Source organism: Pseudomonas sp. GW821-FHT07G10, assembly GCF_059418545.1.
Genome location: NZ_JBWKQB010000002.1, coordinates 341,199 through 394,915 on the forward strand (window position 1 = coordinate 341,199; position 53,717 = coordinate 394,915).

The 53,717-nt window shown below is 59.3% G+C and carries 58 protein-coding genes, 1 other RNA gene and 2 pseudogenes (2 of these 61 cut by a window edge); 33 read left to right on the forward strand and 28 right to left on the reverse strand.

What is annotated here, in order from left to right; all coding sequences use genetic code 11:
• The 3 genes in view from dapF to lptM are tightly spaced (at most 9 nt apart) and all read right to left on the reverse strand, a layout consistent with a single transcriptional unit that may run on beyond the window.
• A protein-coding gene (gene dapF, locus AC07O1_RS04835) for a diaminopimelate epimerase (protein ID WP_495010419.1) crosses the window boundary here: on the reverse strand, positions 1-813 show its 5' portion. 18 nt of this gene lie to the left of the window's left edge; only the first 813 of its 831 coding nucleotides appear in the window; it begins with the start codon at positions 811-813; its stop codon lies off the left edge, out of view.
• 4 nt (positions 814-817) lie between these two features.
• Positions 818-2,065, reverse strand: coding sequence for a diaminopimelate decarboxylase (gene lysA, locus AC07O1_RS04840; protein ID WP_495010418.1), 1,248 nt, complete (start codon positions 2,063-2,065; stop codon positions 818-820).
• 9 nt (positions 2,066-2,074) lie between these two features.
• A complete protein-coding gene (lptM, locus tag AC07O1_RS04845) occupies positions 2,075-2,248 on the reverse strand; it encodes an LPS translocon maturation chaperone LptM (RefSeq protein WP_494990860.1) in 174 nt (57 codons plus the stop codon).
• 225 nt (positions 2,249-2,473) lie between these two features.
• Between lptM and cyaY the strand changes: the two genes are divergently transcribed.
• The 3 genes from cyaY to rnk all read left to right on the forward strand — a co-directional run bounded on the left by cyaY (position 2,474) and on the right by rnk (position 4,135).
• Positions 2,474-2,806 (forward strand): iron donor protein CyaY, encoded by a 333-nt coding sequence (gene cyaY, locus AC07O1_RS04850; RefSeq protein ID WP_145014178.1) that lies wholly within the window; start codon positions 2,474-2,476, stop codon positions 2,804-2,806.
• A gap of 4 nt (positions 2,807-2,810) precedes the next feature.
• Positions 2,811-3,044, forward strand: coding sequence for a DUF1289 domain-containing protein (locus tag AC07O1_RS04855; protein ID WP_495088068.1), 234 nt, complete (start codon positions 2,811-2,813; stop codon positions 3,042-3,044).
• A gap of 680 nt (positions 3,045-3,724) precedes the next feature.
• A complete protein-coding gene (gene rnk, locus AC07O1_RS04860; protein WP_123426208.1) occupies positions 3,725-4,135 on the forward strand; it encodes a nucleoside diphosphate kinase regulator in 411 nt (136 codons plus the stop codon).
• A 7-nt stretch (positions 4,136-4,142) separates the two neighbouring features.
• On the opposite strand, the gene AC07O1_RS04865 is transcribed toward rnk, so the two are convergent.
• The 3 genes from AC07O1_RS04865 to AC07O1_RS04875 all read right to left on the reverse strand — a co-directional run bounded on the left by AC07O1_RS04865 (position 4,143) and on the right by AC07O1_RS04875 (position 7,910).
• Positions 4,143-6,992 (reverse strand): class I adenylate cyclase, encoded by a 2,850-nt coding sequence (locus AC07O1_RS04865; protein WP_495088069.1) that lies wholly within the window; start codon positions 6,990-6,992, stop codon positions 4,143-4,145.
• 180 nt (positions 6,993-7,172) lie between these two features.
• Positions 7,173-7,418 carry a TIGR02647 family protein gene (locus AC07O1_RS04870; protein ID WP_494990857.1) on the reverse strand — a complete coding sequence of 82 codons (246 nt, stop codon included), beginning with the start codon at positions 7,416-7,418 and terminating at the stop codon, positions 7,173-7,175.
• Between the two features lie 201 nt (positions 7,419-7,619).
• Positions 7,620-7,910, reverse strand: a complete 291-nt coding sequence (locus tag AC07O1_RS04875; RefSeq protein ID WP_495088070.1) for a hypothetical protein — start codon at positions 7,908-7,910, stop codon at positions 7,620-7,622.
• A 124-nt stretch (positions 7,911-8,034) separates the two neighbouring features.
• Between AC07O1_RS04875 and AC07O1_RS04880 the strand changes: the two genes are divergently transcribed.
• The gene (locus AC07O1_RS04880; protein ID WP_495088071.1) at positions 8,035-8,694 is read left to right on the forward strand and encodes a glutathione S-transferase family protein; all 660 of its coding nucleotides are present in this window, start codon (positions 8,035-8,037) and stop codon (positions 8,692-8,694) included.
• Between the two features lie 101 nt (positions 8,695-8,795).
• Here AC07O1_RS04880 and argH read toward each other — a convergent pair whose 3' ends face one another.
• Positions 8,796-10,190 carry an argininosuccinate lyase gene (gene argH, locus AC07O1_RS04885; protein WP_495088072.1) on the reverse strand — a complete coding sequence of 465 codons (1,395 nt, stop codon included), beginning with the start codon at positions 10,188-10,190 and terminating at the stop codon, positions 8,796-8,798.
• Positions 10,191-10,470: 280 nt separating this feature from the next.
• Here argH and AC07O1_RS04890 point away from each other — a divergent pair.
• The 8 genes and pseudogenes from AC07O1_RS04890 to rsd form a co-directional block, all read left to right on the forward strand.
• Positions 10,471-10,897: pseudogene (locus tag AC07O1_RS04890) on the forward strand (sensor histidine kinase); the annotation flags it as partial.
• Positions 10,894-11,640 carry a LytR/AlgR family response regulator transcription factor gene (locus tag AC07O1_RS04895; protein ID WP_495088073.1) on the forward strand — a complete coding sequence of 249 codons (747 nt, stop codon included), beginning with the start codon at positions 10,894-10,896 and terminating at the stop codon, positions 11,638-11,640. The pseudogene AC07O1_RS04890 and the gene AC07O1_RS04895, both read left to right, overlap by 4 nt.
• A 138-nt stretch (positions 11,641-11,778) precedes the next feature.
• Positions 11,779-12,720: a hydroxymethylbilane synthase gene (gene hemC / locus AC07O1_RS04900; protein WP_494990852.1), complete on the forward strand. Its 942-nt coding sequence runs from the start codon at positions 11,779-11,781 to the stop codon at positions 12,718-12,720.
• Entirely contained in the window at positions 12,717-13,484 is a 768-nt protein-coding gene (locus AC07O1_RS04905; RefSeq protein ID WP_495088074.1) for a uroporphyrinogen-III synthase, read from the forward strand. Before hemC ends, AC07O1_RS04905 begins: the two co-directional genes overlap by 4 nt.
• 16 nt (positions 13,485-13,500) lie before the next feature.
• Complete coding sequence (locus tag AC07O1_RS04910) at positions 13,501-14,640, forward strand: uroporphyrinogen-III C-methyltransferase (RefSeq protein ID WP_495088075.1); 1,140 nt, start codon at positions 13,501-13,503, stop codon at positions 14,638-14,640.
• On the forward strand, positions 14,637-15,875 hold the full coding sequence (locus tag AC07O1_RS04915) for a heme biosynthesis protein HemY (RefSeq protein WP_495088076.1): 1,239 nt from the start codon (positions 14,637-14,639) through the stop codon (positions 15,873-15,875). Before AC07O1_RS04910 ends, AC07O1_RS04915 begins: the two co-directional genes overlap by 4 nt.
• 234 nt (positions 15,876-16,109) lie before the next feature.
• The gene (locus tag AC07O1_RS04920) at positions 16,110-16,628 is read left to right on the forward strand and encodes a disulfide bond formation protein B (protein ID WP_495088077.1); all 519 of its coding nucleotides are present in this window, start codon (positions 16,110-16,112) and stop codon (positions 16,626-16,628) included.
• Positions 16,629-16,839: 211 nt separating this feature from the next.
• Positions 16,840-17,298 carry a sigma D regulator gene (rsd, locus tag AC07O1_RS04925; protein WP_494990847.1) on the forward strand — a complete coding sequence of 153 codons (459 nt, stop codon included), beginning with the start codon at positions 16,840-16,842 and terminating at the stop codon, positions 17,296-17,298.
• A 69-nt stretch (positions 17,299-17,367) separates the two neighbouring features.
• Here rsd and AC07O1_RS04930 read toward each other — a convergent pair whose 3' ends face one another.
• The gene (locus AC07O1_RS04930) at positions 17,368-18,033 is read right to left on the reverse strand and encodes an FKBP-type peptidyl-prolyl cis-trans isomerase (protein WP_495088078.1); all 666 of its coding nucleotides are present in this window, start codon (positions 18,031-18,033) and stop codon (positions 17,368-17,370) included.
• A 192-nt stretch (positions 18,034-18,225) separates the two neighbouring features.
• Here AC07O1_RS04930 and AC07O1_RS04935 point away from each other — a divergent pair, with 192 nt between their 5' ends.
• Positions 18,226-19,290, forward strand: coding sequence for an AlgP family protein (locus AC07O1_RS04935; protein WP_495088079.1), 1,065 nt, complete (start codon positions 18,226-18,228; stop codon positions 19,288-19,290).
• Here the strand turns inward: AC07O1_RS04935 and AC07O1_RS04940 are convergent.
• Positions 19,287-19,751 carry a TIGR02444 family protein gene (locus AC07O1_RS04940; RefSeq protein ID WP_495088080.1) on the reverse strand — a complete coding sequence of 155 codons (465 nt, stop codon included), beginning with the start codon at positions 19,749-19,751 and terminating at the stop codon, positions 19,287-19,289. The genes AC07O1_RS04935 and AC07O1_RS04940 overlap by 4 nt on opposite strands.
• Before the next feature lie 50 nt (positions 19,752-19,801).
• Here AC07O1_RS04940 and AC07O1_RS04945 point away from each other — a divergent pair, with 50 nt between their 5' ends.
• From AC07O1_RS04945 to AC07O1_RS04955, 3 genes are all read left to right on the forward strand, one after another.
• Positions 19,802-21,712, forward strand: a complete 1,911-nt coding sequence (locus AC07O1_RS04945) for an ATP-binding cassette domain-containing protein (RefSeq protein ID WP_495088081.1) — start codon at positions 19,802-19,804, stop codon at positions 21,710-21,712.
• Positions 21,712-22,293: a mechanosensitive ion channel domain-containing protein gene (locus AC07O1_RS04950; protein ID WP_495088082.1), complete on the forward strand. Its 582-nt coding sequence runs from the start codon at positions 21,712-21,714 to the stop codon at positions 22,291-22,293. Before AC07O1_RS04945 ends, AC07O1_RS04950 begins: the two co-directional genes overlap by 1 nt.
• 135 nt (positions 22,294-22,428) lie before the next feature.
• The gene (locus AC07O1_RS04955) at positions 22,429-23,061 is read left to right on the forward strand and encodes a LysE family transporter (protein WP_495010413.1); all 633 of its coding nucleotides are present in this window, start codon (positions 22,429-22,431) and stop codon (positions 23,059-23,061) included.
• A 54-nt stretch (positions 23,062-23,115) separates the two neighbouring features.
• Here the strand turns inward: AC07O1_RS04955 and AC07O1_RS04960 are convergent, their stop codons facing one another.
• From AC07O1_RS04960 to AC07O1_RS04975, 4 genes are read right to left on the reverse strand one after another with little or no spacing between them, the layout of a single operon-like run.
• Complete coding sequence (locus AC07O1_RS04960; RefSeq protein ID WP_494990841.1) at positions 23,116-23,859, reverse strand: penicillin-binding protein activator LpoB; 744 nt, start codon at positions 23,857-23,859, stop codon at positions 23,116-23,118.
• Between the two features lie 3 nt (positions 23,860-23,862).
• Positions 23,863-24,453, reverse strand: coding sequence for a penicillin-binding protein activator LpoB (lpoB, locus tag AC07O1_RS04965; RefSeq protein WP_495088083.1), 591 nt, complete (start codon positions 24,451-24,453; stop codon positions 23,863-23,865).
• Positions 24,454-24,492: 39 nt separating this feature from the next.
• Positions 24,493-24,861: a YcfL family putative periplasmic lipoprotein gene (locus AC07O1_RS04970; protein WP_494990839.1), complete on the reverse strand. Its 369-nt coding sequence runs from the start codon at positions 24,859-24,861 to the stop codon at positions 24,493-24,495.
• 14 nt (positions 24,862-24,875) lie between these two features.
• Positions 24,876-26,273: a COG3014 family protein gene (locus AC07O1_RS04975; protein WP_495088084.1), complete on the reverse strand. Its 1,398-nt coding sequence runs from the start codon at positions 26,271-26,273 to the stop codon at positions 24,876-24,878.
• 433 nt (positions 26,274-26,706) lie between these two features.
• Here AC07O1_RS04975 and AC07O1_RS04980 point away from each other — a divergent pair, with 433 nt between their 5' ends.
• Both AC07O1_RS04980 and AC07O1_RS04985 read left to right on the forward strand, forming a co-directional pair.
• Positions 26,707-28,605 (forward strand): FTR1 family protein, encoded by a 1,899-nt coding sequence (locus AC07O1_RS04980; RefSeq protein ID WP_495088085.1) that lies wholly within the window; start codon positions 26,707-26,709, stop codon positions 28,603-28,605.
• A 99-nt stretch (positions 28,606-28,704) separates the two neighbouring features.
• Positions 28,705-29,154 carry a YaiI/YqxD family protein gene (locus AC07O1_RS04985; RefSeq protein ID WP_494990836.1) on the forward strand — a complete coding sequence of 150 codons (450 nt, stop codon included), beginning with the start codon at positions 28,705-28,707 and terminating at the stop codon, positions 29,152-29,154.
• A 123-nt stretch (positions 29,155-29,277) separates the two neighbouring features.
• Here AC07O1_RS04985 and elbB read toward each other — a convergent pair whose 3' ends face one another.
• A complete protein-coding gene (gene elbB, locus AC07O1_RS04990) occupies positions 29,278-29,946 on the reverse strand; it encodes an isoprenoid biosynthesis glyoxalase ElbB (protein ID WP_495088086.1) in 669 nt (222 codons plus the stop codon).
• Between the two features lie 114 nt (positions 29,947-30,060).
• On the opposite strand from elbB, the gene AC07O1_RS04995 reads away from it, so the two are divergent.
• Entirely contained in the window at positions 30,061-31,296 is a 1,236-nt protein-coding gene (locus AC07O1_RS04995) for a sterol desaturase family protein (protein WP_495088087.1), read from the forward strand.
• Here the strand turns inward: AC07O1_RS04995 and AC07O1_RS05000 are convergent.
• Complete coding sequence (locus tag AC07O1_RS05000) at positions 31,277-31,918, reverse strand: DedA family protein (RefSeq protein WP_494990833.1); 642 nt, start codon at positions 31,916-31,918, stop codon at positions 31,277-31,279. The genes AC07O1_RS04995 and AC07O1_RS05000 overlap by 20 nt on opposite strands.
• Positions 31,919-32,125: 207 nt before the next feature.
• On the opposite strand from AC07O1_RS05000, the gene hemB reads away from it, so the two are divergent.
• Both hemB and ppk1 read left to right on the forward strand, forming a co-directional pair.
• Complete coding sequence (gene hemB / locus AC07O1_RS05005; protein ID WP_494990832.1) at positions 32,126-33,139, forward strand: porphobilinogen synthase; 1,014 nt, start codon at positions 32,126-32,128, stop codon at positions 33,137-33,139.
• Positions 33,140-33,157: 18 nt separating this feature from the next.
• Positions 33,158-35,377: a polyphosphate kinase 1 gene (gene ppk1, locus AC07O1_RS05010; RefSeq protein WP_495088088.1), complete on the forward strand. Its 2,220-nt coding sequence runs from the start codon at positions 33,158-33,160 to the stop codon at positions 35,375-35,377.
• Between the two features lie 60 nt (positions 35,378-35,437).
• Here the strand turns inward: ppk1 and ppx are convergent, their stop codons facing one another.
• The 5 genes from ppx to AC07O1_RS05035 all read right to left on the reverse strand — a co-directional run bounded on the left by ppx (position 35,438) and on the right by AC07O1_RS05035 (position 40,038).
• On the reverse strand, positions 35,438-36,940 hold the full coding sequence (ppx, locus tag AC07O1_RS05015) for an exopolyphosphatase (protein WP_495088089.1): 1,503 nt from the start codon (positions 36,938-36,940) through the stop codon (positions 35,438-35,440).
• A 239-nt stretch (positions 36,941-37,179) separates the two neighbouring features.
• Positions 37,180-37,917, reverse strand: coding sequence for an amino acid ABC transporter ATP-binding protein (locus AC07O1_RS05020; protein WP_495088090.1), 738 nt, complete (start codon positions 37,915-37,917; stop codon positions 37,180-37,182).
• A complete protein-coding gene (locus AC07O1_RS05025; protein WP_495010408.1) occupies positions 37,904-38,554 on the reverse strand; it encodes an amino acid ABC transporter permease in 651 nt (216 codons plus the stop codon). The genes AC07O1_RS05020 and AC07O1_RS05025 overlap by 14 nt, the downstream gene beginning before the upstream one ends.
• On the reverse strand, positions 38,551-39,231 hold the full coding sequence (locus AC07O1_RS05030) for an amino acid ABC transporter permease (RefSeq protein WP_495022681.1): 681 nt from the start codon (positions 39,229-39,231) through the stop codon (positions 38,551-38,553). Before AC07O1_RS05030 ends, AC07O1_RS05025 begins: the two co-directional genes overlap by 4 nt.
• A 21-nt stretch (positions 39,232-39,252) precedes the next feature.
• Positions 39,253-40,038 carry a transporter substrate-binding domain-containing protein gene (locus AC07O1_RS05035; RefSeq protein ID WP_495088091.1) on the reverse strand — a complete coding sequence of 262 codons (786 nt, stop codon included), beginning with the start codon at positions 40,036-40,038 and terminating at the stop codon, positions 39,253-39,255.
• A 254-nt stretch (positions 40,039-40,292) separates the two neighbouring features.
• On the opposite strand from AC07O1_RS05035, the gene AC07O1_RS05040 reads away from it, so the two are divergent.
• The 5 genes from AC07O1_RS05040 (at position 40,293) to AC07O1_RS05060 (ending at position 45,537) form a co-directional block, all read left to right on the forward strand.
• On the forward strand, positions 40,293-41,000 hold the full coding sequence (locus AC07O1_RS05040) for a FadR/GntR family transcriptional regulator (protein ID WP_494990825.1): 708 nt from the start codon (positions 40,293-40,295) through the stop codon (positions 40,998-41,000).
• 124 nt (positions 41,001-41,124) lie between these two features.
• On the forward strand, positions 41,125-41,454 hold the full coding sequence (gene trxA, locus AC07O1_RS05045; protein WP_064680366.1) for a thioredoxin TrxA: 330 nt from the start codon (positions 41,125-41,127) through the stop codon (positions 41,452-41,454).
• 247 nt (positions 41,455-41,701) lie between these two features.
• Positions 41,702-42,961: a transcription termination factor Rho gene (gene rho / locus AC07O1_RS05050; protein ID WP_025216061.1), complete on the forward strand. Its 1,260-nt coding sequence runs from the start codon at positions 41,702-41,704 to the stop codon at positions 42,959-42,961.
• A 141-nt stretch (positions 42,962-43,102) separates the two neighbouring features.
• Entirely contained in the window at positions 43,103-44,569 is a 1,467-nt protein-coding gene (gene ubiD / locus AC07O1_RS05055; RefSeq protein WP_495010405.1) for a 4-hydroxy-3-polyprenylbenzoate decarboxylase, read from the forward strand.
• Positions 44,569-45,537 (forward strand): CDP-6-deoxy-delta-3,4-glucoseen reductase, encoded by a 969-nt coding sequence (locus AC07O1_RS05060; protein ID WP_495088092.1) that lies wholly within the window; start codon positions 44,569-44,571, stop codon positions 45,535-45,537. The genes ubiD and AC07O1_RS05060 overlap by 1 nt, the downstream gene beginning before the upstream one ends.
• On the opposite strand, the gene AC07O1_RS05065 is transcribed toward AC07O1_RS05060, so the two are convergent.
• On the reverse strand, positions 45,519-46,013 hold the full coding sequence (locus tag AC07O1_RS05065; protein ID WP_495088093.1) for a sn-glycerol-3-phosphate transporter: 495 nt from the start codon (positions 46,011-46,013) through the stop codon (positions 45,519-45,521). The two genes, AC07O1_RS05060 and AC07O1_RS05065, sit on opposite strands and share 19 nt — an antisense overlap.
• Before the next feature lie 367 nt (positions 46,014-46,380).
• Here AC07O1_RS05065 and AC07O1_RS05070 point away from each other — a divergent pair, with 367 nt between their 5' ends.
• Positions 46,381-47,028: a gamma-glutamylcyclotransferase gene (locus AC07O1_RS05070; protein WP_495088094.1), complete on the forward strand. Its 648-nt coding sequence runs from the start codon at positions 46,381-46,383 to the stop codon at positions 47,026-47,028.
• Positions 47,029-47,070: 42 nt separating this feature from the next.
• Here the strand turns inward: AC07O1_RS05070 and glpT are convergent.
• Positions 47,071-47,240, reverse strand: a pseudogene (gene glpT, locus AC07O1_RS05075) (glycerol-3-phosphate transporter); the annotation flags it as partial.
• A complete protein-coding gene (locus AC07O1_RS05080) occupies positions 47,239-48,216 on the reverse strand; it encodes an NADPH:quinone oxidoreductase family protein (RefSeq protein ID WP_495088095.1) in 978 nt (325 codons plus the stop codon). The pseudogene glpT and the gene AC07O1_RS05080, both read right to left, overlap by 2 nt.
• A 177-nt stretch (positions 48,217-48,393) precedes the next feature.
• On the opposite strand from AC07O1_RS05080, the gene AC07O1_RS05085 reads away from it, so the two are divergent.
• Both AC07O1_RS05085 and AC07O1_RS05090 read left to right on the forward strand, forming a co-directional pair.
• Positions 48,394-48,801 (forward strand): flagellar basal body-associated protein FliL, encoded by a 408-nt coding sequence (locus AC07O1_RS05085; RefSeq protein WP_494990820.1) that lies wholly within the window; start codon positions 48,394-48,396, stop codon positions 48,799-48,801.
• The gene (locus tag AC07O1_RS05090; RefSeq protein ID WP_495088096.1) at positions 48,801-49,031 is read left to right on the forward strand and encodes a hypothetical protein; all 231 of its coding nucleotides are present in this window, start codon (positions 48,801-48,803) and stop codon (positions 49,029-49,031) included. The genes AC07O1_RS05085 and AC07O1_RS05090 overlap by 1 nt, the downstream gene beginning before the upstream one ends.
• On the opposite strand, the gene AC07O1_RS05095 is transcribed toward AC07O1_RS05090, so the two are convergent.
• Positions 49,015-49,464 (reverse strand): EVE domain-containing protein, encoded by a 450-nt coding sequence (locus AC07O1_RS05095; protein WP_495088097.1) that lies wholly within the window; start codon positions 49,462-49,464, stop codon positions 49,015-49,017. The genes AC07O1_RS05090 and AC07O1_RS05095 overlap by 17 nt on opposite strands.
• Positions 49,465-49,660: 196 nt before the next feature.
• On the opposite strand from AC07O1_RS05095, the gene AC07O1_RS05100 reads away from it, so the two are divergent.
• On the forward strand, positions 49,661-49,804 hold the full coding sequence (locus AC07O1_RS05100; protein WP_494990817.1) for a hypothetical protein: 144 nt from the start codon (positions 49,661-49,663) through the stop codon (positions 49,802-49,804).
• Positions 49,805-49,839: 35 nt separating this feature from the next.
• Here the strand turns inward: AC07O1_RS05100 and AC07O1_RS05105 are convergent, their stop codons facing one another.
• The 4 genes from AC07O1_RS05105 to AC07O1_RS05120 form a co-directional block, all read right to left on the reverse strand.
• Positions 49,840-50,445: a 5-formyltetrahydrofolate cyclo-ligase gene (locus AC07O1_RS05105; RefSeq protein WP_494990816.1), complete on the reverse strand. Its 606-nt coding sequence runs from the start codon at positions 50,443-50,445 to the stop codon at positions 49,840-49,842.
• Between the two features lie 92 nt (positions 50,446-50,537).
• Positions 50,538-50,716: non-coding RNA, 6S RNA (ssrS, locus tag AC07O1_RS05110), on the reverse strand.
• Between the two features lie 30 nt (positions 50,717-50,746).
• The gene (locus AC07O1_RS05115) at positions 50,747-51,064 is read right to left on the reverse strand and encodes a cell division protein ZapA (RefSeq protein ID WP_494990815.1); all 318 of its coding nucleotides are present in this window, start codon (positions 51,062-51,064) and stop codon (positions 50,747-50,749) included.
• Positions 51,061-51,270 carry a TIGR02449 family protein gene (locus AC07O1_RS05120; RefSeq protein WP_007982902.1) on the reverse strand — a complete coding sequence of 70 codons (210 nt, stop codon included), beginning with the start codon at positions 51,268-51,270 and terminating at the stop codon, positions 51,061-51,063. Before AC07O1_RS05120 ends, AC07O1_RS05115 begins: the two co-directional genes overlap by 4 nt.
• A 127-nt stretch (positions 51,271-51,397) precedes the next feature.
• Between AC07O1_RS05120 and AC07O1_RS05125 the strand changes: the two genes are divergently transcribed.
• The 3 genes in view from AC07O1_RS05125 to ubiH are tightly spaced (at most 27 nt apart) and all read left to right on the forward strand, a layout consistent with a single transcriptional unit that may run on beyond the window.
• Positions 51,398-51,955: a YecA/YgfB family protein gene (locus AC07O1_RS05125; protein WP_495088098.1), complete on the forward strand. Its 558-nt coding sequence runs from the start codon at positions 51,398-51,400 to the stop codon at positions 51,953-51,955.
• 27 nt (positions 51,956-51,982) lie between these two features.
• On the forward strand, positions 51,983-53,317 hold the full coding sequence (pepP, locus tag AC07O1_RS05130; RefSeq protein WP_494990813.1) for a Xaa-Pro aminopeptidase: 1,335 nt from the start codon (positions 51,983-51,985) through the stop codon (positions 53,315-53,317).
• Positions 53,314-53,717, forward strand: the start of a protein-coding gene (gene ubiH, locus AC07O1_RS05135) for a 2-octaprenyl-6-methoxyphenyl hydroxylase (protein ID WP_495088099.1). Its footprint extends 784 nt past the window's final position; the window shows 404 of its 1,188 coding nt (coding positions 1-404); its start codon is at positions 53,314-53,316; its stop codon lies beyond the right edge, outside the window. The genes pepP and ubiH overlap by 4 nt, the downstream gene beginning before the upstream one ends.

The window sequence follows — 53,717 nt, forward strand, 5'->3', positions numbered from 1 at the left end:
TTCGTATACGCGCACTGCCGGTCCGGTCATCATCACCGGTTGGCCGGGGCCGGCCCACTCAATGGACAGACGCCCGCCCGGCAGGTCAATCAACAGTGGTGAATCCATCCACCCCTGGCTGATCGCGGCCACTGCTGCTGCGCAGGCACCGGTCCCGCAGGCCTGGGTTTCCCCTGTGCCGCGCTCCCAGACGCGCAACTGTGCACGCTGGCGGTCAATGACCTGAAGAAAACCGACGTTGGTCCGTGCCGGGAAACGCGGGTGGTTTTCGATTTTCGGCCCCAGTTCATGCACCGGCGCGTTGTTGATATCGTCCACGCGCAGCACGGCGTGCGGGTTACCCATGGACACCGCGGCGAGCTCGACGGTCTTGCCGTCGACTTCGACCGGATAGTTCAAGGCCTGAGCTTGGGCTTCAAATGGAATATCGGCCGGAACCAGGCGCGGCGGGCCCATGTTGACACTGATCTGGCCGTCGCTGCGGATATCCAGTTCGATGATGCCGCTTTTGGTCTCGACGCGGATCTGTCGTTTTGCGGTCAGGCGTTTGTCCAGCACGAAGCGCGCGAAGCAGCGCGCACCGTTGCCGCATTGTTCCACTTCGGAACCGTCGGCGTTGAAGATCCGATAGCGGAAGTCCACGTCCGGGTTGCTCGGCGCTTCGACGATCAGCAGTTGATCGAAGCCGACACCGGTGTTCCGATCGCCCCATTGCTTGGCGTGCTTGGGCAGAATATGCGCGTGCTGGCTGACCAGGTCGAGGACCATGAAGTCATTGCCCAGGCCGTGCATTTTGGTAAAACGCAGCAGCATGGTTTTACTCCGGCAGCAGGCTTTCGCCAGCAAACAACTCGGCTACCGTCTCGCGGCGACGCACTTCAAAAGCCTGATCGCCATCAACCAGCACTTCGGCGCAACGGCCACGAGTGTTGTAGTTGGAGCTCATGACAAAACCGTAAGCACCGGCCGAATGCACGGCAAGCAAGTCACCTTCTTCCAGCGCCAGCTGACGATCCTTGGCGAGGAAGTCGCCGGTTTCGCAGATCGGTCCGACGATATCGTAGGCGCGCGCCGGGGTTGCACGCGGGCGCACGGCCGTGACGTCCATCCAGGCCTGATACAGCGCCGGGCGGATCAGGTCGTTCATGGCCGCGTCGACGATGGCGAAGTCTTTGTGTTCGGTGTGCTTGAGGTACTCGACCTGGGTCAACAACACGCCGGCGTTGGCGACGATGAAGCGGCCCGGTTCGAACACCAGCGCCAGGTCGCGGCCGTCGATGCGTTCGCGTACGGCTTTGATGTAGTCGGCAGCCAATGGCGGCTCTTCATCGCGATAACGCACACCCAAACCGCCACCGAGGTCGATGTGGCGCAGGTAGATTCCGCAATCGCTCAGGCGATCGATCAGCGCCAGCAGGCGGTCGAGGGCATCGATGAAGGGCGGGAGGGTGGTCAGTTGCGAGCCGATGTGGCAATCGACGCCGACCACTTCCAGGTTAGGCAGTTGGGCGGCACGGACGTACACGTCTTCGGCGTCGGCAATGGCGATGCCGAACTTGTTTTCTTTAAGACCGGTAGAAATGTATGGGTGTGTGCCGGCATCGACGTCCGGGTTGACCCGCAGCGAGATCGGCGCGCGAACACCGAGTTCGGCAGCGACGACTTGCAGGCGCTCGAGTTCGTCGGTCGACTCGACGTTGAAGCAGTGCACGCCGACTTCCAGGGCGCGGCGCATGTCATCACGGGTCTTGCCGACGCCGGAGAAGACGATCTTGTCGGCCTGGCCACCAGCGGCCAGAACGCGTTCCAGTTCGCCACGGGAGACGATATCGAAACCGGCGCCCAAACGCGCCAGGACATTCAGTACGCCCAGGTTGGAGTTGGCCTTGACCGCAAAGCAGACCAGATGCGGCGTGCCGGCCAGGGCATCGGCGTACGCCAGGTACTGGGCTTCGATGTGTGCGCGGGAGTAGACGTAGGTGGGTGTGCCAAAGCGTTCGGCGATGGCGGACAGGGCAACATCTTCCGCGAACAGCTCGCCGTCACGGTAGTTAAAAGCGTCCATGATGTTCCCTTAGTAGGTGCTGGTACCGGTGCTGTGCTGGTGCGCTTTTGACTGCGACGACTTTGCCTGGTCTTCAGGAGATTTGCTGTCATCGGGCAGATACAGCGGACCTTTTTGACCACACGCAGCCACAAGGCAGGCAACCGCGACGAGCGCAGCAAGGGAAGAGATCAGGCGCTTCATGGCGAAATCCTTGAAAATGCATTAATTGCGCCGGAGTATACCGGCCACCCGGCAGCTTGCCTATGCGACGGACCACCCGTCCGGCGGGCCTTTGCCTGTGGCAGGTGGTCAAGCAGTGCGAGGCGCGTGGATACCGGTGCTTGGTCAGTATCCTTTGCAATCGCTGGGGCTCGGCCGTATCTTGCGGCGCTTGAGCGTAAGTAGACACTTTTTGAGGTTCCTGCGATGAGTTTGACTGAAGCCCGTTTCCACGATCTGGTCGATGCCACCCAGCAGACGCTGGAGGATATTTTCGACGAGAGTGGCCTGGATGTTGATCTGGAAAGCTCGGCCGGTGTACTCACCGTCAAGTTCGAAGGCGGTAGCCAGTTGATCTTCAGTCGTCAGGAACCGCTGCGTCAGCTGTGGCTGGCGGCAGTGTCCGGCGGCTTCCATTTCGACTACGACGAAGAAAGCGAGCGCTGGATGTGTGACAAGAGCGAGGAGCAGCTCGGCGAGATGCTTGAGCGCATCGTCAAGCAGCAGGCCGACGTCGAACTCGATTTCGAAGGGCTGTGATCTTGTGAGCGAGGCAGCTCCCACCCGTGCGCCCAAACCGCTGTACAGCAATGTCAGCGCGGCTGTGCCGTCGCCATGCACCAGCGTCTGTCGACTGGACGAGCAGAAAGTCTGCCTGGGCTGTTTCCGCCACGTCGAAGATATCCGCGAATGGCGCTCGGCCGATGACGAGCGGCGACGGGTGATTTGCGCCCAGGCCCAACAGCGCAAGAACTCATCCCCGGGCTCGTCCTCGTAGGAGCTGAGCTTGCTCGCGATGGCGGCCTGACAAGCCGATCCATCTCCCGCAGATGTACACAGTTTAACTGTGGGAGCTGGCTTGCCTGCGATGGCGGCCTGACAGCCGACCTGTCTTTCGCAGATGTACACCAATCCACTGTGGGAGCGAGCCTGCTCGCGATGGCGGCCTGATAGCCGACCCATCTCTTGCAGGTGTACATATCCATTCCTGCGGTAACGGCGGCTTAGGGTTTCGCCCTTACGGCGCCTCACTTTTCCAGACGCCGAAAAGTAAGCAAAAGGCTTCGCCCCGAGCGTCCGGCACCTCGCTTAGGCTCGGTGTTCCTTCGCTCCGGCATTCATCAGGGGGCATCGCCTCCGGTCGGCTTCGCTTCGACCTCCTCTCGATGTGTTCGACTGCGTCGAACGGCGCTGCGCGCCAACCCCCTGATGAACACCTCCACTCAGCCTCCCGAAGGGGCGGGTGGATCAAGATCAAAAGCGGCAGGCGAGCTAACGCTCGGCCTGTTGAGTGGTTGGGTGCCCCCGGTGTCAGGGTAGTTGTCGTGTCGGCTTGTATATTTTTTGAGCTGTGATAGTGTCCAGATACGCCTCAACTCATCGAGGCCCGTGAAAACCCCGCCTATTTCTGGCGGGGTTTTGCTTTTGTCGTGCAGAAAAAAGGAGCCTGCCTCAATCATGACCGCACCTTCCATCATCCTTACCCGCCTGGACGTGCAACGTCTGGAGCGTTTGATCGACAGCCTGGATGACTCGCTGCCAGGTGTTATCGCGCTGCAAACCGAACTGGATCGCGCCGATACGCTGGTCGGTCACGATGAAGTGCCAGCCGATGTCGTGACCATGAACTCGCGTGTGCATTGCCGTGAAGAAAGCAGCGGCAAGGACTATCACCTGACCCTGGTTTATCCACAGGACGCCAATGCCGACGAAGGCAGGATTTCCATTCTTGCGCCGGTAGGCAGCGCATTGCTCGGTTTGAAGGTTGGCCAGCACATCGATTGGCCGGCACCAGGCGGCAAGACTCTGAAGCTCACACTGCTTGAGGTTGAGTCGCAGCCAAAGAATGGCGGTGACTGCTCATTCTGACAACACCTCAGACCTGTTCGAGCGCCTTGTTCAATGCGCGCTCCAGGTCTGCCTTGTAGCGCAGGTAAAGATTGCTTGAGCTCTGACCATCACCGAGCAGGCCGGACAGGTCCAGGTCGGTGATGTAACAGCGATACTGTTGCGCCTCGCGACGCTGCCCGACGATCTCCTGTGCGACCACGGCAAATAGCCGGTCGCCGTGCTCCAATTCGCAAAACTCTCGCTGATTGCAATACAGGGTGACCTGTCCTTGCCCGGGTACGGCTTTGCCGACAATCGCCTGGACGTCGTAGAACGGCTTGTTCACCGGTGTCTGCGGCGCCGGCCGTGGTTCGACCCGGCGTGCACGGTTGGTGCCCGACGGCAGCAGTTGGTAGTACAGGGTTTCCAGCACCGTCATCGGTTGAGCGGCATCCATCGGCAGCAGCGCGTCACGGCGATACAGGATCGATTGCAGGAAACGTTGCAGTGGCACCAGCAGGCTTTGTACGTCGTGATACGGCTGGCGCTGTTGCCACAGGGCATTGAACTCATCGAGCACGTACAACTCGGCACAGGCATCGTTGATGCGGTAGAACACCTGAATGCAGTCGGGCTGGCCCATCGGCAGGATCAACGCCAGATCGTGATCCTCCAGCGCCATTGGGTCCAGTTGCAGCGGGCTGTAACGGGTCAGGTCTTCGCTCAGGTAATCGAGCAGCGCCGGCAGGCTCGCCAGCGCGACATGGTTGACCTGACCGGGAACCAGTTCCAACACGTGGTAATGCTGCTGGACCTGAATCAGGTAGCGATGATTGAGCTTGCTGAGCAGCAGGTTCTGCGCGGTATCGAGGACTTCTTCGACACGTTGGGCGATGAACTGCGCACGGTTATGGCAGAAGCAGCGCACTCGCAGTCGAGGTTGCTCCGGGCCGTTCGGCAGGTTGTTGAGGTAATCGCGCAGGCAGTCGAGCAGGGCGTGGGCGCCGTCGTAGCGACTGACCAGCACTTCGTTCCAGCTGTTGAGCGTGACCTGATCGAGGGTCAGCACCAGGTTCTCGCGTACCCCGGCGTAGCTCAGCGAGTCTGTGCGCTCGGTGGTCATCAGGATGTTCAGGTCGCGGTGGTGCTTGAGTGGGTCGACGCCAACGTTCACCAGAATCAGCGCCTCGCTCGGCACGCTGGCGCGCAGCAGCTGTTCTTCGCTGACGCTGGTCAGGGGCAGGGCGATGGTCTGTTGCAGGCTGCCCAGCAGGTTGAACAGCTCGAACTCGCTCAGGTCGCTGCTGCCGGGGTGTAAGGCCAGGCGAGTGCTGCTGTCGATCACGCCGTTGCGGTGGCACCAGGTCAGGAGTTCCAGCAGTTCGCGGCTGCGCTTGATCGGCGCGAAATTCTCCCACTCCAGATTGCCCAGGTTGCCGTTGTACAAGCCCCAGTGGGTCTGCCCGGATTCTTTCTTGTTCGCTGACTGGACGAGGGTCAGTGTGTCTTCGGCCAGGTCCGGCGCGATGCCGGGGTTGATGAACTCGATCTTGTCGGCCTTGCGTTCGAAGGCCGCGTACAGCCTGCGACCCAGTACGTTGAGGTCGCGTTTGTTGATCAGGCTGACGGTTTGTTCGGTGCGGGCGAACTGGGTCAGGAAGCGGTAGCTGTAGTTCAGCTCGTTGACCAGTGCGCGGCGCTCGGAACTGACGTGACGGACCTTCCACTGGCTGCGGCTGTCGAGCATCGCCAATTGCCGGTGATCCCAGCCCCACTCTTGAGCCAGCCGCTCCAGCAGCAGACGCTGCCAGCTTTTGCTGCGCTGGCCGCTGTTGCCGGTCAGCTTGCGATTGACCTTGAGGTACAAGGCGCGCCGAACCAGCTCCAACCGTTCTGGCTCGCCTCGGGTCGTGAGGTACTCCTCGATGCGCCGGTAGACCACGATGTACGGGTCGAGCTCATCCAGATCAAGGCGGTTGGCGAACACTGCTTGCTTGAAGCGCAGGCTCAGGCATTCGACGTTCGGGTGTTCGCTGGCGTAGACCTCGGTCAGCAGCAGTTTGAGCACTGATTTGTAGGGTGACTCGATACCTTTGAACAACTGCCAGAGCCCGGCCCCGATGAACTCGCCGGGCGGAATGTGTGCCAGGTGGCCGAGATCGAGGGTTTCGTCGGCGCGGATAAAGCGTTTGGACAGTAGCGTATGAGTGTACTGATCGTAACCGGACTCTTCGTACACCGGCACCAGCCACCAGATCGGCGTGCGTCCGGCGAGCCAGATGGCCGTGCGATAGAACTCGTCCAGCAGCAAATAATGCTGCGTGGTTCCGCAGTTGTCGGAGCTCAATTGGGTGTCGCGTTCGCCGCAGATGAAGCGTTGCGGGTCGATCAGAAAGAAATGCGCCTCGGCACCCTGACTGGCGGCCCAGATTTCCAGAAACTGGCACTTTTTACGCAGCTCAGTGAGTTCGCTTTCACTCAAGTCCGAGGCGTGACAGACCCACACGTCCATGTCGCTCTGATCGGCCTGAGCGAGGGTGCCGAGGCTGCCCATCAGGAACAAACCGTGAATCGGCCGCGACGGATTACCGTGGCGGGGCTTATACGAGAAGGAGCGGGTCAGGCGTTGCGCTTCGGCAAGTACTGTGGCGTCAGGCTCGAAATTTGACAGCCCGGCCGGCGTGCTGCCCGAGACGTAACCTGGCAATAGCGGGTGATTGACGTGGAAGAACAGTGGCAGCAAGGTCAAAACCCCTTGCTGGCGGGGTGACAACCCTTCCATGGCGCGGGCCAGGCGACCGTCGTTGAGCTTCAGAAAGCGCGCGCGCAGCTGGCTGAGAACCTTGCGATCGATTCCTTCGTCCAGATCGGGGCGAATTTCATGGGTGCGGGTCATGTCAAACTCAAACCGGCTCGCGGAGCTCGAATGTGGGAGGTCTCAGGGCGGCTAGCAGTTTACAGGCTCAAGACTTCGACCTTTAAGCTGAATTTTATTTTTGGCGTCAGATTTTATTGGGTGGCGAAAGTGCGCCCGCGGAATCCGTTTGAGGGGATCCCGTGGGCAATACGCGGGTGTTTATGCGGCTTCCTGGACGGCCAGAATCGTCAGCAGCCCTTGGGCATGCTCGGCAGCATCCCGGCCCAGGCTGGTCAGATAACCGCCATCGGGTTGAGTGATCAGCTCTTTGTCGAACAGGCGTTGTGCGGCAGCGATGGCTTTCGGGGCAGCGGTCTGATGAATTTTCAGGCCTTCCTGGGAACTCCCCAGGTTAAAGAGTGCAAGGATTTCCAGTTCGGCAACCAACTCAGGGGTATACGACATAAGGACTCCAGACTTTCTAGGAATTAGACAGTAGCGCCTCTAAGGTGACCGCACTCATGCAGCCTGTCCAGTGTTGACTGAGGGCTTTTTTTGCCCGGGACAGCATCACCCCGTGGGTCGTGCGACAGCGGGGTGGTAAACAGTGTAGTCAGGGTCTGGAGGAATGCCGGGTTGATTGGCACCTCACAGTTGGAACAGGGGTTATTTCTTCTCTGGCGGCAGCTCCGGCAGTGCTCGCAGCGCAGCCTCATACCACTCGGTATTGAACGCACGGTCTTCTTCGAGGATGGCGTCGATCTCGACGGCCAGTACGTGGGCCATCAGTTGCAGGATTTCTTCGCGCTCGTAGCCGACCAGGGTCAGTTTGTTGAGCGTCGCCTTGGCGGCTGGCGGATTGTCGCTTTCAATCTGGTTCTCGATCGCTTCGATCAAGGTGGTTTCGGTGAACTCTTCTTCGTCGTTGTCGTTGTCGATATCGGTTGGCTCGCTCATGGCAGGCTCCTCAAGGAAAGGTGGCCAGTTTACCTGCATTCAGCCGTGCGATGCTGCTGGCGAGAGTGCTCCCGACGTTCTATAACAGTCGCTGCCAACCCCTGCACGGCCTGGAGGCCATGTAATGCTCAAACTTTATGGATTTTCCGTCAGCAACTACTACAACATGGTCAAACACGCGTTGCTGGAGAAGGGCCTGCCCTTTGAGGAAGTAGCGTTTTACGCCGGTCAAAGCCCTGAGGCGCTGGCCATCAGTCCGCGCGGCAAGATTCCGGTGCTGGGTGTCGAGCAAGGTTTCATCAACGAGACCAGCGTGATTCTTCAGTACCTCGAAGACACGCAAACGGGGCCGGCGCTTCTACCCAAAACACCGTTCGAGCGGGCCCAGGTTCTGGCGCTGGCCAAGGAAATCGAGCTGTACATCGAGCTGCCGGCTCGCGCCTGTTTCCCTGAGGCCTTCTTCGGCATGTCGGTGCCGGAAGCGATCAAGGAAAAAGCCAAGGCCGAGCTGTTGTTGGGGATTGCATCGCTGGGACGTCACGGCAAGTTTGCGCCGTACGTGGCGGGCGAAACACTGAGCGTGGCGGATTTGTACTTTCTGTACAGCGTCAGCATAGCCTGTGCGGTTGGCCATAAGCTCTTCGATCTGGATCTGCTGGCCGAGCTGCCAGCGGCCAAGGCATTGCTTGAACAATTGCAGCAGACACCGCATGCCAAGCGCATCGCGGCAGACAAGGAAGCGGCGATGCCAGGGTTTTTGGCGATGATCAGCGCCAAGAAGTAAGTCTTGTAGTGATCTGAAGTCAGTCATCGCGAGCAGGCTCGCTCCCACAAGGATCACGCTGAATCTGTGGGAGCGAGCCTGCTCGCGATGCTTTTGATTGCTTAACGGCTGGCCAGAAGCGCCTGGCCGCGAACCACGGCAGCCTTGACCTGATTCGGTGCGGTGCCGCCGATATGGTCGCGCGCATTGACCGAGCCTTCCAGGGTCAACACTGCAAACACGTCTTGCTCGATCTGGTCGCTGAACTTGCGCAGTTCTTCCAGGCTCATCTCCGCCAGATCCTTGCCGGTGTCCACGCCGTATTTAACGGCATGGCCAACGATTTCGTGGCAGTCACGGAAGGGCAGGCCACGACGCACCAGGTAGTCGGCAAGGTCAGTGGCGGTAGAGAAGCCACGCAATGCCGCTTCACGCATGATGGCGTGTTTGGGCTTGATCGCGGGAATCATGTCGGCAAAGGCCCGCAACGAATCACGCAGCGTATCGGCGGCGTCGAACAGCGGCTCCTTGTCTTCCTGGTTGTCCTTGTTGTAAGCCAGAGGCTGGCCTTTCATCAAGGTCAGCAGGCCCATCAGCGCGCCGAACACTCGACCGCTCTTGCCGCGAACCAGTTCAGGAACATCAGGGTTTTTCTTTTGCGGCATGATCGAACTGCCGGTACAGAAACGATCAGGCAAATCGATGAACTGGAATTGTGCGCTGGTCCACAGCACCAGCTCTTCAGAGAAGCGCGACAGGTGCATCATCGCCAGGCTGGCGGCAGCGCAGAATTCGATAGCGAAGTCGCGATCGGAAACGTTGTCCAGCGAGTTGCCGCCGACGGCGTCGAAGCCCAGCAGCTTGCAGGTCAGTTCGCGATCGATCGGGTAGGTGGTGCCGGCCAGTGCGGCGCTGCCCAACGGCATGCGGTTGGTGCGTTTGCGGCAGTCCACCAGACGCTCGTAATCGCGGCTGAGCATTTCGAACCAGGCCAGCAGGTGATGCCCGAAGGTCACGGGTTGTGCGGTTTGCAGGTGGGTGAAGCCGGGCATGATGGTGCCGGCTTCGCGCTCGGCCTGTTCCAGCAGGCCTTTTTGCAGGCGGGTAATTTCCGCCAGGATCAGGTCGATCTCATCACGCAGCCACAGACGGATATCGGTCGCCACCTGATCGTTACGGCTACGACCGGTGTGCAATTTCTTGCCGGTGACACCGATGCGGTCAGTCAGGCGGGCTTCGATGTTCATGTGCACATCTTCCAGGTCGATGCGCCAGTCGAACGTGCCAGCTTCGATTTCGCTCTGGATGGTCTTCAGACCGTCGATGATGCTGTCGCGCTCGGCGTCGGTCAGGACGCCGACTTTGGCCAGCATCGTGGCGTGTGCAATCGAGCCCATGATGTCGTGGCGATAGAGGCGCTGGTCGAATGTGACGGAGGCGGTGAAGCGGGCGACAAAGGCGTCGACGGGCTCACTGAAGCGGCCGCCCCAGGACTGATTGGTCTTGTCAGTGCTCATGAATTCGCTCGTGATTTGCTGAAGGAAGATGGCGTGAAAAGTTGCTGCGGATAATAACAGGGTTGCCAATCCTGTCGTTGACACTGGTCGGTACGTTTTTTATTTCTCCAGGAGACTCCTGGCACCTTGCCGATGAGCCCGCGTGCGCAGAGACTTGGTTTGTGGCGGATTGCCACCTTGGTGGTCAATCCGTATCTGGGCGGGAGCGCGATACCGACCCTTGCGGGCTGTTCCGGGCAAATCTGGCGAGCCTGTAAGTCTGATGTTTTGACGTGACGGGCTTGCGCTGACAAAACGATATTTGTCGATTGGGCAATGTCGTCTCGGCGAGCGTCTACAGTTGGACTAGAGGGTAGGCGCAGCAGATGATTTGCCTATCGCGCAACTGACCTTGCAAACGTTTCTGGAAAAGGCTCTGATCCGCTCTGATCCGAGGAGTCGCACCGCGAACCGGGGACGATGCGGTCAGGGTAGAAGCCAGCTATAAAGAGGAAGTGTTCGTATTGTGTATCAGCAATTCCTACGACGATGCCGCGCCAGAACGGGCTTGGAGCGGCAATCAGCGGACACTGGTAAATATAGGTGCCCGACCCGAGGCACTTTTTGGCCCTCGCGCTAGTCTTAGCGTGGATCGCCGTGACGGATGTCACGTCACCTGTCTACGCTATCCTTGTGCGAGACTCACGCAGGAATCCAGCGCAATATGAATGTCCTGATCGTTGATGACGAACCCCTGGCCCGAGAGAGACTGAGCCGTATGGTCAGCGAACTCGAGGGTTACAGTGTCCTGGAGCCGAGCGCCACCAATGGCGAAGAGGCTATGGCCCTGATTGACAGTCTTAAGCCGGATGTCGTGTTGCTGGACATCCGGATGCCTGGCCTCGACGGCTTGCAGGTGGCCGCCAGGCTGTGCGAGCGTGAGACGCCACCGGCGGTGGTGTTTTGCACTGCCCATGACGAGTTTGCCCTGGAGGCTTTTCAGGTCAGTGAGGTGAGGTATCTGGTCAAGCCAGTACGCGCCGAGCTTCTGCTCGAAGCGCTGAAAAAGGCTGAGCGACCCAACCGCATCCAGCTTGCAGCCCTGACCCGTCCGGCTGCAGAAAGTGGTAATGGTCCGCGCAGCCACATCAGCGCACGAACCCGAAAAGGCATCGAGCTGATCCCGCTGAATCAGGTTGTCTATTTCATTGCCGATCACAAGTATGTGACCTTGCGCCATGAAGGTGGCGAAGTTCTGTTGGATGAACCGCTGAAAGCCCTCGAAGACGAGTTTGGCGAGCGTTTCGTGCGCATCCACCGCAACGCGCTGGTGGCCCGCGAGCGAATCGAACGCCTGCAGCGCACACCTCTTGGACATTTTCAGCTGTATCTCAAAGGCCTCAACGGCGATGCCCTGATCGTCAGCCGACGACATGTAGCCGGCGTGCGCAAAATGATGCAACAGCTTTAGCCCGGCGCTTGCGCACGGATTTCACACCTTATCTGCGGGTATACAAGGCCAGGGAGGTCGCGCAGACTCTGATTCAAGTCAAAGCTGATTTGGCTGAGCTGTTATTATCTGCCGTATCTATTCAGTACGGATTGATCCATGTCCTCTCGCGAAATCCGCATCGCTACCCGCAAAAGTGCTCTGGCCTTGTGGCAGGCCGAATACGTCAAAGCTCGTCTGGAAGAGGCTCATCCTGGCTTGCTCGTGACGTTGGTGCCCATGGTCAGTCGCGGCGACAAGCTGCTCGACTCACCGCTGTCGAAAATTGGCGGCAAGGGCCTGTTCGTCAAAGAGCTGGAAACCGCCCTGCTCGGGCATGAAGCCGACATCGCCGTGCACTCGATGAAAGACGTGCCGATGGACTTCCCTGAAGGCCTCGGTCTGTATTGCATCTGCGAGCGCGAAGACCCGCGCGATGCATTTGTCTCCAATACCTACGCCAGTCTTGATGACTTGCCCAACGGTAGTGTGGTTGGTACCTCAAGCCTGCGTCGCCAGGCTCAGTTGCTGGCCCGCCGACCTGACCTGAAAATCCGATTCCTGCGCGGCAACGTCAACACGCGTCTGGCCAAGCTGGATGCCGGTGAGTACGACGCAATCATTCTGGCGGCCGCCGGTTTGATTCGCCTGGGCTTTGAAGATCGCATCAGATCCTCGATCAGTGTCGACGACAGCCTGCCGGCGGGCGGTCAGGGTGCAGTCGGTATTGAATGCCGCAGCGCCGATACCGAAATACATGCCCTGCTCGCGCCTCTGCATCACCAGGACACGGCCATTCGGGTCACGGCTGAACGTGCTCTTAACAAGCACCTGAATGGCGGCTGCCAAGTGCCGATCGCCTGCTACGCGGTGCTTGAAGGCGAGCAGATCTGGTTGCGCGGCCTGGTCGGCGACCCGAGCGGTGGTCTGCTGCTGAGCGCCGAGGCCCGAGGCCCGCAAAGCGCGGCGCAGGCACTGGGCGTGCAAGTGGCTGAAGACCTCCTGGCCCAGGGGGCCGATGCCATTCTGCAAGCGGTCTACGGCGAGGCTGGCGAAGAGTGAAGGGTTGGCGTCTGCTGCTGACCCGGCCGACGGAAGAGTCAGCAGCGCTGGCGGCAATCCTGACTGAAGCCGGTGTTTTCAGCAGCAGCTTGCCGTTGCTGGAAATCGAGGCGCTGCCGGTCTCTGGCACACAGCGCGCCAGGATTCTCGACCTGGATCTCTACTGTGCGGTGATTGTCGTCAGTAAACCTGCTGCCCGGTTGGGGGTGGATCTGGTCGACCAGTATTGGCCGCAGCCACCGATCCAGCGCTGGTTCAGCGTGGGCGCGGCCACCGCGCAAATTCTGACCGATTACGGTCTTGATGTGAGCAATCCCCAGGCGGGAGATGACAGCGAAGCATTGCTTGAACTGCCACAGTTGCGCGAGGCTATCTCGCGGCCTGACGCGCGGGTGTTGATCCTCAGGGGCGAGGGCGGGCGTGAGCTGCTGGCTGAGCGTTTACGCGAGCAAGGTGTTAGTGTCGATTATCTGGAGCTTTATCGTCGCTGCCTGCCGCAGTATGCCCCCGCAGCGTTGCCTGCGCGGATTGCCTCGGAACGCCTGAACGGCCTGGTGGTCAGCAGTGGGCAGGGTTTTGTGCACCTGCACCAATTGGCAGGCACAGCCTGGCCCGAGTTGGCGCGGTTGCCGTTGTTTGTTCCAAGCCCTCGGGTCGCTGAGATGGCGCGAGCTGCCGGGGCCAGAAAAGTTGTGGATTGTCGTGGTGCCAGTGCCGCGGCATTGCTAACGGCGTTACGGGAGCACCCCGTACCCGTTCTCTAACGCAAAGGATGGATACGTGAGCGAAACAACCTTGCCTAAAGATGACATCCAGCCTGCGCTCGACGCGCCGACTGAAGCTGCGACCATTGCCCCGCAACGCCGAGGCAATGGGTTGGTGATACTGGCCTTGTTGTTGGGGGCTGCGGGCGTTGCCGCTGGCGGTTGGGGGATTTGGCAGGTTCGCAACCTGCAAGCCAATAACCAGCAGCAGCTTGGGCAGTTGCAGGCGCTCGGCGATCAGGCTCAAACCCTCAAACTCAGCGAACAGCGTCTGACGGCGCAGTTGGAGCAATTGCCTGCTGCCGAGGAGCTGGAAAGTCGGCGACGCTTGGTGGCTCAGTTGCAAGGCGATCAGCAGCGCTTGAGTCAGCGACTGGAAACCGTGTTAGGCGCCAGCCGCAAGGACTGGCGCCTGGCTGAAGCCGAGCACCTGCTGCGTCTGGCCAGCCTTCGCCTGTCGGCGTTGCAAGATATCAGCAGCGCCCAGGCGTTGGTGCAAGGCGCCGACGAGATCCTGCGCGAACAGAATGACCCCGCATCCTTCGCCGCCCGTGAGCAGTTGGCAAAAAGCCTTGCGGCGCTGCGCAGTACTGAACAGCCGGACCGTACCGGGTTGTTTCTGCAACTGGGAGCCTTGCGTGATCAGGTGGTCGAACTCAGCGCATTGGCGCCTGAGTATCAGAACCGCGGCGATTCGCTGTCGGGCCTGACTTCTGATGGCGACGGCGCCAGTCGCTGGACGCAGTGGTGGGATGAAATCTCGCGTTATATCCGTATCGACTTCAATGCCGACAAGAGCATTCGGCCGCTGCTCGCGGGGCAGAGCCTGACCCAGGTACGTCTGGCCCTCAGCCTGGCTCTTGAGCAGGCGCAATGGGCTGCGCTGAATGGGCAGGCACCGGTTTATAACCAGGCATTGGCTGAGGCCCGGGATGTTCTCAAGAGCAGCTTCAGCCAGGACAACCCGCAAAGCAAAGTGTTGCTTGAGCGCGTCGCCGAGTTGAGCAAGCAGCCGGTTACGGTGATCACCCCTGATCTGACGACGACTTTAGGCACGGTCCAGGCCTACCTCGAGCGTCGGAGTCTGAGTGCCGAAGAGTCGCTGAAGACTTCCGCCAAGCCTGCCGCGAATACTGTGCAGGAGACCAGCCCATGAAGCGCCTCTATGTGATTGTGTTCGTGGTCATCGCCGCTGCGGCGTTGCTGGGGCTGGCGATCGCCGAGCACGCAGGCTATGTCCTGATTGCCTACAAGAGTTTTCGCTTTGAGTCGAGCCTTTGGGCGACCCTGGCGCTGCTGGCAGTCATCTGGCTGGTGGTCTGGGGGATAAACATGCTGGTCGGGTTGGTGACAACGTCCGGTGGCGTGGTCAATCCATGGTCGCGCCGCAACCGTAGTCGCCGTGTGCAACTGGCGATCGAGCACGGCCAGATGGACCTCGCTGAAGGTCGCTGGGCCAGCGCTCAGCGGCACTTGCATCGTGCCGCCGAAGCCGAGCGTCAGCCATTACTGTACTACCTCGGCGCTGCGCGAGCGGCGAACGAGCAGGGTCTTTATGACGAAAGCGACAGCCTGCTGGAGCGGGCCCTTGAGCGCCAGCCTCAGGCCGAGTTGGCGATTGCCTTGAGCCACGCACAGCTGCAGACCGACCGCAATGATACGCAAGGCGCGCTCGTCACACTGCAAGCCATGCATGAGCGCCATCCGCGCAGCATTCAGGTCCTGCGCCAGTTGCAGCGCCTGCATCAGCAGCGGGGCGATTGGTCGGCGCTGATCCGTCTGTTGCCGGAACTACGCAAAGACAAGGTTCTGCCCCCTGGCGAATTGGCCGAACTGGAGCGCAGAGCCTGGGGTGAAAATCTCACTTTGGCAGCTCGGCGGGAAGAAGATGGCGCGGTTGGTTTGCAATCGCTCAATCGGGCCTGGGAACAACTGTCTTCCGCTCAGCGCCAGGAGCCGCAACTGGTGCTGGCGTACGCCGAACAGCTGCGCCAGCTGGGTGCAGAAGTTGAGGCCGAAGAGATTCTGCGTGGTGCGCTCAAGCGCAAATACGACAGCCATCTGGCCCGGCTCTATGGGCTGCTTCGTGGCCGCGATCCTGCGCGGCAACTGCAATTCGCCGAGGGTTGTTTGAAAGATCACCCGGCGGATTCAAGTCTGCTGCTGACCCTTGGTCGCCTTTGCCTGCAGAGCAGTCTGTGGGGTAAGGCGCGTGATTATCTGGAGAGCAGTTTGCGAGTGCAGCGTAATCCAGAGGCCTGTGCCGAGCTTGCACGCTTGCTGGCTCAATTGGGTGACACCGAGCGCAGCAATCAGCTCTTTCAGGAGGGCCTGGGTCTTTTGGACAAACGCTTACTGGCCTCACCTCTGCCAGTTCCGGCTCAGGTGTAAGACGCACCACGCACGGCTGGCTCTGGCGCCAAGGGGGCCAGCCGTTCAGAGGCGCTGGAATTTCTGCGCATGACTGTCCGTAATGGCAGCGTCTTACATGGAGCTACACCCAATCCTCTCTTTTCTGCCGGGAATTCCTTACAGTCTTGAGGAAGTGTCCGCTACGACCTGTCTTGAAAGGGTTGAGCGCTTTCCTCTACCGTAACTGCCTGTCTCTTCTGTTACGGATAAGCCATGCTTTTGGCCTCTTCACGATCCTTGTTCTTCATGGCTTTCATTGCAGGCGCTCTGGCCTTGAGCGCTTCGTTGTATCTGGAATATGCGGTCGGGCTCCAACTTTGCTCGTTGAGTATGGTGCAGCGGTTTTTTCTGATGGTGTTCGCGGGTATTTGCCTGATCGCAGCCGTGCATGGGCCAAAACGGTCGGGTTGTTGTGTGTACTGGTTGTTGAGCATCTTCAGTTGTCTGGGGGGGCTGGTCACCGCATGGCGCCATGTATTGCTGCAAGATGCCCCCCCGGCACGGTGGCTGGAGTGTTCTCCCAGCCTTGAGTACATGCTTGGAAATATGTCTTGGTGGTGTGTCTTGAAGCGGGTCTTTCAGGGAACGGCAGACTGCACACAAATCACATGGACGCTGTTCGATTTGAGCATCCCCGAATGGAGCCTGCTGTTCTTCGTCGGGATGACGATTCTGGGCGTTGTTCAGCTGCTGCACCTCTTGCGTTTTACCTGGCGGACAGCGGCCAGGTGATGATCGTCCTGGTGCGATGTGTTCGAGATTAAACGCTTGTATGAACTTTATCTCCTGCGTACCTTGAAGCCGATGTCGTGCGGGCATAATCTGGCCCGCAAGTGTTATTGGAATTATGTTGTTCAGTGGCGCTCTGCTTGGCCGAATCTTGATCTTTCAAGTCTTGCGGCGGGTGTAGGGCGGTACGACCCATAAGGGAAGAGAGATCACCATGCTCGAAAGTTGTCAGAATGCTCAGGAACGCTGGGGTGGAGTGCATCTGCTGATCGATCGTTGGTTGCAGGAGCGTCACGAACTGGTTCGGGCCTACGATGCTCTCGGCGCCAAGCCAGAAGCGCTGGGCGAGAACCGAAAGCCGTTGCAGGAGTTCTGCGGAGTTCTGGTCGATTACGTTTCGGCCGGGCATTTCGAGATCTACGAACAGCTGACCGGCGAAGCCAAAGCGTTTGGTGACAAACGTGGGCTGGAGTTGGCCGAGACGATTTATCCCCGTATCGATGTGATCACCGAAAAATTGTTGGCGTTCAATGATCTCTGTGACGCTGGAAAATGCGTTGCGGAAAAATTCCAAGAGTTGGGCGGTCTGTTGCATGAACGCTTCGAACTGGAAGACTGCCTGATCGAAGTGCTGCACACGGCTCACAAAGAAGAGGCTCCGGCTCAGGCCTGAGTTTCGCTTCAGCAAAAAAGATCTCCAAAACGGTGCGCTATGCGCGCCGTTTTTCGTTTGTGCTGCTGCTCAGTCAGTGGCGCCGAGCAACTCGATTTCGAAGACGAGTGGTGTAAAGGGCGCAATCAGGTCGCCCGCTCCGTCGGCACCGTATGCCTGGGCTGATGGAATGACCAATCGCCACTTCGCGCCGGTAGGCATCTGTTGCAATGCGCTGCGCCATCCGTTGATCACGCTATCAAGGCGAAACCACTGCGGCTGATTGTTCTGATCGAACACTGTGCCGTCGGGCAGGCGACCGATATAGCGAACCTGGACCTTGCCGTTTGGTCCTGCCTTTGGACCGTTGCCAGGCATCAACTCGGTCAGCAGAACTCCATCCGCCAACTCGCGAACACCGGGCTTGGCTTTTTCAGCTGAAAGAAACCGATGCTCCTCCTGGAGGGCAATTTCGCTTTGCGGTAGCGCCGATTTCTCTGTGACTTGAGCTTCGTGCTCCGTAAGGATCTGTTCGATTCGCTCCTCTTTGAGGGCTAACGGCTTGCCTTGATAGGCCTGTTTCAGGCCATCCACCAACGCTTGAATGTCAAGATCGGGAACCTCTTGACGCAGGCGTTCGCCGAGGCTGGCACCGAGACTGTAAGCGAGATCGTGGGAGTCATTTTCTTTGATTTTTTCAGCAGCCTGAGCCAAAGAAAAAAACACGCATAACGATAAAAAAAGATAACGCGACATGGGCGCTCTCCGGCCTGAGATGCGATGGATTATGCCAGCGTGAACGCGCCTATGACTGAGCAACTTTCAAGGGTGTGAAGAACATTTTCAATTCGCTGCAACGTAGAGCATTCGATACTGTCAACATGCCCTAGCGGCGGTAGCAGCAGAGGTCTAGTATGAGCCGCAGTCACGTCAGCCAGGAGGTAAACCATGTCGGCCAATAAGAAGCCTGTAAATACTCCGTTGCACTTACTTCAACAGCTCTCGGGCAGTCTGCTCGAACATTTGGAAAACGCTTGTTCCCAAGCCTTGGCTGATGCTGAAAAACTGCTCGCCAAACTGGAAAAGCAGCGCGGAAAAGCGCAGGAAAAACTGCACAAATCTCGTACCAAATTGCAGGACGCTGCGACGGCCGGAAAGGCCAAGGCGCAAGCCAAAGCCAAGGACGCAGTGACGGAGCTTGAAGATTTGCTTGATGCGCTCAAGGATCGTCAATCCGAAACCCGCACCTACATTCTTCAACTCAAGCGCGATGCCCAGGAAAGCCTGAAGCTGGCCCAGGGTGTTGGTCGCGTGAAAGACGCTGTCAGCAAAGCGTTGACCCTGCGCTCCGCCAAGCCTGCCGCTGCCCCGGCGAAGCAGCCAGCAGCCAAACCGGTTGCAGCTAAAGCGCCGGCCAAGGCACCTGCCAAAGCCGCTGCAAAACCTGCTGTGAAAAAAACAGTTGCAGCCAGCGCTGCCAAACCAGCCGCTAAATCGACTGCTGCGAAACCTGCCGCTGCCAAGCCAGCAGCTGCAAGAACGGCTGCAGCTAAACCTGCTGCCGCGAAAGCGACTGCTGCAAAACCGGCGGCCAGAACGGCTGCCGCGAAGCCTGCGGCTGCCAAACCTGCAACCAGACCGGCTGCTGCTAAAACCGCTGCTGCCAAACCTGCCGCCAAGCCTGCTGCTGCGAAAGCAGTCGCGGCTAAAGCGCCTGCCAAAGCTGCAGCTAAACCGGCAGCTTCGGCAGCCGCAAAACCGGCTGCTGCCAAGCCTGCCGCCAAGCCAGCGGCACCGAAAGCCACAGCCAAGCCTGCCGCCAAACCGGCTGCAAAACCAGCCGTGAAAAAGCCGGTCGCCGCCGCTAAACCGGCAACGGCTCCAGCTGTGGCCAAGCCAGCGACGCAAGCTCCAGTCACGTCGCCATCACCGACTGCGAGCACTCCAGCAGCCTCTCCTGCTGCAGCACCAGCAGCCTCAGCGAGCGTCACCACCTCAACCAGCGCGTCCTAAGCGCCGGTTACCGCGACGCGCAGTTTGTTTAGCGCGTCGCGGTTCAGGTTGGCGGCTTGCGCCGCCAGTCCTTCCAGCCAGGCTGGTAAATCCTTTGCTTCATCTTCTGGCCAATCTCGCGCCGTTGTCTCCAGACGCAACAGCAGTTGCCGTTCCGCTTCGAGCTCCAGCGCTTTGACGCGCTCGCGCAGAATATTCAGTTGCACATCCTGAAGGGCCATTGAGCGCCATTGCATACGCAGTTGCCTGAGTGGTTGCACAACATCGCCATGCCACGGTCCGGCCAGTTGATGCAGCTGCTGCAGGCGTTGTGCATTGCACGCCACGTTTCGCTGGCCCAGCCAGACCGCGCACAGCAGCAGGCAGACATTAGCGCCCGCCGCTTGCAGTTCCAGGCACGCGCTTTCGACGCCGGGCCTGGCGTAGGTCGTGAGGGTGGAGCTCCACAGGTCAGAGGACATATTCCTACTCGCGCCAGTTGCGAGCGAAGCTGGTAGACTCCGCCGCCATTATGATTCGACTTCAAAGCCTAACATTACAGCGTGGTCCGCAACGTCTGCTAGAAGACGCCGAGCTGACCCTGCACGCCGGCCACAAAGCCGGCCTGATCGGTGCCAACGGTGCCGGTAAATCCAGCTTGTTCGCTTTGCTTCAGGGTGAATTGACCCCTGATTCGGGCGACTGCTTCCTGCCGGCGGACTGGCGTATCGCCCACATGCGCCAGGAGGTCGATACCCTTGAACGGGTGGCGGTCGACTACGTGCTTGATGGCGACCTGCGCTTGCGACAGGTGCAGCGTGAGCTGGCGGAAGCCGAAGCGGCCCATGACGGTGCCGCTCAGGCGCGCCTGCATGCCGAACTGGACAGCGCCGACGGTTACACCGCAGACGCCCGGGCGCGAAAGCTGCTCGCGGGTCTAGGGTTCACCAACGAGCAGATGGATCGTCAGGTTGGCGATTTCTCCGGTGGCTGGCGAATGCGCCTGAACCTGGCGCAGGCACTGATGTGTCCGTCGGACCTGCTGCTGCTCGACGAACCGACCAACCACTTGGACCTCGACGCCATTCTGTGGCTGGAAGACTGGCTCAAAAGTTACCCCGGCACTTTGCTGCTGATCTCCCACGACCGCGACTTCCTCGATGCCGTGGTCGACCATGTGGCCCACGTCGATCAACGCAAGATCACCCTCTATCGTGGTGGTTACAGTGCTTTCGAACGCGCCCGCGCCGAACGTCTGGCTCAGCAGCAGCAAGCCTACGAGAAGCAGCAGGCGCAACGTGCGCACATGGAAAGCTACATCGCGCGATTCAAGGCCCAGGCCACCAAGGCCCGTCAGGCCCAGAGCCGGATCAAGGCCCTGGAGCGCATGGAAGAGTTGTCCGCGGCCCACGTTGATTCTCCATTCGATTTCGTTTTCCGCGAGTCGGTAAAAATCTCCAGTCCGTTGCTTGATCTCTCTGATGCCCGCTTGGGTTACGGCGAGAAGACCGTGCTGGAAAAGGTCAAACTGCAACTCACTCCGGGAGCTCGTATCGGCCTGCTCGGTCCGAACGGCGCGGGTAAGTCGACGCTGATCAAGAACCTTTCCGGTGAGCTGGAGCCTTTGGCTGGTCGGCTGGTGCGCGGTGAGAACCTGGTGGTGGGCTACTTCGCTCAGCATCAGCTGGACTCGCTCGATGCCAAGGCCAGCCCGCTGTTGCATCTGCAGCGTCTGGCGCCAACCGAGCGCGAACAGACCTTGCGTGACTTCCTCGGTGGTTTCGACTTCCGCGGTGCGCGCATCGATGAGCCGGTGCTGAATTTCTCCGGGGGCGAGAAGGCCCGTCTGGCGCTGGCGTTGATCGCCTGGGGTCGACCTAACCTGTTATTGCTCGACGAACCGACCAACCACCTCGACCTGGAAATGCGTCTGGCGCTGACCATGGCTTTGCAGGAATTCAGTGGTGCGGTACTGGTGGTTTCCCACGATCGGCATTTGCTGAAAAGCACCACCGATGAGTTCCTGCTGGTTGCCGATGGCAAGGTTCAGGAGTTCGACGGTGATCTGGAAGACTACGCTCGCTGGCTGATTGACTACCGTCTGCGCAATGCGCCGGTCAACAACACGCCGGTCAATGCCGACAAAACCGACAAGAAAGCCCAGCGCCAGGCCGCTGCCGCGTTGCGTCAGCAACTGGCGCCGCATAAGCGTGAAGCCGATAAGCTTGAAGCTGAGTTGGGCAAACTCCACGAAAAACTCGCCAGGATCGAAACCAGCCTCGGTGATAGCGCGGTCTATGAGGCCTCGCGCAAGGATGAGCTGCGCGATCTATTGGCTGAGCAAGCCAGGCTGAAGGTGCGTGAAGCCGAGCTGGAGGATAACTGGATGCAAGCCCTGGAGCTGCTTGAGAGCATGCAGGCGGAGCTGGAGGCGCTGTCCTGATGGGAGCGTTCCAGCTCCCGTTGTCTGCGGTCTGGGTCGAGCCGCTGTGGCTTGGCGGGCAAATTCTGCTGATCCTGCTGGCCGGTTATCTGGCCCAGCGTTTTGTGGCCAAATGCCTGACTCGTCTGGGCGAGCGCTACCCATTCCCGCCGCAGTTGCTGATGCCGCTGCGTGGGGGGTTGCGCTGGCTGATCATGGGCAGCGCGCTGATCCTTGTGCTGGAGCGCCTTGGCGTCTCGGCGACGGTGCTCTGGACTGCCTTGTCGGGGTTTGTCGCGGTGGCTGCGGTGGCGTTCTTTGCCATGTGGAGCGTACTTTCCAACCTGCTCTGCGCGATTCTGATTTTCACCGTTGGGCCGTTTCGCTTGGGCGATGTGGTCGAACTGGTGGACACCACCGACAAGCCAGGCGTCAAGGGCCGGGTGGTGGCGATCAATCTGCTTTACACCACGTTGATCGAGTCGGCTGAAGCCGGCAATGGCAGCGCGATGGTGCAAGTCCCCAACAGTCTGTTCTTCCAGCGCTCCGTGCGCCGCTGGCGTGGCAGTGATGTGTTGCCGTCGAACGCTGGCGAAAAGTAGCTGAGCAACCTCTGGCCGCTGCCCAAGGCTGCCGCAAGGCGCTGCGCCGGCCATCTGTCCTGCAAAAAATCGATAGTCATTCGCCAGAAGGCGCATTAGCTTAGACACCTATAACGAGTCTGAGTGAGGTGTGCGATGGTGCTTGAAACATGGCTGGCGTTTTTTGCCGCCTGCTGGGTGATCAGTCTTTCTCCTGGCGCTGGCGCCATTGCGTCGATGTCTTGCGGTTTGCAGTACGGTTTCTGGCGTGGATACTGGAACGCTCTGGGCCTGCAATTGGGGCTGGCGATGCAGATTGCGATTGTTGCCGCCGGTGTCGGTGCAATTCTCGCGGCCTCGGCCACGGCCTTCTATGCGATCAAATGGTTTGGTGTGGCCTATCTGGTCTACCTGGCGGTCAAGCAATGGCGGGCACTGCCGAGCAACATGAGTGACGATGCGGCGATTCGGCCGATCGGCAAACCGCTGGCCCTGGTATTCCGTGGCTTTCTGGTGAATGTCAGCAATCCCAAGGCGCTGGTATTCATGCTCGCGGTGTTGCCACAGTTCATCGACCCGCACGCGCCGCTGGTGGCGCAGTACATGATCCTGGGCGTGACCATGATCATTGTCGATTTGATCGTGATGGCGGGTTATACCGGTCTTGCTTCAAAGGTGCTGCGCCTGCTGCGTACACCCAAGCAGCAGCGTCGCATGAATCGCACGTTTGCCGGTTTGTTCATCGGTGCAGCCGGGTTGTTGGCGACCATTCGCCGCGCCGCGACTTAAAAACTCAGCTCACAAAAAAGGCGACCTCTTGAGGTCGCCTTTTTCGTTTGGGGCTTAGCGCAGAATGACTGGCGCCGTATCCCGCGGCAGGTTGTTTTGCAATGGAGCTTGCCCTGGCTGCCCGTAACGGGGCCCACCCAGTTGTTCGCTCAACTGGCGGGCCACATCTTCACCCAGCGACCTGGACACATCGCGAACCACTCGAGGTCGGTTCAGCGAGACTTTGACGTCCTGGCTGTTCACCAGTTTGGTGTCTTGCCCATCGCCCATGGCGGTAAACGCCGAGGTGATTTCGAAGGTCCGGGTGTTGATCAGGCTGAAGTCGGCGACAAGGCTCAGGCCGAGAATCGCCGAATAGCTGTCGGTGTTGGCCAGCGAGGTAATATCACGGGTGAAGTCAATATCCGACAAGGTGCCGAACAACACGTAGTCGGCGCCCTTGTAGTTACCGGCCTTGATCCGTTTGATCACGTCGTAGACGTCTTCCCTGGACTTGGCGGTGTGCGGCGTGCCTTGCACCAACTGGAACATCCCGGACTTGAGAATCTCGCCCTTGATGTCGCCGGTGAATTTGCGCAGCTCACCCTGCTCGATATAACTGCTGCTGGCTTCGATCTCGTTGTAACTCGACGAACCGCTGGCGTGGTAGACGCCTGCCTGGTAGTTGTTCTGCGCCGAAACGACGTGGATGTATTGCTCCACCCGCTCCTGATAGGCGAGGTCGGTGACCGCGATTTTCGGGGCCGCCTGAACGCCAAAGGCGCAGGCCAGGCCGATGATGCCAATCCATGCACGCATTGCTTAACGCTCCGTGGTTTTGCGAATCTCTTTCTCGTCCATCCACTCGGCCAGACCGCTTTCGACGTCGATCAATTGCAGGCTGAATTTGTAGAAGACGTCCTTGTAATCGCTGCTGCGCTTGACGATCGAGCTGATCGAACCTTCAAGACGGTATTTGGCGGCGATCATGTTGCCGGTCTTGGCCACGGTGCCTTTTTTGTACAGGCCACTCTGGTTTTGCAGCTTGAGCTGGTCAACCTGGCTCTGCATGGCGGTGTTGTCGCTGGCGAAGCGGGCGGTGCCGGACTTCATCAGTTGAGTCTTGATGCTGGTGGTGATTTCGCGGGTATCGATGTACTCGCTGGTTTTGTTCTTCACGTCGTAAACCTGTACCACCGGACGCCCCTGCAGGATCCCGGACTGGGCCAGGGAGCGGGTCATGGTTTCGGCGATCATCTGCAAGTCGGTGGAACCGAACTCGTTGGTTACCAGCTCTACAGCCTTGCTGTCGCCGTAAGCGATGTTTTTTCCGCTCAGAACCGGCGAATTGTTGTTGGCGCAACCGCTGGCCAGAAGGGCGATAACGGCGAGGAACGAAAAGCGTGCAAACATGGGAATGCTCTCTAAAGCTGAACGAAACGGGTGGATGACTTAAGGCGTTTTGATTTCCAGACGGAAATCCACAGCTTTCGCCACAGGGGCAATGGCCGGCAGAAAGCTGGTTTGCGTGCCGTAAAGGGTCAGGCTTTTCCAGGTTTCTTCTTCACCGATCGGGAAGCCTTCTGGTCCCAGCCAGGCGAAACGGTAGTACATGGTCTTGTTGTTGAAGCTGGTGTTGCTCAGCTGAACGTTGACGGTCAGAAAGCCATTTTCGCGAGCGACACGCATGGCGCCGACCACGATGTTGTTCAGCTTGCCCATGGTCACGACTTTGCTCGCCGCGCTGCCGGGTTCCGGCGGTGGGGTGGCGCAACCGGCCAGCAGGGCCAGTGCGACGACAGCAATGATTTTGAAGCGCATGAAAGACTCTCTGCTTAAGGTTGTTTGAGGCTGGCCACGGCCTGCGGATTGGCAGCAGGTGTTACATGGGCAGCAATGCCACTGGTGAACACCTGATGACCTACGACACGCAGGGTGATGACTTGATAGCGTTGATCGACTTTGACCATCACCTGAGAGCCGCCAAGGGCGTTGGGCAGACTCACCAGATGCTCGCCTTTCTTGAGGCGTAGGCGCATGACCTGGGTAGCGTCAGGGAGGGTGCGCCAGGTACGGGTATCGGCACCTTCCATCACTGTCGAAGTGATACCCAAGGCCAGGCCGGCCAGCGGGTTGACGTCGTTCAACTGCTTTTGTGCAACGCCGCGGGTAACGGCACGCACAGTGGTGCGCAGAATGATCCCCGGCATATCGTCACGCAGGGCACGACGGGACATGGCGGTGGTGCTGTTGAGTGGTGTCAGGTTCTGTTGCTGGCCGTCCACGCCGATCTGGGCGAAGGTCGCGGTCGAGGTGTCTGGCTTGATCACCGGGAACGACAGGGGAGTGATGACCAGATTGCCACTGATCGGTAATGGCAGCGGGATGCGGATGGAGTCACGGGCGGGCGCCAAGCCGCTTTGCACGACGATCAGGATGTCGCTTTCTTCGGTCTTGGCGGCCGGTTTGTCGAGGTTCAGCAACGCTTGTTCAAGTAGTGGGGTATTGGGGCGCAATTCTGCGGCTTTACGGTAGCCCGGAGCGGCGAGGTCTTTTTCACCCAGAGCTTCGTAGATGAAGCCGGCCAGGTAATGGCTGAAAGCACTCTGGTAGCTGTTCTTCAGGCTGACTACCTCTGGTGCATCGAGGCTTTCCACCGGATACCCTTTGAGGTCTTTGTACTCGGTCTTGACCCCCTGCTTCCCGGCTTCGTCTTCGCGCTTGAGGTATTCCTTGTCGCGCAGTTCGGCGATGACCGCTTCACGTTCGTGGGTCTTCTTGATTTCGGTGCGGGCGCCATCGAAGTCGTTGACGGCCAGCAGATTCAGCGCCATCTGGGTGGTCAGCATGACTTTTTCGTAGTCATAGCCTTCGTAGCGACGGACCTTGTCGTTGACCAGAAAGCTGCCGAACTGGGACAGGTACTTGCCGGTATCGAGCTTGACCGAATCTTCCCAGGCCCCCACCACCTGATCGGCGCTTTTCCATGCGGTCTGGCTACCGGCCAAATCGCCTTTGGCACGCAACAGTTCACCTTTCTCGAAGTAATAGAGCAGGTCTTTGTCTTCGCTGCGGTTGTTCTTTTCCAGCAAGGTCAGTGCGGCATCGACGTTACCGGTGCTCAACTGCTGGTTGGTTTCCTGAAGTTCGGTGTCGTAGCTGCGCAATGCCGTACAACCGGCAAGCAAAGTGACTGCGCTGAGCGCGAGCGAAGTGAGGGCGCGGGATGCCATTTGGAATACTTCTTCCCTGAACGTAATCAGCCGAGCGTGCTGGTCGGGCTGGATGAACCAATCGGTAGGGAGAGAGACTATCCTGCCAATTCCTCATTAGAAGAGGAGCTTAAATACCCTTTAGGAATAACCGGGCTACGGCATTATAGACTTCGAAGATGGCAATGTAATGGCTTTTTAATTTCATTTCTTGGCGCGGTGCCACTATCAGGGCTTCCGATATTTCTGGGCTTTCGCAGCTCTGGCCGACGGGATACTTGGGGTAGTCAGATTATTTGTGCTCGCTGCAAAAATGGCGCTACACCCTGTATGGCAAGGGTTCAGGAGGATTTTTCGGCTTTTTGGCCTCAGGCATGAGTGCATGACAGCGCTTGAGTGAAACTCATTCGAAGTGAACAATATGTTACTTCGTATTTTCAATTGAGATTCATTAATGACTGCCCCGTCCCGTTTCCTGGCCTGGCTGGTGCTGCCGGTGTTTGCGTTATGCAGCTTCAATCTACTGGCCGATACCGTGGAAGGCGCTCCAAAGGCGCTGCATTTGCTCGACTATATTGGAGCGGATTACCCGTCCACGGTCGAGGCGGGAAAGGTCATTGATGAGCCCGAGTATCGCGAGCAACTTGAGTTTCTGAGCGTTCTGCAAGGGCTGATCGTTGCCTTGCCGGGCAAGCCGGAACAGGCCGGGCTGGAGCAGGGTGTCGGTAGCCTGCGCGCCGCCGTCACGGCTCGCCAGGACGGTGCCGCTGTCAGCCGTCAAGCACGGCAGCTGGGGGCCAGACTGGCAGTGGCCTACGAGGTCAGCCAGGCACCGATCATCACACCGGACCCGACTCGTGGTGCACCGCTGTATGCCCAGCATTGCTCGGTGTGCCACGGCGACACAGGCGTTGGCGACGGTCCGGCAGGCGTCGGTATGACGCCACCGCCGGCTAACCTGCGCGATGCTGCGCGGATGGATCGCTTGAGCCTTTACGCGATCTACAACACCCTCGGATTGGGTGTCGAGGGTACGGACATGCCGTCTTTCGCCGATCAACTGGATGATCGCCAGCGTTGGGATCTGGCGACATACATCGCCAGCTTCAGCGCCGCCCCGGCTGCGGCGAAAAGCCAGAAGAACTTCAACCTCGCCGATCTGGCCCGCCAGACTCCGGGTGAAGTGCTGGCCGCCGAAGGCCCTGAGGCCGCGGTGACTTTCCGTGCCCAGCGCGCTCAGCCGCCGCAGGTCAAGCGCGGCCCGGCGCAGTTGCTCGGCTACACCGCGGCGACGCTGGACAAGAGCCTCGCGGCCTACCGTGCTGGCGATCGTGAACAGGCTTACGATCTCTCGGTTGCGGCGTATCTGGAAGGCTTCGAGCTGGTCGAGAGCTCCCTGGACAACGTCGACGCCAAAGTGCGCAAAGACACTGAAAAATCCCTGATGACCTACCGTCAGTCGTTGCAGGACGGTTTGCCAATGGCTCAGGTCGAGCAGCGTCTGGACATCGCAAAAGCCAGGTTGAAGGAGTCGGCCAGTCTGTTGGGCAGCGATGGTCTGAGCTGGTCCCTGAGCTATATCTCCGGCTTGCTGATCCTGCTGCGTGAAGGTCTGGAAGCGATTCTGGTGTTGGCTGCGGTCCTGGCGTTCCTGCGTAATACCGGCCAGCAGTCGGCGGTGCGCAGCGTTAACATCGGTTGGGGGTTGGCGCTGGTGGCCGGTCTGGCGACCTGGGCGGTGGCGGCTTACCTGATCGATGTCAGCGGTGCCCAGCGTGAATTGCTCGAAGGTGCGACGGCGTTATTCGCCAGCGTCATGGTGCTTTGGCTGGGTGTATGGATGCACGATCGCCGCCACGCAGCTGCCTGGCAGGATTACATCAAGAGCAGCCTGGTCAGCGGCGGTGGACGTTTCGGCTTTGCGATGCTGGCATTCTTCTCGGTGTACCGCGAGCTTTTCGAAGTGATCCTGTTTTACGAAACCCTCTGGCTGCAAGCCGGCACGGCCGGTCACAACGCGGTGCTGGCGGGCGGTGCGACGGCGCTGGTGCTGTTGGTCGGTCTGGCCTGGGTGATTCTGCGTGGCTCGGCGAAATTACCGCTGGCGCTGTTCTTCGGGATCAACGCCGGTCTGCTGTGCGCGCTGTCGGTGGTGTTTGCCGGACATGGCGTCAAAGCCTTGCAGGAAGCCGGAGTCTTCGGCACCCGGCCGGTACCGTTCTTTGACTTCGACTGGCTGGGGATCCACGCTGATGCCTATTCACTGAGTGCCCAGGCAGTGGCGATACTGGCGATCATCGTGCTTTACAGCCGTAGTCGCATGGCAGAGACGCGGCGGTTGCAGGCTTCTTGACGCATTCGCTTCGCTCATTTCGCGGGCAAGCCTCGCTCCCACCGTCTAGCGCAGGGGCGCCCAGTCGTTGCCCGCGATGCTTTTAGAGGGACATACAAAATGCGTGTCTGGATCGATGCCGACGCCTGCCCCAAGGCGGCGAAGGATCAGGTGATCAAGTTTGCCTTGAAGCGCCAGTTCGAAGTGCTGCTGGTGGCGGGGCAGAGCCAGATCAAGCCGGGCTATGCCTGCGTGAAGCTGATTGTGGTGCCCAGCGGCCCGGATGCGGCCGATGATTATCTGGTCGAACACGCAGTGCCCGGCGAGCTGGTAATTTGCAGCGATGTACCGCTGGCTGATCGTTTGATCAAAAAGGGCGTCGCTGCCCTTGATCCGCGAGGCAAGGAATTCGACCCGCAGAACATGGGCGAGCGGCTGGCAGTGCGTAACTTGTTCACTGACCTGCGCGATCAGGGCCAGATGGGCGGCGGTCCGTCGCCCCACGGTGATCGCGAGAAGCAGGCGTTCGCCAATGCGCTGGACCGGATCCTCACGCGGCTGATGCGCTGAACTGATCGTTCCCACGCTCTGCGTGGGAATGCAGCCCGTGACGCTCCGCGTCACATCCAGAGCGTCCAGTGAGGCATTCCCACGCGCGAGCGTGGGAACGATCAAACGATCATGCAGCCGGCTTTACGCCTCGTTTTCGTCAGTCAGCTCCAGTACCCGATCAACCAGTTTGTTGATGCCAAAAGCCGCTTCGCTGATGGATTTCGCGAGCATATAGGCCGGGGTACTGACCAGTTTGCGTGCTTTGTCTTCGATGATATCGCTCACGGCACACTCTTCATGGGTGGCGCCCATCTTGTTCATTGCTGCCGCCGTATCGGCGTCGTTGCCGATGGTGCAGATCACGCCCGGGCCGTAGATCTTTGCCGCCAATGCAGGCGAGATGCAGATCAGCCCGACCGGTTTGCCGGCCTCGGCAAAGGCTTCTGCCAGGGCCAGGACTTCTGTCTGGACGCAGCAGCCGGCACCTTCGATGGCGAAGTTGGAGAGGTTTTTCGCCGCGCCGAAACCGCCGGGCACGATCAGTGCGTCGAAGTCTTCTGCGCTGGCTTCGCGAATATCCTTTACCTGACCACGGGCAATGCGCGCCGATTCAATCAGCACGTTGCGCGACTCGGGCATTTCGTCGCCGGTCAGGTGGTTGATCACGTGTAATTGGGCTATATCAGGGGCGAAGCACTGCACCTGCGCACCGCGCTGATCCAGGCGCAGCAGGGTGATCACGCTTTCGTGGATCTCGGCGCCGTCATACACGCCACAGCCGGAAAGAATCACTGCAACTTTTTTGCTCATGGGTTTTTCTCCAGATTCATGGCGTTAAATGTCCACTAATTTGTCACTCGTTGCCATAGGGTTATTGCGCGACTCCACCTAATCTTTGGATAACGATTCTGATCAGGTCGCGTCATGAACTTCATCCTTTATGCAGTGCCGTTTTTCTTTGTATTGATCGCTGTCGAGTTACTGGCTGACCGCTGGCGTGGCGTGAGTAATTATCGCGTGGCAGACGCGATCAACAGCCTCAGTACCGGCGTGTTGTCGACCACTACGGGCCTGTTGACCAAAGGTGTAGGGCTGATCACCTATGCTTTTGCCTTGAAGCATCTGGCGGTGATCGAGCTGTCGGCCGAGAGCGTCCGGGTTTGGGTGTTTGCCTTCGTCTTCTATGACTTTTGCTACTACTGGCTGCATCGCTTGGGCCATGAGCGCAACATCCTCTGGGCGGCGCATTCGGTGCATCACCAAAGCGAGGACTACAACCTGTCCACGGCGCTGCGCCAGACCAGCACGGGATTTCTGCTGAGCTGGATTTTCTACCTGCCACTGGCTGTGCTCGGCGTGCCGCTGCTGGTGTTCGTCAGTGTCGCGGCGTTGAATTTGCTCTATCAATTCTGGGTACATACCAGACACATACCCAAGCTTGGCTGGTTCGAGTGGTTTTTCGTCACGCCTTCCAATCATCGGGCCCACCATGCGCAGAACGCTCTCTATATGGATCGCAACTATGGTGGGGTGTTTATTATTTGGGACCGCTTGTTCGGCTCATTCCAGGAAGAGGACGACAACGAGCCAGTGATTTTCGGCGTGACCACGCCGCTGGCGAGCTGGAACCCGTTGTGGGCCAATCTGCAGTTTTATGCGCAGCTGCTCAGTGACGCGCGGCGTACCGAAAGCGGGTGGGACAAACTGCGGATCTGGTTCATGCCTACCGGCTGGCGGCCGGCGGATGTGGCAGCGAAGCACCCGATGACCAAGCCGGACTTGAACCAGTTCCGCAAGTTCGAGGTGCCGCTGGACGGGCGACAGCAGCTGTATGTCGCGATGCAGTTCGCTGTGTACACGGCGCTCGGTAGCTATTTGCTTAATCTTGGCGACAGTTTGCCGACGGCCGCGCTGGTGCTGGGCTGGAGTTACATGGCGTTTGGTTTGTTTGTGCTGGGTGTGGCCCTGGAGAATCGCCCGTGGGCGTTCAAGCTGGAACTGCTGCGCCTTGCGCTGAACGTGCCACTGGTGTGGCTGGCGCCGATCCTGGGGCTTTGGCCGGCCAGCGCGGTGGGCTGGGTCGGCCTGCTCAGTTACAGCTTGCTCAGTGGCATCGGTCTCTACTGCTGTAGAAACCGACTCACTCGACTGGCGTCGTAGGTTTGTTGGTTTTGGCGTGTTCGGCGTGTTCGGCCTTTTGGACCTGTTCATCTTCGTAGATTTTTTTTGCGAGGCGGGCGTTCTTGAAGCGCCGACGCAGCCATAGGGCGAAGCCGAGCAGCAATAGCGCGCCCAGTACCCACAGCTCGTACTTCTTGACGCTGCCCAGCATCCCTTCCAGTACCGCGCCGAAATGGTAAGCCGCCGCAGCCAGGGCCGCGGCCCAGATGGCGGCACCAATCCCGTTGAGCAGCAGATAGCGCCCCGGTGGATAGCCGGACAGGCCTATCGCTACTGGCATGACGGTGCGCAAGCCATAGACGAAGCGAAAGCTTAGTACCCAGATGTCCGGATGCTTGCGGATATGCTCCAGCGCCCGATCACCCATCAATTGCCAGCGCGGTTTGCGCGCCAGCAATTTGCGGCCGTGTTTGCGCCCCAGGAAGTACCACAGCTGATCGCCGGCATAGCTGCCGAAGAAAGCCACGACCACGACCAGGTTGATATCCATGTATCCGCGGAACGCGAGGAAGCCTGCGAGAACCAGAATGGTTTCGCCTTCGAAGAACGTGCCGAGAAATAGGGCGAAGTAGCCGAAATCCTGAAGAAATTGTTGGAGCATTGTCTGGATGCTGGCGAAATGAACGCGCAGCCTAACCCTTCAGGCACATTCAGGAAAGTATCGAAATGTGTCTCGACGTGAACATTTCCTACAAGGACAATGCCAGCGACTACCGGTCACAGGGGTGAGCACGACTGTAATCTGTTCGTCATAATGGCCGCTTATAACTGTCACACTCGCCCGCCAGCGCGGGCTCAGGAGTTTGCCGTGAGCTTCACGCCCGCCAACCGTTTGTTTCCAGCTACCCGCCTGCGTCGCAATCGTCGTGATGATTTTTCCCGCCGTCTGGTTCGCGAAAACGTTCTGACTGTCGACGATCTGATCCTCCCGGTTTTTGTGCTGGACGGTGAAAACCGTCGCGAGTCAGTCGCTTCGATGCCGGGGGTCGAACGCCTGACCATCGACTTGCTGCTCGAAGAAGCTGCCAAGTGGGTCGAGCTGGGGATTCCTGCGTTGGCACTGTTCCCGGTAACGCCACCGGAGCTCAAATCCCTCGACGCCGCCGAAGCCTGGAACCCGGATGGCATCGCTCAGCGTGCGACCCGTGCGCTGCGTGAGCACTTCCCGCAGTTGGGTGTAATCACCGACGTGGCGCTGGACCCGTTCACCACCCACGGACAGGACGGTATCCTCGACGAAGAAGGCTACGTGCAGAACGACATCACCGTCGATGCGCTGGTCAAACAAGCGCTATCCCACGCCGCGGCCGGTGCTCAGGTGGTCGCGCCATCGGACATGATGGACGGTCGGATCCAGGCGATCCGCGAAGCCCTTGAGCTGGCCGATCACGTCAATGTGCGGATCATGGCCTATTCGGCTAAGTACGCCAGTGCTTATTACGGCCCGTTCCGCGATGCTGTCGGCTCTGCGCTGAACCTGGGCAAGGCCAACAAGGCCTCCTATCAAATGGACCCGGCCAACAGCAACGAAGCCCTGCATGAAGTGGCGGCTGACTTGTCGGAAGGCGCGGATATGGTCATGGTCAAGCCAGGCATGCCGTACCTGGACATCCTTTTTCGGGTCAAAGAAGAATTTAAAGTGCCGACCTTTGTCTATCAGGTCAGTGGTGAATACGCCATGCACATGGCGGCGATCCAGAATGGCTGGTTGAGTGAAGGGGTTATTCTTGAATCCCTTACCGCCTTTAAACGTGCAGGCGCTGATGGCATCCTGACGTACTTTGCCGTTCGTGCTGCTCAATTGTTACGAGAGCAAAAATAGCCCTCCCAGGAACACTCGATGAATACCGAAGGACTCACCGAAGTTGCAGTAAATGAGGCTCAACCTGTGGTCGAGCCAATCGCCGAAACCCCGCTGGAGCAGGAAGCCCCGCCGTCGATAGTGTTCGAGCCGCATCAACCGGTGCCGGCGATTGTGCTTCCCAGCCTGGATGACAGCAGCCTGTACATCCATCGCGAGCTGTCGCAGCTGCAATTCAACATCCGCGTTCTGGAACAGGCGCTGGATGAGTCCTACCCGTTGCTGGAACGGCTGAAATTTCTGCTGATCTTCTCCAGTAACCTGGACGAGTTCTTCGAGATTCGCGTCGCCGGTCTGAAGAAACAGATCACCTTCGCCCGGGAACAGGCCGGGGCCGACGGTCTGCAACCGCATCAGGCGCTGGCGCGCATCAGCGAACTGGTACACGGTCAGGTCGACCGCCAGTACGCGATCCTCAACGACATTCTGTTGCCGGAGCTGGAGAAACATCAGGTCCGCTTCATTCGTCGCCGCTACTGGACGACCAAACTCAAGACGTGGGTGCGCCGCTATTTCCGCGACGAGATCGCGCCGATCATCACCCCGATCGGCCTCGACCCGACGCATCCGTTCCCGCTGCTGGTAAACAAGAGCCTGAACTTCATCGTCGAGCTCGAAGGTATCGACGCCTTCGGTCGCGATTCCGGTCTGGCGATCATCCCGGCGCCACGTCTGCTGCCTCGGATTATCAAGGTTCCGGAAGAAGTCGGCGGTGCGGGCGACAACTATGTATTCCTGTCGTCGATGATCCACGCGCATGCCGATGACCTGTTTCAGGGCATGAAGGTCAAGGGCTGCTACCAGTTCCGCCTGACCCGAAACGCTGACCTGGCGGTCGATACCGAAGATGTGGAAGACCTGGCCCGCGCTCTGCGTGGCGAGCTGTTCTCCCGTCGCTACGGTGATGCAGTGCGTCTGGAAGTGGCCGACACTTGCCCGAAACACCTGTCCGACTACCTGCTCAAGCAGTTCAACCTGAATGAGACCGAGTTGTATCAGGTCAACGGTCCGGTCAACCTGACGCGTCTGTTCAGCATTACTGGCCTGGACAGCCATCCAGAGCTGCAATACATGCCGTTCACGCCGCAGATTCCGAAACTGCTGCAAAACAGCGAGAACATTTTCAGCGTGATCAGCAAGCAGGACATCCTGCTGCTACACCCGTTCGAATCCTTTACACCGGTGGTCGACCTGCTGCGTCAGGCCGCCAAGGACCCGCATGTACTGGCGGTCCGTCAGACGCTGTACCGCAGCGGCGCCAACTCGGAAATCGTTGATGCATTGGTCGATGCGGCGCGTAACGGCAAAGAGGTCACTGCGGTGATCGAGTTGCGTGCGCGTTTCGATGAGGAATCCAACCTGCAACTGGCCAGCCGTCTGCAAGCGGCCGGTGCGGTGGTGATCTATGGCGTGGTCGGCTTCAAGACCCACGCCAAGATGATGCTGATCCTGCGTCGTGAAGCCGGGGAAATCGTCCGCTACGCCCACCTGGGTACCGGCAATTATCACGCCGCCAACGCCCGTCTTTACACCGACTACAGTCTGCTGACTTCAGACGATGCCTTGTGCGAAGACGTCGGCAAGCTGTTCAGTCAATTGATCGGCATGGGCAAGACCCTGCGTATGAAAAAGCTGCTGCATGCGCCGTTCACCCTGAAGAAGGGCATGCTCGACATGATTGCCCGGGAAACCCAGTTCGCCCTCGACGGCAAACCGGCGCACATCATTGCCAAGTTCAACTCGCTGACCGATCCGAAGATCATCCGTGCGCTGTACAAGGCCAGTCAGTCCGGGGTGCGCATTGATCTGGTGATACGTGGCATGTGCTGCCTGCGGCCGGGTATCGCCGGGGTTTCGCACAACATCCATGTGCGCTCGATCATCGGTCGCTTCCTGGAGCACACGCGGGTGTTCTACTTCCTCAACGGTGGCGAAGAGCAGATGTTCCTGTCCAGCGCCGACTGGATGGAGCGCAACCTCGACAAGCGCGTCGAGACTTGCTTCCCGGTCGAGGGCAAGAAATTGATTCTGCGGGTCAAAAAAGAGCTGGAAAGTTATCTCACCGATAACACCCATAGCTGGAGCCTGCAGTCGGACGGTCGATACATTCGCAACACACCGACCGGTAACCAGAACCCGCGCAGCGCCCAGGCAACATTGCTGGAGCGCTTGAGCAATCCAGTGCTGAGCGTTCGATAACGCCGGCGAGGGTTGAGAGACGTAAACAAATGGCGATCCTTGCGGATCGCCATTTTGTTTTCAGCGAACGTTAAGCACGATGCCTACGCGGGTCAGCCACTCGGCTTCCAGGGCGAAGTCAGCCTGGGTCAGCTGGTTCTCATCCAGCCAGTCCTGTGGGAACAGCACATCCAGGCTGTCGCCGTTGGCGTGCAGCACCACCTGAGGCATTTCCTGGGTGCCGCGGATGTGGTGGAACAGAATCGCAAAGCGTAGCAACACGCACAGGCGAATCAGCTTCATGCCGTCATCGCCAAATTCGGCGAACTTGTCCTTGGGAATATTGCGCCGGTGGCCGCGCACCAGTAGCGCCAGCATTAGCTGGTCTTCGCGGGAGAAGCCGACCAGGTCGGAGTGCTCGATCAGGTAGGCGCCGTGCTTGTGGTATTGGTAATGGGCGATGTCCAGCCCGACTTCGTGGACTTTGGCTGCCCAGCTCAGCAGTTCGCGCCAGACTCCGTCATCCAGATCCCAATCCATAGCGACCTGATCGAAGGCATGCAGCGCCTTGCGCTCAACCCGGGCCGCTTGTTCCAGATCGACGTGGTAACGCTCCATCAGCGAGCTGAGAGTGCGCTCACGGACGTCTTCGTGATGATGACGTCCCAGCAGGTCATAGAGCACGCCTTCACGCAGGGCGCCTTCACAGTGGTCCATGCGTTGCAGTTCGAGGGCATCGAAAATTGCTTCAAGAATCGCCAGACCCGCCGGAAAGATCGCCCGGCGATCGGGTTTGATGCCTTCGAAGTCGATTTTCTCGATGTCGCCAAGCTTGAATAGCCTGCGTTTGAGCCAGGCCAGGCCTTCGGCGTTGACCTCGCCAGTTCCGTAACCGCCGGCCTTTAGCGCCAGGCCAATGGCGCGGATGGTGCCCGAGGAGCCGATGGCTTCATCCCAGGTCAGGCGATGCAGGGCATGTTCGATGCTCATGATCTCCAGCCGCGCCGCCGTGTAAGCCTGGGCGTAACGGGCCGGGGTGATCTTGCCATCGCGGAAATAGCGCTGGGTATAACTGACGCAGCCCATTTGCAGGCTTTCACGCAGCAGCGGTTCGAAGCGCTGGCCGATGATGAATTCGGTACTGCCGCCGCCGATATCGGCCACCAGGCGCTTGCCCGGAGTGTCCGCAAGGGTGTGGGAGACGCCGAGGTAGATCAGGCGTGCTTCTTCACGACCGGAGATGACTTCTACCGGGTGGCCAAGAATTTCTTCGGCGCGGCGGATGAATTCGCCACGATTACGCGCCTCGCGCAGGGCGTTGGTGCCCACGATCCGCACCGCGCCCGGGGGCATACCGATGATCAGTTGAGCGAAACGTTTCAGACAATCGAGCCCGCGCTGCATGGACTCTTCGGAGAGTTGACGCTCCTCGTCGATCCCGGCGGCCAGCTGAACCTTCTCGCCGAGCCGCTCCAGAAGGCGTACTTCGTCGTTCTGGGTCTTGGCCACGACCATGTGGAAGCTGTTGGAGCCCAGGTCGATAGCGGCGATCAGCGAAAGATTAATGGCTTGGGATTGCGGCATGGTCAAAGGGTCTCGGTCGATAACCTTGTCATCCTGCCACGATCGACCGCTGCCGCCAACGCGTAGGCGCTGTAGAAGACTGCGATCTTTTGATTGATCATTCCTACACAAGAGCCTGTTGATCGTTCCCACGCTCTGCGTGGGAATGCCTCACTGGACGCTCTGCGTCCCGCTTGGGCAGTGACGCGGAGCGTCACGGGCTGCATTCCCACGCGGCAGCGTGGGAACGATCGTCTGCTTCAGACCGTGTGTTCAGCCGTCCCGATAAAATTCGCCAGTTCCGCCGTCTGCGGATTGGCGAACAGAATCTTCGGATCCCCGATCTCATGCACCTTGCCCTGGTGCATGAACACCAGTTTGTCGCCAACCTCCCGGGCGAAGCGCATTTCGTGGGTGACCATGATCAGCGTCATGCCATCCCTGGCCAGTTGCCGGACCACGCTGAGCACCTCGTTGACCAGTTCCGGGTCCAGCGCCGAGGTGATCTCGTCGCAGAGCAACACTTTTGGCGACATGGCCAGCGCCCGGGCAATCGCCACACGCTGTTGCTGGCCGCCGGACAGGCGTTCCGGGAAGGCATCGAACTTTTCCCCGAGGCCGACCCGTTCAAGCATCTGCCGCGCCAGTTCGGCAGCCCTGGCTTTCGGCACTTTCTGCACCACCTGCGGCGCGAGCATCACGTTTTCGCCGACGGTCAGGTGAGGGAACAGGTTGAACTGCTGGAACACCATCCCGACCTTTTGCCGCAGGCTGCGCAAGTCGGCGCGAGTGGCGTCCAGGTATTCGCCGTCGACTTCGATTACCCCGTCGTTGATCGACTCCAGGCCGTTCAAGGTTCGCAGCAGGGTGCTTTTGCCCGAGCCGCTGCGACCAATGATCGCGACGACCTGGCCTTCGTCGATACTCAGGTCGATGCCTTTGAGCACATGGTGGTCGCCGTAATATTTATGCAGGGCGGAAATTCTAAGCAGAGGCATGCAGTCTCCTTTCCAGGTAGCGCGCACTGAGGGACAAGGGGTAGCAGAGCAGGAAGTAACCGAGCGCCACCAGGCCATAGACCATGAAGGGCTCGAAGGTGGCGTTGGCGAGCATGCCGCCGGTCTTGGTCAGTTCGGTGAAGCCGATGATCGAGGTCACCGCCGTGCCTTTGACCACTTGCACCGAGAAGCCCACGGTCGGCGCCACGGCAATGCGCAGGGCTTGCGGCAGGATCACGTAGCGCAGTTGTTCAAGCGGCGTCAGTGCCAGGCTCGATGAGGCCTCCCACTGACCATGGGGAATCGATTCGACGCAGCCGCGCCAGATCTCCGCCAGGTAAGCGCTGGTGAACAGCGTCAACGCGATCGCGGCCGCCAGCCATGGCGAAATGTCGATGCCGAGCAGCGCGATGCCGAAGAACACCAGAAACAGCTGCATCAACAACGGCGTGCCCTGGAACAGTTCGATGTAAGTGCGGGCGAATGCACTGGGGAACGCCTTGTCGGAAATTCGCAGAATCATGACCAGCAAGCCAATCAGTCCGCCGCCAATGAATGCCACCAGCGACAGCGCCAGCGTCCACTGCAGGCCGGTGAGCAGGTTGCGCACGATGTCCAGGAATGTGAAATCGCTCATCGGCTGTTCCTCGCGCTGCTTCTTGCTATATACCGGCGGCCGATCCAGTTCAGCAATTGGCGGATCATCAGCGCCATGCACAGGTAAACCAGGGTGGTCAGGGCATAGGTTTCGAAGGCACGGAAGTTGCGCGATTGAATGAAGTTGGCGGCGAAGCTCAGCTCTTCGGTGGCAATTTGCGAACACACCGCCGAGCCGAGCATGACGATGATGATCTGGCTGCTCAGCGCCGGCCAGACTTTACCCAGCGCCGGCAGCAGCACCACATGACGCAAGGCTTCGAAGCGAGTCATCGCCAGAGCCGCTGACGCTTCCAGCTGGCCGCGCGGAATCGCTTGAATGCCCGCGCGAATGATTTCCGTAGAGTAGGCGCCGAGGTTGACCACCATCGCCAGCACGGCGGCCTGCCATTCGGAAATCTGTACGCCGAGTGACGGCAGGCCAAAGAAAATGAAAAACAGCTGCACCAGAAACGGCGTATTGCGGATCAACTCGACATATACCCCGAATATCGCTGCAAATGGCTTGATCTGCCAGGCCCGAACCACCGCGCCGACGGTCCCCAGGCTGACCCCGAGTACCGCGCCGATGGCTGTCAGCTCAAGGGTGAACAGCGCACCGCGAAGCAGCAGGCCGGTGTTGTCCAGCACCGGTAAAAAGTCGAACTGATAAGCCATGGCTAAGCTCCGTGACAGCGATCAGAGATCAGCCGGTAGTGGCTGCTTGAGCCACAGCTGCGAATTTTTTTCCAGGCTGCCGTCGGTTTTAGCGCTGGCCAGGATCTGATTCACCTTCTCCAGCAGCGCCGGCTCGTTCTTGTTTACGCCGACGTAGACTGGCGAATCCTTGAGTTTCACTTTCAGGACAGGAATGCGCTTGGGATTGCGTTCGCTGATGGTGACCATCACTACGTTGCCGCTGGCGATCAGATCCACCTGGCCGGCCAGGTAGGCGGCGATGGTCGAGTTGTTGTCTTCGAAGCGTTTGATGGTCGCGCCTTGCGGAGCCACGGCGGTCAGCTCGATGTCTTCGATGGCGCCACGGGTGACGCTGATGGTTTTGCCTTTGAGGTCATCCAGGCTGTTGATGGCCGCATCGGGCGGGCCGAACACCGCGAGATAGAAGGGCGCGTAGGCGCGGGAGAAGTCGATGACTTTTTCGCGCTCAGGGTTTTTGCCGAGGCTGGAAATCACCAGATCGACCTTGCCGGTGGTCAGAAATGGAATCCGGTTGGTGCTGTTGACCGGGGTCAGCTCGAGTTTGACCTTGAGTTGCTTGGCCAACAGCGCAGCGGTGTCGATGTCCAGGCCTCGGGGTTTCATGTCTGGCCCGATCGAACCGAAGGGTGGGAAGTCCTGTGGCACGGCGACCTTGAGGGTGCCGCGTTTGACGACATCGTCCAGGCCGTCGGCATGGGCGGGCGCCTGGCTCAGCATCAGACTGGCAAACAGGGCGGTGAGCAGGGCGCTGCAACGCTTGGTCATGACAACTCTCCGAATCCAGGGAAGTAATTTCTGCGTTCGGACAGTGCACAGCCCATGCCAGCAGCCTCCAAATGCTTTGGAAGGCAGGGTTTATCTGGGCTTTGTCGGTCTTACTGGTCTGAACAGTTGAAGTGCTTTTTGCCCCGTTATCGAGCGTCCATCGGCACGCCTGAACCCGCTTGGGGCGTGACTTGCCGTGCGGCGTCAATAGCTTTACAACTAGCCGGTCTCAGGCCTGATTCCTCAAAAAAACCATGAATTCGATCTCCCGCGCCGTACCTGAAGTGGCCTTGCAAGCCATTCGAAAACTGATCGCCGAACAAGGCTTCGGGCCGGGGGATATGCTGCCCTCGCAACGGGATCTGGCGTTGCAACTGGGTGTCAGCCGGGCGTCGTTGCGTGAGGCGTTGTCGTCCTTGAGCGCGCTGGGGGTGATCAGTGTGCAGCCGGGAAAAGGGGTGTTCGTGCAGTCGCTCATCGACTTGCCCCGTAGCGAGTCGGGGATCCTTTGGCCCTTCGCGGCCCAGGCGTCGCCTGTGGATATCTTCCAGTTGCGCTATGCCCTGGAAGGTTTCGCGGCGGGTCTGGCGGCGGTGACGCTGACGGCGGATGAGCTGGATGCGTTGCAGGACAATGTCGAGGCGATGCGCAACCAATTGCGCGCCGAAGATTTCGACGCGGCGGCGCGGCTGGACTTCGAGTTTCACCGGCGCATCCTGCTGGCCTGCGGTAATCAGGCGATGCTGAGCATTCTCAGTACCAGTGCCGAGATGTTTCTGGAGAGTCAGAAGTTACCGTTCATCCGGCCCGAACGCGCCATGGAAACCTGGCAGGAACACCGCAAGATCCTGCGTGCCTTGGCTCGTCGTGCGTCCGGTGCCGCGCAGAAGGCCATGCAGGAGCACGTGCGTAATGCAGCCCTGCGCACCGGGATTGCCATCGTGACCCCCACGACGTCCTGAGTTGAGCTATACCCAAACTCATGGGTCACCATAGTTAGAGTCAATCACCTGCGGCTTCCTGAACGGGGGAAGGGCGGCTATGATGGGCAACGTTTTTTTTTGCTTACAACCCCCGGAGACATCCATGAGCAGCGATCTTATCAAGCACGTCACCGACGCTACCTTCGAAGCAGAAGTACTTCAGGCTGCTGGCCCAGTGCTCGTTGACTACTGGGCTGAGTGGTGCGGCCCTTGCAAAATGATCGCCCCGGTTCTGGACGAAATCGCTGGCACCTACGCTGGCAAACTGACCGTCGCCAAGCTGAACATCGACGAAAACCAGGAAACTCCGGCCAAGCACGGCGTGCGCGGTATCCCGACGCTGATGCTGTTCAAGAACGGCAACGTCGAAGCCACCAAGGTCGGCGCACTGTCGAAATCGCAACTGGCTGCATTCCTCGACGCCAACATCTGAGTGTCGTTGCAAGTTGCCTGATAAAAAGCCCCGCAAATCGCGGGGCTTTTTCATGAAAGAGGGCTAGACGCTCTGAAACTCAGGTGGTACATTCGGCCCCGCACTGGTTTCTCCATTGCCCCCTGCAAGCCGTCGCCGACGCTCTCCTTTTCGATTAGTACGCGATCCTGTCGCCTTCTCTGCGGCGCGGCCTCATTAAGCCAAAAGCTTAATTTCCCCCCTCCATAAATGATTACGTCATTCCTATATGAATCTGACTGAACTCAAGCAAAAGCCGATTACCGAACTGCTCGAATTGGCCGAACAGATGGGCATAGAAAATATGGCCCGTTCGCGCAAGCAGGACGTGATTTTCTCTCTGCTCAAAAAGCACGCTAAAAGCGGCGAGGAAATCTCCGGTGATGGCGTGCTGGAGATTCTCCAGGACGGCTTCGGCTTCCTCCGCTCTGCAGACGCGTCCTATCTCGCCGGCCCAGACGATATCTATGTCTCGCCGAGTCAGATCCGTCGCTTCAACTTGCGCACCGGTGACACCATCGTCGGCAAGATCCGCCCTCCGAAGGAAGGCGAGCGTTATTTCGCCCTGCTGAAGGTCGATACGATCAACTTCGATCGTCCAGAGAACGCGAAGAACAAGATTCTCTTCGAGAACCTGACCCCTCTGTTCCCGACCGTGCGGATGAAGATGGAAGCCGGCAACGGTTCCACTGAAGACCTCACCGGCCGTGTGATCGACCTGTGCGCGCCGATCGGTAAAGGCCAGCGCGGCCTGATCGTCGCGCCGCCGAAAGCCGGTAAAACGATCATGCTGCAAAACATCGCAGCGAACATTGCCCGTAACAACCCGGAAGTTCATCTGATCGTTCTGCTGATCGACGAGCGTCCGGAAGAAGTCACCGAAATGCAGCGCACCGTGCGCGGCGAAGTGGTTGCCTCGACGTTCGACGAGCCACCAACCCGCCACGTGCAGGTTGCCGAAATGGTGATCGAGAAGGCCAAGCGCCTGGTCGAACACAAGAAAGACGTGGTGATCCTGCTCGACTCCATCACCCGTCTGGCTCGCGCCTACAACACCGTGATCCCGAGCTCCGGCAAGGTCCTGACCGGTGGTGTCGATGCTCACGCCCTGGAGAAACCGAAACGTTTCTTCGGTGCCGCGCGAAACATCGAAGAAGGCGGTTCGCTGACCATCATCGCCACCGCGCTGGTTGAAACCGGCTCGAAGATGGACGAAGTGATCTACGAAGAATTCAAAGGCACCGGCAACATGGAGCTGCCTCTGGATCGCAAGATCGCTGAAAAGCGCGTCTTCCCGGCGATCAACATCAACCGTTCCGGCACCCGCCGTGAAGAGTTGTTGACTGCTGACGACGAGTTGCAGCGCATGTGGATCCTGCGCAAGCTGCTGCACCCGATGGACGAAGTCGCGGCCATCGAGTTCCTGGTCGACAAGCTCAAGCAGACCAAGACCAACGATGAGTTCTTCCTGTCGATGAAACGCAAGTAAATCGCGGAAGTCAGCAAAAGCCGGGGAAACCCGGCTTTTTGCTATCTGACCATTGATGATCTGGCAGGTCACTATTCTGAACAGGTGGGTTCGGCGCTAAACTCAGGCCCCCGAACGCCACGGCCACAACGAGGCTCACGCATGCAGTATCGCGACTTGCGCGACTTTATCAGCGGCCTGGAAAAGCGCGGCGAACTCAAGCGCATCCAGGTTCCGGTGTCCCCAGTGCTGGAAATGACCGAGGTCTGCGACCGCACCTTGCGTGCCAAAGGCCCGGCCCTGCTCTTCGAAAACCCTACCGGTTATGACATTCCGGTGCTCGGCAACCTGTTCGGTACCCCTGAGCGCGTAGCGCTGGGCATGGGCGCCGAGGCAGTCAGCGAGTTGCGGGAGATCGGCAAACTGTTGGCCTTTCTGAAAGAGCCAGAGCCACCAAAAGGTTTGAAGGACGCCTGGTCGAAGCTGCCGATCTTTCGCAAGATCATTGCCATGGCGCCGAAAGTCGTCAAAGACGCGGTCTGCCAGGAAGTGGTCATCGAAGGTGATGACGTCGATCTGGCCATGTTGCCGGTACAGACCTGCTGGCCTGGCGATGTCGGTCCGCTGATCACCTGGGGCCTGACGGTTACCAAAGGCCCGAACAAGGACCGGCAGAACCTCGGCATTTACCGCCAGCAGGTCATCGGCCGCAATAAAGTCATCATGCGCTGGTTGAGTCATCGTGGCGGCGCGCTGGACTACCGTGAGTGGTGCGAGAAGCATCCGGGACAGCCGTTCCCGGTGTCCGTGGCGCTGGGTGCGGATCCAGCGACCATTCTCGGTGCGGTCACGCCGGTGCCGGACAGCCTCTCCGAGTACGCTTTCGCAGGCCTGCTGCGCGGCAACCGTACCGAGCTGGTGAAGTGCCGTGGCAATGACCTGCAAGTTCCGGCGACTGCCGAGATCATCCTTGAAGGCGTGATTCACCCAGGCGAGATGGCCGACGAAGGTCCTTACGGCGACCATACCGGCTACTACAACGAAGTCGACAGCTTCCCGGTGTTCACCGTCGAACGCATCACCCATCGCATCAAACCGATCTACCACAGCACCTACACCGGTCGTCCGCCCGATGAGCCGGCGATTCTCGGCGTGGCGCTGAACGAAGTCTTCGTGCCGATCCTGCAGAAGCAGTTTCCGGAGATCACCGACTTCTACCTGCCGCCTGAAGGTTGTTCGTACCGCATGGCGGTGGTGACCATGAAGAAGCAGTACCCCGGCCATGCCAAGCGGGTAATGCTGGGTGTCTGGTCGTTTTTGCGACAGTTCATGTATACCAAGTTCGTTATCGTCACTGACGACGATATCAACGCACGCGACTGGAACGACGTGATCTGGGCCATTACCACGCGCATGGACCCCAAGCGCGACACGGTGATGATCGACAACACGCCAATCGACTACCTCGACTTCGCCTCGCCGGTTTCCGGCCTGGGGTCGAAAATGGGACTCGATGCCACGCATAAATGGCCCGGTGAGACCACTCGTGAGTGGGGCCGGGTTATCGTCAAGGATGAGGCGGTCACCCGCCGGGTCGATGCCATCTGGAATCAGTTAGGAATAGATTGATGCGTGTAACCTTACAGCCGTCCGGAGCAGTGCTTGAGATATTGCCCGGCGAGCGGATTCTCGATGGGGCACGACGCCTGGGCTATGAATGCCCGCAGAGCTGTCGCAACGGCAATTGCCATGTGTGTGGTGCGCTGCTGGTCGAGGGCCGGGTCGAACAGGCGGGTGATGTTCGTGATCACGGTGAGTTCTACACTTGCATTGCAGAGCCGCTGGAAGACTGCATCGTGCTCTGGGATGGCGTCCTTGCGCTGGGAGAACTGCCGGTGCGCAGCCTGTCGTGTCAGGTGAGTGAATGTGTTGAAGTCGGCGGCGATGTCTGGCGGGTCCGGCTGCGGGCGCCGGCGGGTAAACCGCCGCGTTATCATGCGGGCCAATACTTGATGCTGGAGCGTGATAGCGGCGAAAAAGCCGCATTTTCGCTGGCCTCCGCACCGCATTCCGGGCGTGATCTGGAGCTGCACGTACTGGTTCGAGAAACCAGTGCTCAAGCCCTGCTCGAGCAACTGCAGCGCAGCCCGATGGTGCGGGTCGAGTTGCCCTTTGGCGACACTCATCTGTGTGAACTACCCGACGGGCCGCTGGTGCTGATCGCCGCCGGTACCGGCATGGCGCAAATGCACAGCTTGATCGAGCATTGCCGGGCCAAGGGCTTCAAGCATCCGGTGCATCTGTACTGGGGCGTGCGTCGGCCGGAAGATTTTTACCGGATCGAACATTGGGAGCAATGGCAGCAAACGCCCAACCTCTATCTGCACAAAGTGGTCAGCGATCTCTGCGGCTGGGAGGGGCGTTGCGGCATGCTGCATGAAGCCGTCTGTGAAGATATCAGCGACCTGTCCGCCGTGTACGTCTACGCCAGCGGTTCGCCGGCAATGATCTACGCCACGCTCGATGCGCTGGTGGAGGCCGGGATGGATGCACATCAGATGCGCGCCGACGTGTTTGCCTACGCGCCCCGGCCTTGACCGGTTGATCCTGCCTGGAAGCCGGTGGTGATCATCGCGGCATTGGCGCCGAGCAACACCAGCTCGGCGGCCACCGGGCCGTAGTGGGCGCCCAGCGACGGGATGATCACCGGCGCCACGCCAAAGCGGTTGAGGGGAATCTTGTCCTGATGCTGGCCGCTGTAGCCTTCGAGTAATCCACCGGTCAGTTTGATATACACCGGATAGTTAGCACTTTCGTAACGCTCGCCTGCATAGGCGTAGTACGAGCGCTGGCTGAACGAGTTACGGAAGGTCGCCGCGCCAAATACCCAGCCGCTAGCGTCATTGCGTTCAAGGCCGAGCAGGTCCTGGTTGTCATTGTGATCGGGGTCTGGCGAATAGTGTTTGGTGTAGATGCTGGTCTGCACGTACCAGAAGCCTTTGTCTTCTGGCGTTGAGTTATCCAGTGCAAGGGCGTGGGAGGCCTGGGTCATTAACAGCAGACCGTAAACCATAGGTTTTTCATCATGTGGCCCCTATCAAGCAGATAGGCTTGCGCCTGTGGGAGGCCGTCGTACGCGGGCGTCCGAAGAGCAGATAAGCAGGGTATCCCGGTAATAGGTGGGGAAAATGCTGCTCAATGGTCCTTTATCCTAAACGGGCGCAATGCTTATGCATATTTCGTTCTGGTATTTAAGATAATTATCAAAGGGTATTAGGCTATATACGCAGGGCATTGATGTGCAGAGTTTAGCCTCTGTCGTGATGTATAGAGGGTCATACGTCCTTTAGCACTTTCCGTTTTATGGTTACTGCTATATGTTCTATTAAGCTAAAGTTACTTACATCTTGTAATACTTGTGGGGCCGAACACCATTTGCCATGACAGCCATTGAATCTGCTTTTTTGAATCTGGCTTACCCTCCGCGGCTTGATCTGGGCGCGCAGCTGACTCACGAACAATTGCTCGGCTCAATGCAGGCCACCATGGCCCGGCACAAGGGTGGGCCAGTCTGGCTGTTTGCATATGGCTCGTTGATCTGGCGCCCTGAGTGCACGGCGGTCGAGCGGATGCGCGGGCGAGTGCATGGTTACCATCGCGGCTTGTACCTGTGGTCCCACGAGCACCGTGGCACGCCGGAAATGCCGGGGCTGGTGTTCGGTCTGGATCGCGGCGGCTCTTGCAGCGGCTTTGCCTATCGGCTGCCGGACGAACAGTTGGAAGCCTCGCTGTATGCCTTGTGGCAACGCGAAATGCCCTATCCCTCCTATCGCCCACACTGGCTCAGCTGCCGTCTCGAAGACGGAAGCCAGGTACAGGCCCTGGGATTTGTGCTGGAGCGGCACCTGCCCAGCTATGCTGGCAACTTGCCGGACCATGTGCTGAGCCAGGTGTTCGAAAGCGCTTGCGGGCGTTACGGCACCACTCGCGATTATGTCGAGCAGACCGTCAACGCCCTGCGTAGCCACGCCATGCCAGACCGGAATCTGGAGGCGCGGCTTAAGCGCTGTAGATCAGGCTCGCATTAAGCGAGCGCTTCGCGGCCCTGACTGGCGGCTTGTGTGCCACAAGGTCGGTGCCCAGTCCGGTACGTCATAACGCAGCAGATAGACGAAGACGTTGGCCATGGCCACGTACCAGAGCATTTCGTTGCGCGGCACTATTTGACGAAAACTGCCTTGGCGCTGAATTCGTCTTCGTTGCTGGCATCGTAGCCTTTCGGGTAATCATTCCTGTACTTACCGAACTTGAACAACAACCTTCCCAACTGCCTTGCGCTGGCCAAGATCATTAATGGCATTTGCCGCTTGCGCCAATGGATAAACCTGCGACACCAATGGCTTCAACTTGCTCTCTGCGAACCACCTGAACAACTGCTGGAAGTTCGCCGCGTTGTCCTGCGGTTGGCGCTGGGCGAACGAACCCCAGAACACGCCGACTACGGCGGCGCCTTTAAGTAGCGCAAGGTTGACCGGCAATTGGGGGATGCGTCCGCTGGCAAAGCCGACTACCAGCAGGCGGCCGTTCCAGGCGATGGCGCGAATGGCCTGGTCGAACAGGTCGCCGCCTACCGGGTCGTAGATGACGTCGGCGCCCTGACCGTCGGTCAGGCGTTTGATTTCGTCTTTCAGATTGGTTTCGGTGTAGTTGATCAGTTCATCGGCCCCGGCGGCCTTGGCGACGGCGAGTTTCTCGGCGCTGCTGGCGGCGGCGATGACGCGGGCGCCCATGGCTTTACCGATTTCCACGGCAGCGAGGCCGACGCCGCCGGATGCTCCGAGTACCAACAGGGTTTCGCCGGGTTGCAGATTGCCGCGTTGTTTGAGCGCGTGCATCGAGGTGCCATAGGTCATGCTGAACGCGGCGGCGGTGTTGAAGTCCATGGCCGCTGGAATCGGCAGTACATTGTAGCCAGGCACCGCGACCTGCTCGGCGAAGCTGCCCCAGCCCGTCAGCGCCATTACCCGATCGCCGACCTTGAAGTGGCTGACCTTTTCGCCCACCGCACTGACCACGCCGGCCGCTTCTCCACCGGGTGAAAACGGGAAGGGTGGCTTGAACTGGTACTTGCCCTCGATGATCAGCGTGTCCGGGAAATTCACTCCGGCCGCGTGCACGTCCAGCAGGATTTCGTTTTTCTTTGCTTGAGGACTGGCGACTTCTTCCAGCACCAGCGTTTCGGCGGGGCCGAAGGCTTTGCACAGCACGGCTTTCATCAGGGCTATTCCTTTGGGAGTGATGGCCGATAAGTGTAGGTGTGTGAATCAAGCGGTCAACGAGCATGCCCCGCCCTGATAGTCAGCCATAAGCTTTGTGCTTGGGCTCGGGCAGGCGGGTCAGTATCCTGGTGGCCATACTGGCCACTAGACTGCAAACCGGATAAGGAGCGAATTGTGAAAGCGTGGATCATGTTGATGCTGGCCCTGTCTCTGCCAATGGCAGCGATGGCCGAAGAAGCCAAAGAGGGTGCAGCACCGAAAGTCAGCTACATCAGCCTGACTCCGCCATTCGTTGGCAACTATGGTCTGGATGGCAGTCCGAAACTCAAGGTATTCAAAGCTGACGTGGCCTTGCGTGTGACGGGCGATGAAGCGGCACAAGCGGTGAAGGCCAACGAACCGTTGATCCGTAATCAGTTGGTGGCGCTGTTTTCCCAGCAAACCACCGAGAGCATGAGTAACGTCGAAGCCAAGGAAAAACTCCGCCAGGAAGCCTTGAAGCAGACACAGCAAGTGATGAACGACGAAACCGGCAAGCCGATGGTTGATGACCTGTTGTTCAACAATTTGATTATCCAGTAATGCTGGATCCTGTAGGAGCCGAGCTTGCTCGCGATAGCGGCCCCAAGACCGCCATCGCCGGCAAGCCGTGCTCCTACAACATGCGTGGCCTTCAGACCGCCATCGCCGGCAAGCCGTGCTCCTACAACGTGCGTGGCCTTCAGACCGCCATCGCCGGCAAGCCGTGCTCCTACAAAAGGCGTGGTTCCCGACAAGCCGTGCTCCGCGCCGCGATCAACGAAGCGCCATAACCGCCGCCCATTGCTCGGGGGTTACCGGCATCACCGACAGGCGACTGCCTTTCTGAACCAGCGGCAACTCAGCCAGTGCTGTTTGTTGTTTCAGGTAACTCAGCCCGAGCACTTTGGGGAAGGTCTGGACATGAGCGACGTTGATCGCGCTCCAGGGGTTTTTCTCTGCGTTGGCTTTCGGGTCGAAATACACGCTTTCCGGCTCCAGGGCCGTGGGGTCCGGGTACGCCGCTTCGGCGATTCGCCCGATCCCGGCAATGCCCGGTTCAGGGCAGCTGGAGTGATAAAAGAAAAACTCATCGCCCACCGCCATCGCCCGCAAGAAGTTACGCGCCTGGTAATTGCGCACGCCGTCCCAGCGCGCTTCAACGAGCTTCTCCAGGCCCTTGATCGAGAGCTCTTGCGGCTCGGATTTCATCAGCCAATAGGCCATCTTTTTTGCTCCTGGAGTGGGGTTGGGCACGTTGTCGGGCAACTTTATGACTAACCGACAGTCGGTTGACGCCACCGTTTGCGTGTCGGTTCACGTTACCGCAAAATGCCGGGCTTTTAAGCTTGACGCTGCTGCACGGCCTATATCGGAAACCGTTGCTGTCATCGTGTGTGATATGCCTGAAGGGGGGCAATCGATGAAACGCAAACCGGATTTACTCTGGATTTTGGTTATTTTGTTCGGTTTGGGTGTCGTGACCACGGGTTATGCGCAGAGCCTGTGGTCGAACCAGGCCAATGCACCGATTGAAGTCGCTCAGCAAAAACCCTTCAAGCGCTGATAGTGTTCACCGGGCGCCGCTGACTCAAGTGGCGTCTACCCGGCGATATACCACTTCCTGTCCGTGACCGTTCCTTGCATCGGTACATCCCAGCTCGCCTGAGCCAGTCGTTCGACTTTCTGACATTCATGGGCCAGCCCCAACAGTGTCGGCTTGCGCCAGGTTTTGCGACGCGCCAGATACGCCAGGCTGCGGTCGTAGAAACCGCCGCCCATCCCCAGACGTCCGCCAAACTCATCAAAGCCAACCAGCGGTAACAACACCAGATCCAGCGCCCAGACCTTGCGTTGCCGGGCCGCGTTGATCCGTGGCTCGAGAATGCCGAAGCGGTTGGGCTGCAACTTTTCCCCGGGGCGAATGCGCTGGAACACCATTTTGGTGCGCGGCCAGGCGCTGAGTACCGGCAGATAGGTGGCCTTACCCCGACGCTGAGCGGCACGCAGCAGCAAGCGCGGATCGATTTCACCGTCGGTGGGTAGATAAAGAGAGATATGTCTGGCCCGGCGAAACAGCGGGTGCTGTGCCAGTTGCCGATAAAGTCCGCGGGCCGCCTCGCGTTGTTCACTGGGTGTGAGTTCGCGGCGGGCTTTGCGCAGCATGCGTCGAAGTTGCGGGCGGGATAGCGGCGCAGGTTCGGTCATGGATTCTGGCTGATCAGGATCGAGCGCGGCAGGATGGCGCACTCGTAAAAAACCAATGCCAGTTTGAAGAAACTGGCATTGGACTGGAATTCAGGCTCCCCGGATGAACCGCTGTCGACTTAGCCCTTGAACCCGAAAGTTCAAGGTGGAAGATGCAGTAGACCTTAAGGCTTTCCGTCTAGCGGACATGCACACCGGCCCAACGTGCAACCTCCAGGGTAGTGCGAATCGGCTCAGGGACATCGCCAACTGGCAAGCACCCCAGGGAGTGGCGCGAGTATAGCGCAACCACCTTCAGGAATCAGCCCTTGCTGACATCCGGATCGGTGGCGAGCACCAGATCGACGCGATCGAGCAGGTCGCGCACCTGTTCGCGGGTCGAACCGCTGACCTGCACTTCAGGGCGCTGCTGTTTATGCAGCAGGTCATGGGTGATGTTCAGCGCGGCCATCACGGCAATGCGGTCGGCACCGATGACTTTGCCGCTGCTGCGGATTTCGCGCATTTTGCCGTCCAGATAACGGGCGGCACTCACCAGGTTGCTGCGCTCTTCCTGGGGGCAGATGATTGAATATTCTTTGTCGAGGATCTGCACGGTAACGCTATTGCTTGAACTCATGAGTCTTGCTCCAGGGCCTTCAGGCGCGAAATCATCGATTCGACCTTACGCCGGGCGATTTCGTTTTTTTCAATGAGGTGCGCGCGTTCCTCGCGCCAGGTCTTTTCCTGAGCTAATAGGAGTCCGTTTTGGCTCTTTAGTTGCTCGACCCGGGTAATTAGCAGTTCGAGTCTAGCCATCAGCGCTTGCAGGTCTGTGTCTTCCATAGCGTTCCACGGGATTTGTCTGATGGGCGGTAACTGGCGGACAGCCTTTAATAGTCTTGGCGAGTCTGTCGATGTAGGATACAAGGCCTTCATTCTAGACATAGCGCCGCTTGGCGCCTAGCTACCCATGCCCATTCAGAATTCTCCGTATCAAGCCTTCGCCAACCTGCTGAGCACCAGCGGCCATCCCGTATCGCCTGCTGAATTGCATGGCCTGCTACTCGGCCGCAGCTGCGCCGGCGCCGGTTTTGAAGTCGATGGCTGGCTGGTCGACGCCGCCGAACTGCTCGAAGGCGAGCCACAAGACAACGTCCGCAACGCCCTGATCGGCCTGCAAGAAATGGTCAAGGGCGAGCTGACCAGCGACGACATGACGGTCGTTCTGCTGTTGCCGACCGACGACGCGCCGCTCACCGAGCGCGCTGCCGCGCTGGGCCAGTGGTGCCAGGGTTTCCTCAGCGGTTTCGGCCTGAACTGCCGTGACAGCAGCATGCTGAGCACCGAGGCCACCGAAGTCCTGCAAGACCTCGCGGCTATCGCCCAGGTTCAGGACGCCCTGGAAGAGTCCGACGACGGTGAAAGTGACTACATGGAAGTCATGGAATACCTGCGGGTCGCGCCGTTGCTATTGTTCACCGAGACCAAGAAGCCCGCTGCACCGGCTGCCAAGCCTTCGCTGCATTAATTGTTTGATAGGGAAATCCATCTGCCCATGATTCATATCCCGAAATCGGAGTACACCCGTCGCCGCAAGGCGTTGATGGCGCAGATGGAACCCAACAGCATCGCGATTTTGCCTGCCGCCGCAGTGGCGATCCGTAACCGTGACGTCGAGCATGTCTACCGTCAGGACAGTGACTTTCAATACCTCAGCGGTTTCCCCGAGCCTCAGGCGGTGCTGGTCCTGATGCCCGGTCGTGAGCATGGCGAATATGTGCTGTTCTGCCGTGAACGCAACGCCGAACGCGAATTGTGGGACGGCTTACGCGCAGGCCAGGAAGGCGCGATTCGCGACTTTGGCGCCGATGACGCGTTCCCGATCACCGACATCGACGATATTCTGCCGGGCCTGATTGAAGGTCGCGACCGGGTCTATTCGGCCATGGGCAGCAACCCGGAATTCGACCGCCATCTGATGGACTGGATCAACGTGATCCGCTCTAAAGCGCACCTGGGCGCCCAGCCACCGAACGAATTCGTTGCCCTGGATCATCTGTTGCACGACATGCGCCTGTATAAATCGGCGGCAGAAGTGAAGGTGATGCGCGAAGCCGCGCGGATTTCCTCTCAAGCCCATATTCGTGCCATGCAGGCCAGCCGTGCCGGTTTGCATGAGTTCAGCCTGGAGGCGGAGCTGGATTACGAGTTCCGTAAAGGTGGGGCGAAAATGCCGGCATATGGCTCGATCGTCGCCTCTGGGCGCAATAGCTGCATCCTGCATTACCAGCAAAATGACGCAGTGCTCAAGGACGGTGATCTGGTGTTGATCGACGCTGGTTGCGAGATCGACTGCTACGCCAGCGATATCACCCGAACCTGGCCGGTCAGCGGCAAGTTTTCCCCTGAGCAGAAGGCGATCTACGAATTGGTGCTGGCTTCTCAGGAAGCGGCGTTTGCCCAAATCGCGCCGAATAAACACTGGAACCAGGCGCACGAAGCCACGGTTCAGGTGATCACGGCAGGGTTGGTGGAACTTGGCTTGTTGCAGGGCGAGGTGAATGAGCTGATTGCCAGCGAAGCCTACAAGGCTTTTTACATGCATCGCGCCGGTCACTGGCTGGGGATGGATGTGCATGACGTTGGTGAGTACAAGGTCGGCGGTGAATGGCGGGTGCTGGAAGTCGGCATGGCGCTGACGGTCGAGCCGGGTATCTACATCGCACCGGACAATCAAAATGTGGCGAAGAAATGGCGCGGCATTGGCGTGCGCATCGAGGATGACGTAGTAGTGACCAGGCAGGGCTGTGAAATTCTGACCAGCGGTGTACCGAAAACGGTGGCCGAGATCGAGGCGCTGATGGCGGCTGCCCGGATGCAAGCGGCATGAGCAGAGTCAATCTGGCAATCATAGGTGGCGGTCTGGTTGGCGCCAGTCTGGCGTTGGCCTTGCAAGCCGGGGCCAAGGCCCGCGGCTGGAAGATCGTGCTGATCGAACCTTTCGCGCCTGGCCACACCTATCAACCGAGCTATGACGCTCGCTCCTCGGCACTGTCCTTCGGCGCCCGACAAATTTATCAGCGGCTCGGCCTGTGGCAGGAAATCTCCCGCCGCGCCGAGCCGATCAAACAGATCCATGTTTCCGATCGCGGGCGGTTTTCCACCGCGCGCTTGTCGGCCATGGAAGAGGGCGTTCCGGCGCTCGGTTATGTGGTGGAGAACGCCTGGCTCGGTCAATGCCTCTGGCAAGGCCTGGACAAGGACGTGATCAGTTGGCGCTGCCCGGCCGA

What these genes read in the sequence shown, in the direction of transcription:
- lysA (WP_495010418.1), bottom strand. Translation starts at nt 2,065, where the DNA reads ATGGACGCTTTTAACTACCGTGACGGCGAGCTGTTCGCGGAAGATGTT.
- AC07O1_RS04895 (WP_495088073.1), top strand. Translation starts at nt 10,894, where the DNA reads ATGAATGTCCTGATCGTTGATGACGAACCCCTGGCCCGAGAGAGACTG.
- AC07O1_RS04915 (WP_495088076.1), top strand. Translation starts at nt 14,637, where the DNA reads ATGAAGCGCCTCTATGTGATTGTGTTCGTGGTCATCGCCGCTGCGGCG.
- AC07O1_RS04935 (WP_495088079.1), top strand. Translation starts at nt 18,226, where the DNA reads ATGTCGGCCAATAAGAAGCCTGTAAATACTCCGTTGCACTTACTTCAA.
- AC07O1_RS04955 (WP_495010413.1), top strand. Translation starts at nt 22,429, where the DNA reads ATGGTGCTTGAAACATGGCTGGCGTTTTTTGCCGCCTGCTGGGTGATC.
- rsd (WP_494990847.1), top strand. Translation starts at nt 16,840, where the DNA reads ATGCTCGAAAGTTGTCAGAATGCTCAGGAACGCTGGGGTGGAGTGCAT.
- lptM (WP_494990860.1), bottom strand. Translation starts at nt 2,248, where the DNA reads ATGAAGCGCCTGATCTCTTCCCTTGCTGCGCTCGTCGCGGTTGCCTGC.
- AC07O1_RS04975 (WP_495088084.1), bottom strand. Translation starts at nt 26,273, where the DNA reads ATGGCATCCCGCGCCCTCACTTCGCTCGCGCTCAGCGCAGTCACTTTG.
- hemC (WP_494990852.1), top strand. Translation starts at nt 11,779, where the DNA reads ATGTCCTCTCGCGAAATCCGCATCGCTACCCGCAAAAGTGCTCTGGCC.
- AC07O1_RS05115 (WP_494990815.1), bottom strand. Translation starts at nt 51,064, where the DNA reads ATGAGTTCAAGCAATAGCGTTACCGTGCAGATCCTCGACAAAGAATAT.
- AC07O1_RS04920 (WP_495088077.1), top strand. Translation starts at nt 16,110, where the DNA reads ATGCTTTTGGCCTCTTCACGATCCTTGTTCTTCATGGCTTTCATTGCA.
- argH (WP_495088072.1), bottom strand. Translation starts at nt 10,190, where the DNA reads ATGAGCACTGACAAGACCAATCAGTCCTGGGGCGGCCGCTTCAGTGAG.
- AC07O1_RS04980 (WP_495088085.1), top strand. Translation starts at nt 26,707, where the DNA reads ATGACTGCCCCGTCCCGTTTCCTGGCCTGGCTGGTGCTGCCGGTGTTT.
- elbB (WP_495088086.1), bottom strand. Translation starts at nt 29,946, where the DNA reads ATGAGCAAAAAAGTTGCAGTGATTCTTTCCGGCTGTGGCGTGTATGAC.
- AC07O1_RS05040 (WP_494990825.1), top strand. Translation starts at nt 40,293, where the DNA reads ATGAATTCGATCTCCCGCGCCGTACCTGAAGTGGCCTTGCAAGCCATT.
- AC07O1_RS05090 (WP_495088096.1), top strand. Translation starts at nt 48,801, where the DNA reads ATGCTGGATCCTGTAGGAGCCGAGCTTGCTCGCGATAGCGGCCCCAAG.
- AC07O1_RS04865 (WP_495088069.1), bottom strand. Translation starts at nt 6,992, where the DNA reads ATGACCCGCACCCATGAAATTCGCCCCGATCTGGACGAAGGAATCGAT.
- ppx (WP_495088089.1), bottom strand. Translation starts at nt 36,940, where the DNA reads ATGCCGCAATCCCAAGCCATTAATCTTTCGCTGATCGCCGCTATCGAC.
- AC07O1_RS05105 (WP_494990816.1), bottom strand. Translation starts at nt 50,445, where the DNA reads ATGACCGAACCTGCGCCGCTATCCCGCCCGCAACTTCGACGCATGCTG.
- AC07O1_RS04995 (WP_495088087.1), top strand. Translation starts at nt 30,061, where the DNA reads ATGAACTTCATCCTTTATGCAGTGCCGTTTTTCTTTGTATTGATCGCT.
- AC07O1_RS04930 (WP_495088078.1), bottom strand. Translation starts at nt 18,033, where the DNA reads ATGTCGCGTTATCTTTTTTTATCGTTATGCGTGTTTTTTTCTTTGGCT.
- AC07O1_RS05095 (WP_495088097.1), bottom strand. Translation starts at nt 49,464, where the DNA reads ATGGCCTATTGGCTGATGAAATCCGAGCCGCAAGAGCTCTCGATCAAG.
- AC07O1_RS04960 (WP_494990841.1), bottom strand. Translation starts at nt 23,859, where the DNA reads ATGCGTGCATGGATTGGCATCATCGGCCTGGCCTGCGCCTTTGGCGTT.
- ubiD (WP_495010405.1), top strand. Translation starts at nt 43,103, where the DNA reads ATGCAGTATCGCGACTTGCGCGACTTTATCAGCGGCCTGGAAAAGCGC.
- AC07O1_RS05080 (WP_495088095.1), bottom strand. Translation starts at nt 48,216, where the DNA reads ATGAAAGCCGTGCTGTGCAAAGCCTTCGGCCCCGCCGAAACGCTGGTG.
- AC07O1_RS04875 (WP_495088070.1), bottom strand. Translation starts at nt 7,910, where the DNA reads ATGAGCGAGCCAACCGATATCGACAACGACAACGACGAAGAAGAGTTC.
- AC07O1_RS05035 (WP_495088091.1), bottom strand. Translation starts at nt 40,038, where the DNA reads ATGACCAAGCGTTGCAGCGCCCTGCTCACCGCCCTGTTTGCCAGTCTG.
- AC07O1_RS05060 (WP_495088092.1), top strand. Translation starts at nt 44,569, where the DNA reads ATGCGTGTAACCTTACAGCCGTCCGGAGCAGTGCTTGAGATATTGCCC.
- AC07O1_RS04870 (WP_494990857.1), bottom strand. Translation starts at nt 7,418, where the DNA reads ATGTCGTATACCCCTGAGTTGGTTGCCGAACTGGAAATCCTTGCACTC.
- pepP (WP_494990813.1), top strand. Translation starts at nt 51,983, where the DNA reads ATGATTCATATCCCGAAATCGGAGTACACCCGTCGCCGCAAGGCGTTG.
- AC07O1_RS05025 (WP_495010408.1), bottom strand. Translation starts at nt 38,554, where the DNA reads ATGAGCGATTTCACATTCCTGGACATCGTGCGCAACCTGCTCACCGGC.
- trxA (WP_064680366.1), top strand. Translation starts at nt 41,125, where the DNA reads ATGAGCAGCGATCTTATCAAGCACGTCACCGACGCTACCTTCGAAGCA.
- AC07O1_RS05020 (WP_495088090.1), bottom strand. Translation starts at nt 37,917, where the DNA reads ATGCCTCTGCTTAGAATTTCCGCCCTGCATAAATATTACGGCGACCAC.
- AC07O1_RS04940 (WP_495088080.1), bottom strand. Translation starts at nt 19,751, where the DNA reads ATGTCCTCTGACCTGTGGAGCTCCACCCTCACGACCTACGCCAGGCCC.
- AC07O1_RS05030 (WP_495022681.1), bottom strand. Translation starts at nt 39,231, where the DNA reads ATGGCTTATCAGTTCGACTTTTTACCGGTGCTGGACAACACCGGCCTG.
- AC07O1_RS05125 (WP_495088098.1), top strand. Translation starts at nt 51,398, where the DNA reads ATGCCCATTCAGAATTCTCCGTATCAAGCCTTCGCCAACCTGCTGAGC.
- AC07O1_RS05120 (WP_007982902.1), bottom strand. Translation starts at nt 51,270, where the DNA reads ATGGAAGACACAGACCTGCAAGCGCTGATGGCTAGACTCGAACTGCTA.
- ppk1 (WP_495088088.1), top strand. Translation starts at nt 33,158, where the DNA reads ATGAATACCGAAGGACTCACCGAAGTTGCAGTAAATGAGGCTCAACCT.
- AC07O1_RS05065 (WP_495088093.1), bottom strand. Translation starts at nt 46,013, where the DNA reads ATGGTTTACGGTCTGCTGTTAATGACCCAGGCCTCCCACGCCCTTGCA.
- rnk (WP_123426208.1), top strand. Translation starts at nt 3,725, where the DNA reads ATGACCGCACCTTCCATCATCCTTACCCGCCTGGACGTGCAACGTCTG.
- AC07O1_RS04970 (WP_494990839.1), bottom strand. Translation starts at nt 24,861, where the DNA reads ATGCGCTTCAAAATCATTGCTGTCGTCGCACTGGCCCTGCTGGCCGGT.
- AC07O1_RS05000 (WP_494990833.1), bottom strand. Translation starts at nt 31,918, where the DNA reads ATGCTCCAACAATTTCTTCAGGATTTCGGCTACTTCGCCCTATTTCTC.
- AC07O1_RS04950 (WP_495088082.1), top strand. Translation starts at nt 21,712, where the DNA reads ATGGGAGCGTTCCAGCTCCCGTTGTCTGCGGTCTGGGTCGAGCCGCTG.
- cyaY (WP_145014178.1), top strand. Translation starts at nt 2,474, where the DNA reads ATGAGTTTGACTGAAGCCCGTTTCCACGATCTGGTCGATGCCACCCAG.
- lpoB (WP_495088083.1), bottom strand. Translation starts at nt 24,453, where the DNA reads ATGTTTGCACGCTTTTCGTTCCTCGCCGTTATCGCCCTTCTGGCCAGC.
- AC07O1_RS05100 (WP_494990817.1), top strand. Translation starts at nt 49,661, where the DNA reads ATGAAACGCAAACCGGATTTACTCTGGATTTTGGTTATTTTGTTCGGT.
- rho (WP_025216061.1), top strand. Translation starts at nt 41,702, where the DNA reads ATGAATCTGACTGAACTCAAGCAAAAGCCGATTACCGAACTGCTCGAA.
- AC07O1_RS05070 (WP_495088094.1), top strand. Translation starts at nt 46,381, where the DNA reads ATGACAGCCATTGAATCTGCTTTTTTGAATCTGGCTTACCCTCCGCGG.
- AC07O1_RS04880 (WP_495088071.1), top strand. Translation starts at nt 8,035, where the DNA reads ATGCTCAAACTTTATGGATTTTCCGTCAGCAACTACTACAACATGGTC.
- AC07O1_RS04945 (WP_495088081.1), top strand. Translation starts at nt 19,802, where the DNA reads ATGATTCGACTTCAAAGCCTAACATTACAGCGTGGTCCGCAACGTCTG.
- AC07O1_RS04985 (WP_494990836.1), top strand. Translation starts at nt 28,705, where the DNA reads ATGCGTGTCTGGATCGATGCCGACGCCTGCCCCAAGGCGGCGAAGGAT.